General features: G+C 58.8%; 57 protein-coding genes and 1 pseudogene (1 of these 58 only partly in view). 43 read left to right on the top strand and 15 right to left on the bottom strand.

Annotation, left to right across the window (positions count from 1 at the left end):
• Positions 1-64: 64 nt before the first annotated feature.
• The 7 genes from prpB (at position 65) to QQL64_RS08160 (ending at position 6,796) form a co-directional block, all read left to right on the top strand.
• Complete coding sequence (gene prpB, locus QQL64_RS08190) at positions 65-949, top strand: methylisocitrate lyase (protein WP_284398060.1); 885 nt, start codon at positions 65-67, stop codon at positions 947-949.
• 69 nt (positions 950-1,018) lie between these two features.
• Complete coding sequence (prpC, locus tag QQL64_RS08185; protein WP_284398054.1) at positions 1,019-2,167, top strand: bifunctional 2-methylcitrate synthase/citrate synthase; 1,149 nt, start codon at positions 1,019-1,021, stop codon at positions 2,165-2,167.
• A 412-nt stretch (positions 2,168-2,579) separates the two neighbouring features.
• On the top strand, positions 2,580-3,587 hold the full coding sequence (locus QQL64_RS08180; protein ID WP_284398052.1) for a hypothetical protein: 1,008 nt from the start codon (positions 2,580-2,582) through the stop codon (positions 3,585-3,587).
• Between the two features lie 125 nt (positions 3,588-3,712).
• The gene (locus QQL64_RS08175; RefSeq protein ID WP_284398051.1) at positions 3,713-4,117 is read left to right on the top strand and encodes a hypothetical protein; all 405 of its coding nucleotides are present in this window, start codon (positions 3,713-3,715) and stop codon (positions 4,115-4,117) included.
• On the top strand, positions 4,114-4,806 hold the full coding sequence (locus QQL64_RS08170; protein WP_284398050.1) for a C39 family peptidase: 693 nt from the start codon (positions 4,114-4,116) through the stop codon (positions 4,804-4,806). The genes QQL64_RS08175 and QQL64_RS08170 overlap by 4 nt, the downstream gene beginning before the upstream one ends.
• Entirely contained in the window at positions 4,803-5,354 is a 552-nt protein-coding gene (locus QQL64_RS08165) for a hypothetical protein (RefSeq protein ID WP_284398049.1), read from the top strand. The genes QQL64_RS08170 and QQL64_RS08165 overlap by 4 nt, the downstream gene beginning before the upstream one ends.
• A 155-nt stretch (positions 5,355-5,509) precedes the next feature.
• Complete coding sequence (locus QQL64_RS08160; RefSeq protein ID WP_284398047.1) at positions 5,510-6,796, top strand: acetate kinase; 1,287 nt, start codon at positions 5,510-5,512, stop codon at positions 6,794-6,796.
• A 16-nt stretch (positions 6,797-6,812) separates the two neighbouring features.
• Here QQL64_RS08160 and QQL64_RS08155 read toward each other — a convergent pair whose 3' ends face one another.
• The gene (locus QQL64_RS08155) at positions 6,813-7,484 is read right to left on the bottom strand and encodes a TerC family protein (protein WP_284398045.1); all 672 of its coding nucleotides are present in this window, start codon (positions 7,482-7,484) and stop codon (positions 6,813-6,815) included.
• Positions 7,485-7,773: 289 nt separating this feature from the next.
• On the opposite strand from QQL64_RS08155, the gene QQL64_RS08150 reads away from it, so the two are divergent.
• The 3 genes from QQL64_RS08150 to QQL64_RS08140 all read left to right on the top strand — a co-directional run bounded on the left by QQL64_RS08150 (position 7,774) and on the right by QQL64_RS08140 (position 11,483).
• Positions 7,774-9,225 carry a bifunctional 2-methylcitrate dehydratase/aconitate hydratase gene (locus tag QQL64_RS08150; RefSeq protein ID WP_284398043.1) on the top strand — a complete coding sequence of 484 codons (1,452 nt, stop codon included), beginning with the start codon at positions 7,774-7,776 and terminating at the stop codon, positions 9,223-9,225.
• Positions 9,226-9,417: 192 nt separating this feature from the next.
• Positions 9,418-10,557, top strand: coding sequence for an OmpA family protein (locus QQL64_RS08145; protein ID WP_284398040.1), 1,140 nt, complete (start codon positions 9,418-9,420; stop codon positions 10,555-10,557).
• Positions 10,558-10,730: 173 nt separating this feature from the next.
• Complete coding sequence (locus QQL64_RS08140; RefSeq protein WP_284398038.1) at positions 10,731-11,483, top strand: pseudouridine synthase; 753 nt, start codon at positions 10,731-10,733, stop codon at positions 11,481-11,483.
• A 36-nt stretch (positions 11,484-11,519) separates the two neighbouring features.
• Here QQL64_RS08140 and kbl read toward each other — a convergent pair whose 3' ends face one another.
• From kbl to QQL64_RS08120, 4 genes are all read right to left on the bottom strand, one after another.
• Entirely contained in the window at positions 11,520-12,716 is a 1,197-nt protein-coding gene (gene kbl / locus QQL64_RS08135; protein ID WP_284398034.1) for a glycine C-acetyltransferase, read from the bottom strand.
• Between the two features lie 86 nt (positions 12,717-12,802).
• Complete coding sequence (locus QQL64_RS08130; RefSeq protein ID WP_284398032.1) at positions 12,803-16,459, bottom strand: DUF748 domain-containing protein; 3,657 nt, start codon at positions 16,457-16,459, stop codon at positions 12,803-12,805.
• Between the two features lie 171 nt (positions 16,460-16,630).
• Positions 16,631-17,665 carry an L-threonine 3-dehydrogenase gene (gene tdh / locus QQL64_RS08125; RefSeq protein WP_284398030.1) on the bottom strand — a complete coding sequence of 345 codons (1,035 nt, stop codon included), beginning with the start codon at positions 17,663-17,665 and terminating at the stop codon, positions 16,631-16,633.
• Positions 17,666-17,785: 120 nt separating this feature from the next.
• On the bottom strand, positions 17,786-18,490 hold the full coding sequence (locus QQL64_RS08120; RefSeq protein WP_284398027.1) for a hypothetical protein: 705 nt from the start codon (positions 18,488-18,490) through the stop codon (positions 17,786-17,788).
• 140 nt (positions 18,491-18,630) lie between these two features.
• On the opposite strand from QQL64_RS08120, the gene miaA reads away from it, so the two are divergent.
• The 14 genes from miaA (at position 18,631) to arsB (ending at position 30,530) form a co-directional block, all read left to right on the top strand.
• Positions 18,631-19,596: a tRNA (adenosine(37)-N6)-dimethylallyltransferase MiaA gene (miaA, locus tag QQL64_RS08115; protein ID WP_284399706.1), complete on the top strand. Its 966-nt coding sequence runs from the start codon at positions 18,631-18,633 to the stop codon at positions 19,594-19,596.
• 155 nt (positions 19,597-19,751) lie between these two features.
• Complete coding sequence (gene hfq / locus QQL64_RS08110; RefSeq protein ID WP_284398025.1) at positions 19,752-20,036, top strand: RNA chaperone Hfq; 285 nt, start codon at positions 19,752-19,754, stop codon at positions 20,034-20,036.
• A 6-nt stretch (positions 20,037-20,042) separates the two neighbouring features.
• Positions 20,043-21,353 (top strand): ribosome rescue GTPase HflX, encoded by a 1,311-nt coding sequence (hflX, locus tag QQL64_RS08105; RefSeq protein WP_284399704.1) that lies wholly within the window; start codon positions 20,043-20,045, stop codon positions 21,351-21,353.
• 325 nt (positions 21,354-21,678) lie between these two features.
• The gene (gene hflK / locus QQL64_RS08100) at positions 21,679-22,764 is read left to right on the top strand and encodes an FtsH protease activity modulator HflK (RefSeq protein WP_284398023.1); all 1,086 of its coding nucleotides are present in this window, start codon (positions 21,679-21,681) and stop codon (positions 22,762-22,764) included.
• Entirely contained in the window at positions 22,761-23,633 is an 873-nt protein-coding gene (gene hflC, locus QQL64_RS08095; RefSeq protein ID WP_284398021.1) for a protease modulator HflC, read from the top strand. The genes hflK and hflC overlap by 4 nt, the downstream gene beginning before the upstream one ends.
• A gap of 9 nt (positions 23,634-23,642) precedes the next feature.
• Complete coding sequence (locus QQL64_RS08090; protein WP_284398017.1) at positions 23,643-23,828, top strand: DUF2065 domain-containing protein; 186 nt, start codon at positions 23,643-23,645, stop codon at positions 23,826-23,828.
• Positions 23,829-23,910: 82 nt separating this feature from the next.
• Positions 23,911-25,203 (top strand): adenylosuccinate synthase, encoded by a 1,293-nt coding sequence (locus QQL64_RS08085; RefSeq protein ID WP_284398015.1) that lies wholly within the window; start codon positions 23,911-23,913, stop codon positions 25,201-25,203.
• Between the two features lie 194 nt (positions 25,204-25,397).
• Positions 25,398-25,958 (top strand): hypothetical protein, encoded by a 561-nt coding sequence (locus QQL64_RS08080; RefSeq protein ID WP_284398013.1) that lies wholly within the window; start codon positions 25,398-25,400, stop codon positions 25,956-25,958.
• A gap of 137 nt (positions 25,959-26,095) precedes the next feature.
• A complete protein-coding gene (locus tag QQL64_RS08075) occupies positions 26,096-27,076 on the top strand; it encodes a hypothetical protein (RefSeq protein ID WP_284398008.1) in 981 nt (326 codons plus the stop codon).
• Between the two features lie 2 nt (positions 27,077-27,078).
• Entirely contained in the window at positions 27,079-28,122 is a 1,044-nt protein-coding gene (locus QQL64_RS08070) for a sulfotransferase family protein (protein ID WP_284398005.1), read from the top strand.
• A 54-nt stretch (positions 28,123-28,176) separates the two neighbouring features.
• Positions 28,177-28,521, top strand: a complete 345-nt coding sequence (locus QQL64_RS08065) for an ArsR/SmtB family transcription factor (protein ID WP_284398002.1) — start codon at positions 28,177-28,179, stop codon at positions 28,519-28,521.
• On the top strand, positions 28,518-28,955 hold the full coding sequence (locus QQL64_RS08060; RefSeq protein WP_284398000.1) for an ArsI/CadI family heavy metal resistance metalloenzyme: 438 nt from the start codon (positions 28,518-28,520) through the stop codon (positions 28,953-28,955). Before QQL64_RS08065 ends, QQL64_RS08060 begins: the two co-directional genes overlap by 4 nt.
• An 8-nt stretch (positions 28,956-28,963) precedes the next feature.
• Positions 28,964-29,470: an arsenate reductase ArsC gene (locus QQL64_RS08055; RefSeq protein WP_284397998.1), complete on the top strand. Its 507-nt coding sequence runs from the start codon at positions 28,964-28,966 to the stop codon at positions 29,468-29,470.
• Positions 29,471-29,486: 16 nt separating this feature from the next.
• On the top strand, positions 29,487-30,530 hold the full coding sequence (gene arsB / locus QQL64_RS08050) for an ACR3 family arsenite efflux transporter (RefSeq protein WP_284399701.1): 1,044 nt from the start codon (positions 29,487-29,489) through the stop codon (positions 30,528-30,530).
• Between the two features lie 18 nt (positions 30,531-30,548).
• Here the strand turns inward: arsB and QQL64_RS08045 are convergent, their stop codons facing one another.
• From QQL64_RS08045 to QQL64_RS08030, 4 genes are all read right to left on the bottom strand, one after another.
• Positions 30,549-33,725: an efflux RND transporter permease subunit gene (locus tag QQL64_RS08045; RefSeq protein WP_284397995.1), complete on the bottom strand. Its 3,177-nt coding sequence runs from the start codon at positions 33,723-33,725 to the stop codon at positions 30,549-30,551.
• Positions 33,722-35,011: an efflux RND transporter periplasmic adaptor subunit gene (locus QQL64_RS08040; RefSeq protein WP_284397992.1), complete on the bottom strand. Its 1,290-nt coding sequence runs from the start codon at positions 35,009-35,011 to the stop codon at positions 33,722-33,724. The genes QQL64_RS08045 and QQL64_RS08040 overlap by 4 nt, the downstream gene beginning before the upstream one ends.
• The gene (locus tag QQL64_RS08035) at positions 35,008-36,282 is read right to left on the bottom strand and encodes a TolC family protein (protein ID WP_284397990.1); all 1,275 of its coding nucleotides are present in this window, start codon (positions 36,280-36,282) and stop codon (positions 35,008-35,010) included. Before QQL64_RS08035 ends, QQL64_RS08040 begins: the two co-directional genes overlap by 4 nt.
• A gap of 76 nt (positions 36,283-36,358) precedes the next feature.
• On the bottom strand, positions 36,359-36,778 hold the full coding sequence (locus tag QQL64_RS08030) for a hypothetical protein (RefSeq protein ID WP_284397987.1): 420 nt from the start codon (positions 36,776-36,778) through the stop codon (positions 36,359-36,361).
• Between the two features lie 300 nt (positions 36,779-37,078).
• Between QQL64_RS08030 and QQL64_RS08025 the strand changes: the two genes are divergently transcribed.
• Positions 37,079-38,596, top strand: a complete 1,518-nt coding sequence (locus QQL64_RS08025; RefSeq protein ID WP_284397985.1) for a GGDEF domain-containing protein — start codon at positions 37,079-37,081, stop codon at positions 38,594-38,596.
• Positions 38,597-38,606: 10 nt separating this feature from the next.
• Positions 38,607-39,371, top strand: a complete 765-nt coding sequence (locus QQL64_RS08020; protein WP_284397982.1) for an alpha/beta hydrolase — start codon at positions 38,607-38,609, stop codon at positions 39,369-39,371.
• A 733-nt stretch (positions 39,372-40,104) separates the two neighbouring features.
• Here QQL64_RS08020 and QQL64_RS08015 read toward each other — a convergent pair.
• Positions 40,105-40,389, bottom strand: coding sequence for a hypothetical protein (locus QQL64_RS08015; protein WP_284397980.1), 285 nt, complete (start codon positions 40,387-40,389; stop codon positions 40,105-40,107).
• Positions 40,390-40,582: 193 nt separating this feature from the next.
• Between QQL64_RS08015 and QQL64_RS18260 the strand changes: the two genes are divergently transcribed.
• The 5 genes from QQL64_RS18260 to QQL64_RS07995 all read left to right on the top strand — a co-directional run bounded on the left by QQL64_RS18260 (position 40,583) and on the right by QQL64_RS07995 (position 43,018).
• On the top strand, positions 40,583-40,822 hold the full coding sequence (locus QQL64_RS18260) for a DUF6980 family protein (RefSeq protein ID WP_404601005.1): 240 nt from the start codon (positions 40,583-40,585) through the stop codon (positions 40,820-40,822).
• 39 nt (positions 40,823-40,861) lie between these two features.
• The gene (locus QQL64_RS08010; RefSeq protein WP_284397979.1) at positions 40,862-41,293 is read left to right on the top strand and encodes a hypothetical protein; all 432 of its coding nucleotides are present in this window, start codon (positions 40,862-40,864) and stop codon (positions 41,291-41,293) included.
• 54 nt (positions 41,294-41,347) lie between these two features.
• Complete coding sequence (locus QQL64_RS08005) at positions 41,348-41,719, top strand: hypothetical protein (protein WP_284397976.1); 372 nt, start codon at positions 41,348-41,350, stop codon at positions 41,717-41,719.
• 333 nt (positions 41,720-42,052) lie between these two features.
• On the top strand, positions 42,053-42,313 hold the full coding sequence (locus QQL64_RS08000) for a hypothetical protein (protein ID WP_284397974.1): 261 nt from the start codon (positions 42,053-42,055) through the stop codon (positions 42,311-42,313).
• Between the two features lie 246 nt (positions 42,314-42,559).
• Positions 42,560-43,018: a hypothetical protein gene (locus tag QQL64_RS07995; protein WP_284397968.1), complete on the top strand. Its 459-nt coding sequence runs from the start codon at positions 42,560-42,562 to the stop codon at positions 43,016-43,018.
• Positions 43,019-43,039: 21 nt separating this feature from the next.
• Here the strand turns inward: QQL64_RS07995 and QQL64_RS07990 are convergent, their stop codons facing one another.
• On the bottom strand, positions 43,040-43,330 hold the full coding sequence (locus QQL64_RS07990) for a hypothetical protein (protein WP_284397967.1): 291 nt from the start codon (positions 43,328-43,330) through the stop codon (positions 43,040-43,042).
• Positions 43,331-44,354: 1,024 nt separating this feature from the next.
• Complete coding sequence (locus tag QQL64_RS07985; protein WP_284397964.1) at positions 44,355-44,666, bottom strand: hypothetical protein; 312 nt, start codon at positions 44,664-44,666, stop codon at positions 44,355-44,357.
• A 78-nt stretch (positions 44,667-44,744) separates the two neighbouring features.
• On the opposite strand from QQL64_RS07985, the pseudogene QQL64_RS18255 reads away from it, so the two are divergent.
• The 7 genes and pseudogenes from QQL64_RS18255 to QQL64_RS07955 form a co-directional block, all read left to right on the top strand.
• A pseudogene (locus QQL64_RS18255) lies at positions 44,745-44,807 on the top strand (zinc-ribbon domain-containing protein); the annotation flags it as partial.
• 132 nt (positions 44,808-44,939) lie between these two features.
• Positions 44,940-45,722, top strand: a complete 783-nt coding sequence (locus QQL64_RS07980) for a hypothetical protein (RefSeq protein ID WP_284397959.1) — start codon at positions 44,940-44,942, stop codon at positions 45,720-45,722.
• A 273-nt stretch (positions 45,723-45,995) separates the two neighbouring features.
• Positions 45,996-46,685 (top strand): hypothetical protein, encoded by a 690-nt coding sequence (locus tag QQL64_RS07975; protein ID WP_284397956.1) that lies wholly within the window; start codon positions 45,996-45,998, stop codon positions 46,683-46,685.
• A 77-nt stretch (positions 46,686-46,762) separates the two neighbouring features.
• Positions 46,763-47,134, top strand: coding sequence for a DoxX family protein (locus QQL64_RS07970; RefSeq protein ID WP_284397953.1), 372 nt, complete (start codon positions 46,763-46,765; stop codon positions 47,132-47,134).
• A 79-nt stretch (positions 47,135-47,213) separates the two neighbouring features.
• Entirely contained in the window at positions 47,214-47,741 is a 528-nt protein-coding gene (locus tag QQL64_RS07965; protein ID WP_284397949.1) for a hypothetical protein, read from the top strand.
• 340 nt (positions 47,742-48,081) lie between these two features.
• A complete protein-coding gene (locus QQL64_RS07960; protein ID WP_284397948.1) occupies positions 48,082-48,744 on the top strand; it encodes a hypothetical protein in 663 nt (220 codons plus the stop codon).
• A 152-nt stretch (positions 48,745-48,896) separates the two neighbouring features.
• Positions 48,897-49,451 carry a GNAT family N-acetyltransferase gene (locus tag QQL64_RS07955; RefSeq protein ID WP_284397945.1) on the top strand — a complete coding sequence of 185 codons (555 nt, stop codon included), beginning with the start codon at positions 48,897-48,899 and terminating at the stop codon, positions 49,449-49,451.
• Positions 49,452-49,586: 135 nt separating this feature from the next.
• On the opposite strand, the gene QQL64_RS07950 is transcribed toward QQL64_RS07955, so the two are convergent.
• Entirely contained in the window at positions 49,587-49,877 is a 291-nt protein-coding gene (locus QQL64_RS07950; RefSeq protein WP_284397942.1) for a YciI family protein, read from the bottom strand.
• Between the two features lie 110 nt (positions 49,878-49,987).
• Here QQL64_RS07950 and QQL64_RS07945 point away from each other — a divergent pair, with 110 nt between their 5' ends.
• The 5 genes from QQL64_RS07945 (at position 49,988) to QQL64_RS07925 (ending at position 54,199) form a co-directional block, all read left to right on the top strand.
• Entirely contained in the window at positions 49,988-50,953 is a 966-nt protein-coding gene (locus tag QQL64_RS07945; protein ID WP_284397938.1) for a GlxA family transcriptional regulator, read from the top strand.
• A gap of 261 nt (positions 50,954-51,214) precedes the next feature.
• Positions 51,215-52,312 (top strand): energy transducer TonB family protein, encoded by a 1,098-nt coding sequence (locus QQL64_RS07940; protein ID WP_284397936.1) that lies wholly within the window; start codon positions 51,215-51,217, stop codon positions 52,310-52,312.
• Between the two features lie 108 nt (positions 52,313-52,420).
• A complete protein-coding gene (locus tag QQL64_RS07935; RefSeq protein ID WP_284397933.1) occupies positions 52,421-52,810 on the top strand; it encodes a carboxypeptidase-like regulatory domain-containing protein in 390 nt (129 codons plus the stop codon).
• A gap of 201 nt (positions 52,811-53,011) precedes the next feature.
• Positions 53,012-53,593, top strand: coding sequence for a hypothetical protein (locus tag QQL64_RS07930; RefSeq protein ID WP_284397930.1), 582 nt, complete (start codon positions 53,012-53,014; stop codon positions 53,591-53,593).
• A 225-nt stretch (positions 53,594-53,818) separates the two neighbouring features.
• Entirely contained in the window at positions 53,819-54,199 is a 381-nt protein-coding gene (locus QQL64_RS07925) for a hypothetical protein (protein ID WP_284397928.1), read from the top strand.
• Between the two features lie 158 nt (positions 54,200-54,357).
• On the opposite strand, the gene QQL64_RS07920 is transcribed toward QQL64_RS07925, so the two are convergent.
• Together QQL64_RS07920 and QQL64_RS07915 are read right to left on the bottom strand one after the other, a co-directional pair.
• Entirely contained in the window at positions 54,358-55,203 is an 846-nt protein-coding gene (locus tag QQL64_RS07920; protein ID WP_284399699.1) for an MBL fold metallo-hydrolase, read from the bottom strand.
• A 114-nt stretch (positions 55,204-55,317) separates the two neighbouring features.
• A protein-coding gene (locus tag QQL64_RS07915; protein WP_284397926.1) for a glycoside hydrolase family 30 protein crosses the window boundary here: on the bottom strand, positions 55,318-56,734 show its 3' portion. The gene runs 140 nt beyond the window's last position; the window shows 1,417 of its 1,557 coding nt (coding positions 141-1,557); its start codon lies beyond the right edge, outside the window — the gene reads right to left on this strand; it ends in the stop codon at positions 55,318-55,320.

Genomic DNA, 56,734 nt, shown 5'->3' with positions numbered 1-56,734 from the left:
CGTTTTGTTCAACGACGCAGCGGTCCCGGCCATCCCTTACAATTCACGGTTTCGGAGAACCAAGATGACCCAACTCGACTCCGCCGGCAGCCGCTTCCGCGCCGCGCTCGCCGCCGAACAGCCACTTCAGGTCATGGGCGCGATTACCGCTTATGCGGGCCTGATGGCCAAGCGCGTGGGCTACAAGGCCCTTTATCTTTCCGGCGGTGGCGTCGCCGCCAATTCATTGGGCATACCCGATCTCGGTATCAGCACCATGGAAGATGTGCTCACCGATGCGCGCCGTATCGTCGATGCCACGCAAATGCCGCTATTGGTGGACATCGATACCGGTTGGGGCGGTGCATTCAACATCGCCCGCACCATCCGTTCCTTCGTCAACGTCGGCGTGGCCGCGGTGCATATAGAAGATCAGGTCGGTCAGAAACGTTGCGGCCATCGTCCCGGCAAGGAAGTGGTGCCGAAGGAAGAAATGGTCGACCGCGTCAAGTCGGCGGTGGACGCGCGTACCGATCCTAGTTTCGTGATCATGGCGCGCACCGACGCCGCCGCTACGGAAGGTATCGATGCGGCCATCGAGCGCGCATGCGCTTATGTCGAGGCCGGCGCCGACATGATCTTCCCGGAAGCGATGAAGACACTGGATGATTACCGCCGCTTCAAGCAGGCCGTGAAAGTGCCGATCCTGGCCAATCTCACCGAATTCGGTACGACCCCGTTCTTCACCACCGACGAACTGCGCAGCGCAAACGTCGATATCGCGCTCTATTGTTGCGGCGCCTATCGCGCGATGAACAAAGCTGCGCTCAACTTCTACGAGACGGTGCGTCGCGAAGGCACGCAGAAGAACACCATCCAAACCATGCAGACGCGCGAAGAGCTGTACGACTTCCTTGGCTACCACGCCTATGAAGACAAGCTCGACGCGTTGTTTGCAAACACAAAATAAACGTATCCCCCTACGGTAGCGCTGCTTAGCGCAACCGCAGTTCAAGTACCGCACCAGGAGCATGATCCGATGAGCGAGCAAACCACCGCCCCCAAGCCGAAGAAATCCGTTGCCCTGTCCGGCGTGGCTGCGGGCAACACCGCGCTGTGCACGGTCGGTCGTAGCGGCAACGACCTGCATTACCGCGGCTACGACATTCACGATCTGGCGGCCAAGGGCTGCTTCGAGGAAGTGGCTTATCTGCTGGTACACGGCGTGTTGCCGAACTGGGCGGAACTGAACGCCTATCGCGCCAAGCTCAAGCGGTTGCGCGGCCTGCCCACACCCGTGAAGAACGCACTGGAATTGCTGCCTGCCGCCACGCATCCGATGGACGTGATGCGCACGGGCTGCTCGGTGCTGGGCACGGTGTTGCCGGAGAAGGAAGACCACAACGTCACCGGCGCGCGCGACATCGCCGACCGCTTGATGGCCAGCTTTGGTTCGATGCTGTTGTACTGGTACCACTTCAGCCACAACGGCAAGCGCATCGAAACTCAGACCGATGATGAATCGATCGCCGCACACTTCTTGCATCTGCTGCACGGCAAGAAGCCGAGCGAGTTGTGCGCGCATTCGCTGGACCGCTCGCTAGTGCTGTATGCGGAGCATGAGTTCAACGCCTCGACGTTCACTGCCCGTGTGATCGCCGGCACCGGCTCGGACATGTACTCGGCGATTACCGGTGCGATCGGTGCGCTGCGCGGTCCCAAGCATGGCGGTGCGAACGAAGTGGCGATGGAGATTATCGCCCGTTACCGCAATGCGGCCGAAGCGGAAGCCGACATTCGCGCCCGGGTGGAGCGTAAGGAAATCATCATCGGCTTCGGCCACCCGGTCTACACCGTGTCCGATCCGCGCAACGAGATCATCAAGGAAATCTCTCGCAAGCTATGCACGGACGGCGGCAATCCAACCTTGTTCGAAGTTTCCGAACGTATCGAAAAGTTAATGTGGGAGCTGAAGAAGATGTTCCCGAACCTGGACTGGTACTCAGCCAGCGCCTACCACATGATGGGTGTGCCAACGGCGATGTTCACACCGCTGTTCGTGATAGCGCGTACATCGGGCTGGTGCGCTCACGTGATCGAGCAGCGCGAGGATGGCAAGATCATCCGCCCGAGCGCCAACTACACCGGGCCGGAAGATCGCACCTACGTACCGATCGAAAAACGCTGATCGTGCAACGCAGACCAGCTCGAACGAAGGGGGCCTTGCGCTCCCTTTTTTCACTCTTTTCTCACGAAATGATTGCGTTTGACCGTGCCAGGTGTGGATAGAGGGTGTTACGTATTCGATACACCCCGCGGATCGAAACGAATGTAAGTGCACAAGCCGCTATTGCCCTAGCGTGCAACGATCCGTCAATGCATCGCGCCTACTTCCTAGTCGTGAACGATGTAGCACGGATGTATCAGTTCCGATTGAAGCGTTAACAACGCGCGATCGCATCGCGTTTGCAATCGACTGATTTCACGCGCTTTCTCGACGCCGCGCGAGATGCCTTCGCGTGGCATGCGAATTGCCCTGTTTAGGAGCTGCACAAGCAAAAACAGGGGGGTCACCGCATCCATTCCCGGGAGGAATCAACATGCGCAAGACTCTTATTTTCACGGCGATAACGCTTGGCTTGGGACTTGCTCTCCCGGCTATGGCCGACAACAACTCGGATCAGAACAACCACAACAAGGGCACCATCACGAGCTCGAATACCAATTCAAGCACGCACACCAAGACAGTTACGATTACACCCACCACTACCATTACTCCTAGTGGTAATGACCGTAACAACAGCGGTGATGTCAACAGTGATGGTATGGGCACCTCCGCGGCGAATAACGGTGCCACTTCTACCTCGACGGTGAACGACGCGTTCAACACCAGCACGGCAGTCGCCAACACCGACCTTAACGGCACGGTTTCCAATCTCTCGGTATCGGGCATTGGTAACAACGCAAACAACAGCGGTAGTGCTGACGGCGGAAAAGGCGGCAAGGGCGGAGCCGGCTTCGGAGGCATTGCGGTAGGCGGTCACGGCGGAAACGATGGTGGCGGCGGAAATGCTTTCTCCCACAGCGGAAAGGCGGGCGGATCCGGTTCCAGCAGCGGTGACAGCGGAGCAGGTAGCCTCGCAGCCGGCGCGGGCAACGCCGATAGCAGCGGTGGTAACAACGCCGAGAATGGTGGTTCGCACGGTAAAGGCTCGGGCAACGCCGGAAGCGGTGGTTCGGGCAGTGGCGGAGCCGGCGGCACCAGCACGGGTGGTTCCAACACGGCCGGAGCGGCGACGTCCACCAGCGGCAGCAGCAGCGCGATGGGCGGCAGCAGTGGTTCCTCTAGCGCGACTGGCGGTGCGGGCGGAACGGGTGGCGCGGGCGGTTCGGCTACTGGCGGAGCCGGTAGCGGCGCGTCTGGCGGTGCTGGCGGTAATGCAGGAAGCAACACAGCCGATGCCGGTACCTTCGACATGTCCAACTCCATGACCAGCGCCGCGGCAGCGGCGGCTGGCATCACGACCATTGCTCAGAACAGCGGCGCAGCCGCATTGATCCAGCAAGGCGTGACTGTCCAGGCCAATCTGAACGTGGGTGGCCATTGATTGACGACTGATCAGCACAGTGGAGCGCGCATCGCTCCATTGTTGCTGTGCGGGCCGGCCGACTGCTGAGGCAGCCGGCCGGCACACGGTCGTAGTCGATGCGCCAACGCGGTCGGAGTAGTGCCATGTTTCTTTCAAGACCTGCTCTTTTAAGTTCCGTCGTAACCGTGGCGCTGGGATTGCCTGGATGGGCACTCGCTGCAAGTCCACCTGGAAGCATCACTGATACCCAGCACGGAAGCGATCAAGCGGCAGCCGCTCATGCGCAGCCGGTTTACGTCGATGGCTTCGGCCAGGCGGTGAGCGTGGGCACGCTGGGCCATTACAGCGGCGGCACGCTCGTGCAGAACAACCAAACGATCACCGGCACGGTCACGGGCGACAGTGCCTCGCAAGTCACAACGGGAAGCAACTCGATCAGTGGAGATTCCTTCTCAGGCGCGTCGGGTTTGCCGTCAGTGATTCAGAACACCGGTAACAACGTACTGATTCAGAATGGCGTCATTGTCAACGTGCAGATGAAGCCATGAAGCGATCGCTGCCTACGCTCATTTTCGTCGCGCTGGCAGCCACTTTGCCGATAGGCGCTCGGGCAGCGACGATGTCGCTCAACGACAATGCTGGGCAAACTTACACGTTGCATATCACCACACTCAAAGAAGCCAAGTTTCGCAACACAATCCGACAAAAATACGATTTCAGCTGCGGCTCGGCGGCCGTGGCGACCTTGTTGACGTTTCAGTACGACTATCCAGTCAACGAACAGGTTGTGTTCGAACAGATGTACGCGCATGGCAACCGCGCGAAGATCAACAAAGAAGGTTTCTCGCTGCTGGACATCAAGTTATATCTGGAGAGCATCGGCTTCGATGCCGACGGTTTCCATGCCTCGCTCGATCAGCTGCAGAAGGCCGACTTGCCGGCGATCGTGCTGATCGAGGATCGCGGCTATCACCATTTCGTGGTGATCAAAGGGATTCGCTACGGACGCGTACTGGTCGGCGACCCTGCTAGAGGCACGCGCGCCATTCCGTTGGATCGCTTCGATGAGTTGTGGAAGAACGGATTGGTGTTCGTCATCCACAACCGGCGCGAGTTCGCGCGCTTCAACACGGACAGCGATTGGCACTCCGCACCGATAGCTCCGCTGGGCACGGGTATCGACCGGCGTGGGCTGGATACGATCACCATGTCCAAATACGGGCCGGGGGACATATGAGGCGATCGCTGCCCTATGTTCGCGTCTATTCGCGCGTGGCATTGCTCCTGGGCTTGCTTGCGTGCGCCGTTGTGTCCCACGCGCAGTCGGCATCGACAACGGATCAGGCCTCACCACCACGTCGGATCGCTGGCCTAGGTTTTCCTGTTCCTCTCGAACGACTTGCCACGATACGCGGTGGGTTCGATCTGGGTAATGGCCTGGAGGTGTCGTTCGGCATCGAGCGGGCGGTGTACATCGATGGCAATCTGGTGACCTACGCCAACGTCAGCGTGCCCGATGTCGCACACATCACCTCGCAGCAGGCGGTGGCGCTGGCTTCCGCGCTCAGCACGGTCAACGTGGTGCAGAACGGCCCCGGCAACACCTTTGATCCATCGTCGCTCAGCCAGACCAGTGTGGCGACGGTGATCCAGAACACGTTGAACAATCAGACCATCCGCAACATCACCACCTTAAATGTCTCGGTCAACACGCTCAATGTGTTCCGCGACGGAGGTCTGCAGCAAGCGTTGCAGGCCGTGCAAGCGCAAGCGCTGGGACATTGATATGTGCACATGACGATATCGATTGACGGGGAATCGAGATGAACAAGATGGACCGGAACGCCAAACGGGAACGCCAGTGCAAACCATGGGCGTGTGCAGCCGGCTGTGCCGGCTTCATGATGTTTTGTGGTGTGGTTGTCGCGCAGGATGTGCCGATGCCATCCACGTCCGGAACCAATGACGCATCGTCCCCGGCCATTCGTCAGCGCCTGCAAGAGCAGGACGCGCGCATCGAGGCGATGCGCGGTCAGATCGATGCCTTGCAGCATCAGCTTGCACAGCAGGAATCTGACTACAAGGCATTGCGTCACGCGGTAGGCATGGACGTGCTGGATCGTCAACGCGGCGGCAACATTTCCGCAGCCGGCGGTAACGCCACTGCGTTGCCGATGCCGTCGCCCGATGCGTCCGCCGATGCGCAGGACGCACAGCAGACGTCAGTGACGCCGACTGCACCTGTCGGGCAGGCGCCCGCCCAGAATGCACGCCCACCCGAAGTGGCGCCGATCTTTCAACAGCCGGGTGTGTTGACGCCAAAAGGCAAGATCGTGATCGAGCCGGCGTATCAGTTCGGCTATTCCACGGCGAGTCGTGTTGCGCTGGTCGGGTACACCATCATTCCCGCCATCCTGATCGGCTTGATCGATGTGCGGCAGGTTCGCGACACGACACAGACAGCCGTGCTCACCGGGCGCTACGGCATCACCAATCGCTTGGAGTTGGAAGTGCGTGTGCCTTACGTGGATACCCACGACGACACCGTGAGCCGTGCCGTGCTTACGGGTTCGGCCGAAGATAACGTATTCAGTTCTAGCGGCAGGGGGTTGGGCGATATCGAGGCAACGGCGCGCTACCAGATCAACGACGGCGGCGCGGATAAGGCCTATTACATCGGCTGGTTCCGCTTCAAGTCGCGCACGGGTACCGACCCGTTCGAAGTCATTACCGACTGTGTGACGCGCTGTGTACAAAACCTCACTGGCACAGGATTGCCGATACGACAACCGACCGGCACGGGCTTCTATACGCTACAACCTGGTGTGACTTGGTTGTTCCCATCTGATCCTGTCGTGTTCTTCGGTAACTTGAGTTACCTCTACAACGTCGAACGCCACAACGTCTACGATCACATCTTGCTGGGTGGCACACAGTTCCTGGGTAATGTGAAGATGGGCAATGAAGCGGACATCAGCATTGGCATGGGCATGGCGCTCAACGACAAGGCCTCTCTCAGTATTGGTTACGATCAGACCTTTGTCGGTACGACTTATGTCGGTGGTCAGAAGCTGCCTAGCTCGACCAAGGTGTGGCTGGGTTCGTTGCTGATTGGCGGGTCATACCGTTTCAACGAGAAGCGCACATTGAATTTCACGCTGGGTGTCGGAGTGACGCGCGATACGCCCGATGCCACCGTCACCGTACGTATGCCGATGACCTATTGATCTCGTCGCAAACACCTCAGGTAGTCCGCGCGCGGTGATTGAGCAGCCAGCGTCCGCCGCAGATGCCGATTATCAAGGCCACTTCCAGCACGTGTTTCATCCACCCATGCGCGGTGAACCAGTCGAGCCAGAGTTTTTCATGACTGATCATGCGGCCGGCAGTCCAGGCGATGGCTGCCGCGCCTGCGTAAACGATGATCGGAAAACGTTCGATCAGCTTCAGAATCAGCGTCGAGCCCCATACCACCAGCGGAATGCTGATCAGCAGACCGATCACCACCAGGCCGGTATGGCCTTTCGCAGCACCGGCAATCGCCAGCACGTTATCCAAGCCCATCAAGGCATCGGCGACGATGATCGTGCGCAGTGCGGTCCAGAAGTTTGCGGCGGGAGCGACGGTGAGATTGTCATCGTGCTCCGGTTTCAGAAGCTTCCATGCGATCGGCAGCAGCAACACGCCGCCGATCACCATCAACCCTGGCAGTTCGAGCAGATAGACCACCAACACGGTGAGCACGATACGCACAGCGACTGCGCCGAACGTGCCCCAGAACACGGCCTGCTTCTGCAACGTGCGCGGCAGACTGCGGGCCGCAAGGGCGATCACGATCGCGTTGTCGCCGGCCAGGACCAGGTCCAGCAGCACGATGGTCAGCAGATCCGAAAGGAGGTGGGTGGGGAAGGCCATCTGGATTCCTTGGCGCGCTGGACTCAAGCGGTGACGACGGACGCACGCGTTCCGCCATCACCGCAAAAGTCTCGTTCGCAGCACAGCCACCGCGGTGCCCGGAGCGACGCCTCGCTCGTGATGACGACCACCGCGCGGATACGACGTTGCCGTACCCGGAACTACTCCCCTTTGGGATGATTTCGTGAGGATTTTCGATAGGACCGGGGTGGGCGGTCAAGTCAGCAAACGGTGCTTAGAACGATAGAGGCCGGATACAATGGGCGTTTCCCTACACCGAGACCCTGCCATGAGCGCGCATGACATCCGTTCCGCCAAGCGTCCTGACCCCGATCAGCCGCTGGTCGACATTGCCAACTACGTTGCCGACTACCGGATCAATTCGACCGAGGCCTACGACACCGCGCGCTACATGCTGCTCGATTCGCTGGGTACGGCGATGCTGGCGATGAAGTTTCCGGAGTGCGTGAAGCATCTGGGACCGATGGTCCCGGGCGCGACGCTGCCGGGTGGCGCACGCGTGCCGGGTACCAGCCATGAGCTGGATCCGGTGCAGGCCGCCTTCGCGATCGGTACGCAGATCCGTTGGCTGGATTTCAACGACACCTGGCTGGCCGCCGAGTGGGGCCATCCGTCGGACAACCTTGGCGCGATCCTAGCCGTGGCCGATTACCTCAGCCGCAAAGCAGAGCGCGAAGGCGGCAAGGCACTGACGGTGCGCGACGTGCTCAGCTATGCCATCAAGGCCCATGAGATCCAGGGCTGCTATGCGCTACTCAATAGCTTCAACCGCGTCGGCCAGGACCACGTGATCCTCGTGCGCCTGGCTTCCACTGCCGTCGCCACCGCGATGCTGGGCGGCAACAAGGAGCAGATCACCACCGCTGTTTCTCACAGCTGGATTGACAACGGCGCACTGCGCACCTATCGCCATGCCCCCAACACCGGGCCGCGCAAGAGCTGGGCTGCGGGCGACGCTTGCCGCCGCGCCGTCACTCACGCGATCAACGCCGTTTACCGCGGTGTCGTCGGTTATCCCTCTGCGTTGTCAGCCAAGACTTGGGGTTATTACGACGTTGCCTTCAAGGGCAAAACGTTCGAGTTTGAGCGTCCGTTCGGCAGCTACGTGATGGAAAACGTGCTGTTCAAGATCAGCTTCCCGGCCGAGTTCCATGCACAGACCGCGGTGGAGTGCGCCATGAAGCTGCACGGCCAGGTCGCCGGCAAGATCGACCAGATCGAGAAGGTAGTGATCGAGACCCAGGAAGCAGGCTGCCGCATCATCGACAAGACCGGTCCGCTGGCCAATTACGCCGATCGCGACCACTGCATCCAGTACATGGTGGCGGTGCCCCTGATCTTCGGCCGCCTTACCGCCGACGACTACAACGACGACGTGGCCGCCGATCCGCGCATCGATGCGCTGCGCGACAAGATGACGGTTACCGAGAACCCGCAGTTCACCAAAGACTACTTCGACCCCGAAAAGCGTTATATCGGCAATTCGGTGCAGGTGTTCTTCAAGGACGGCAGCAGTACCGAAAAGGTGTCCATCGACTACCCGATCGGCCACCGCAAGCGTCGTGCCGAGGGCATCCCCGTATTGCTCAAGAAATTCGAGGCCGCCATGCGTGGGCACTTGCCGTCCCACCGCGTGAAGGCGATTCTGGAAGCGACGGCTGAACCGGCTAGGCTGGATGCCATGCCAATTCAGGCGTTTTTGGGTCTCTTCACGCTGTAAAGACAGTGTGAGAAGAGAATGAAGGGAAAATTAGCGGCGATTTTGCAAATTATTTAAATTTTGTTAAAATCCGTAATGCCGGTTACTAGGACATCGCAGGAAATTCGTTATCCATTTCGCAATGGATAACGAAAAGCGATTTTCATTCTTGGCGGGATGAATGCCCTAATCATTAAGAAGAGGAGAGACCTGATGAAACGTAAGGGCCTGTATTTTCTAATCGCTCTTGCCCTGGGCGGCGTAGGTGCCGTTCACGCGCAGGACAATACGGCCGCTGCTGCCAGCAGCGACACCGCAAGCACCTCCACGCTGCCGAATGGCTTCGACGACCGCTGGTACATCGCCCCGACCTTGGGCGGTTACTACAACGACACCGACCGTAACACTCGCAGCCGCCAGATTTTCTACGGTCTGTCCGTGGGTAAGTTCATCAGCCCGAACGTGTCGGTGGAACTGTTCGTCGACCGCACCAAGCGCAAGGCGGACACCGCGGTGTTCGGTCAGGGCAACATCTGGTCGAACAACAACTACGGCGTGTCGGCGCGTTACTTCTTCGGTGACTGGAACTCCTGGCGTCCGTACCTGATGGGCGGCGTGATGGGCAGCTACCACCACAACCCGCTGAACAACGACTGGGCTCCGGCAGCACAGGGCGGCGTGGGTATCTCCAAGGCGATCACCGACAGCGTGGACTTCCGTACGGAAGTGGCCTACCGCTACGACTGGGACGACAAGACCCAGCCGCAGAAGAACGGTTACGGCGACTGGTACCTGGGCTTCGCCCTGGTGGCCCGTCTGGGCGCACCGCCGGCCGCTCCGGCGCCGGCCGCACCGCCGCCGCCGGCTGCACCGGACTGCTCCAAGCAGTTCCGCAACGGCGTGAACCTGTGCGACAACAAGTGCCCGGATCTGCCGGAAGGCACGATCGTGGGTCCGGATGGCTGCCCGCAGAAGGTCGTGATCGACCTGCGCGGCGTGAACTTCAAGTTCGACCGTCCGAAGAAGGGCGAGACCAACATCGAACCGGCGCTGGCTGTGCCGAGCTCCGACTCGCTGGCGATCCTGGACCAGGCAGTGGACACGCTCAAGCGCTATCCGCAGGTGAAGGTGATGGTGGCAGGCTACACCGACAGCGTCGGCAAGTCGGCCTACAACCAGGGTCTGTCGGAACGTCGCGCGAAGATCGTGTACGACTATCTGACCGCGCACGGTGTCGATGCGAGCCGTCTGGAAGGCCCGATCGGTCACGGCGAGAACGACCCGGTCGACAGCAACAAGACGGATGCTGGGCGCGCCCGCAACCGTCGTACGGAACTGCAGGTCCAGCAGTAATCGGACTGCAAGGTGTTACGGAAAAGCCCGGCTTATGCCGGGCTTTTCTTTTCCTCGCTCCTCCACGCGGAGAGGGCACATGGATGTGACCGGCTCTGGGGAGCGAGGAAAGCGAGCACATCCATGTGCTCTCTCTGCGTGACGCCGACAAACTCGGGTAGGCTTGCAGCCCCATGTCTCCTTCACGCCAAACCACCAACCGTTCAAACGCAGCACGCTATGGCTTAGCTCGCGTGCTCAGCAAGCTGGGTGTGTGTTCGCGCAGCCAGGCGGAGAAAGCTGTGCGTGAGGGCAGGGTAAGCGTGGATGGACGCGTGGTGCTGGATCCGGAAGGCCCGACCGACCCCGAGCGTCAGCGCATCTGCCTCGATGGTGAGGCCGTCGTAGCAGCCAAGCGTGTCTACGTAGCGCTCAACAAGCCGCGCGGTGTTGTCGTGAGTGCCGCCGATGAACGCGGACGCGACACCGTCTACGAATTGCTTGCGGCATCCGGCCTACCGTGGCTGGGGCCGGTTGGCCGGCTCGACAAGGCAAGCGAAGGTTTGCTGCTGCTGAGTAACGATAGTGTGTGGGCTGCACATCTCACCGATCCGCGCTATCACGTGGACAAGACCTATCATGTGCAGATCGACACCATTCCCGCTCAAACCGTACTGGATCAAATGATCCTCGGCGTGACCGACAATGGAGAGCGGCTGGCCGCAAAGCGGATATCGCTGCTTCGCGTCGGCGAGAAAAACGCCTGGCTGGAAGTCGTGCTCGATGAAGGACGCAACCGGCACATCCGGCGTTTGCTGGAGACGCAAGGCATCGGCGTGCTGCGTCTCATACGCGTGGCTATCGGCGATCTAGCCCTAGGTGATCTGGCCAAAGGGCAATGGCGCCACCTGAGCGCGGAAGAAGCGGCTGGCCTGCACAACAAGTAACGAAGCAAGGCCCCTTGTGAAAGGGGCCTCGTGCACTTAGCCGATGATGCCTAGCGAACGTGCAACCTTAGTGAAAGCAGTGATAGCGCGATCCAGATGCTCGCGTGTATGTGCAGCACTCATCTGCGTGCGAATACGCGCTTGCCCCTGAGCTACCACTGGGTAAAAGAACCCCGTCACGTAGATACCTTCATCGAGAAGGGCGGCGGCCATCGCCTGCGCCTTCTTGGCGTCGTACACCATCACCGGCACGATCGGATGCACGCCTGGCTTGATGTCGAATCCCACCTTGGTCATCTGCTCACGGAAATACCGCGTGTTCTCCTGTACTCGCTCACGCAGTTCGCCGGCCGAACCCAGCATGTCGAACACCTTGATCGCCGCGGCGACGACGTGCGGCGGCAGCGAGTTGGAGAACAGGTACGGACGCGAGCGCTGCCGCAGCATCTCGATCACTTCCGCGCGGCCGGTAGTGAAGCCGCCCAGCGCGCCGCCCAGCGCTTTGCCAAGCGTGCCGGTGAAGATATCGATCTTGTCCATCACGCCGTGCACTTCCGCGGAACCGCGTCCATGCGGACCGAGGAAGCCGGTGCAGTGGCATTCGTCGATATGCACCAGTGCGTTGTACTTGGCGGCCAGCGCAGTGATCTTGTCCAGCGGCGCAATAAAACCGTCCATCGAAAACGCGCCGTCGCTGGTGATCAGCTTGGTGCGCACGCCGGCGGCATCGGCGGCCTTCAATTGGGCTTCCAGATCGGCCATGTCGCAGTTGGCGTAGCGAAAGCGCTTGGCTTTGCACAGACGGATGCCGTCGATGATGGAGGCGTGATTCAGCGCATCGGAAATGATCGCGTCCTCTTCACCCAGCAACGGCTCGTACAGACCGCCGTTGGCGTCGAAGCAGGCGGCGTACAAGATGGTGTCTTCCGTGCCGAAGAATTCGGCGATCTTCTTCTCCAGCTGCTTGTGCAGATCTTGCGTGCCGCAGATGAAACGCACGGAGGCCATGCCGAAGCCGTGCGTATCCAGTGCATCTTTGGCAGCCTGGATAACTTCCGGGTGATCGGCCAGGCCGAGGTAATTGTTCGCGCAGAAGTTCAACACCTTGCGTCCGCCTTCCAGCTCGATCTCGGCGGATTGGGGCGAGGTGATGATGCGCTCGGCCTTGAACAGGCCTTGTTCGCGGATGGATTCGAGTTCTTGGGCGTAACGCGCCTGGCCGGAGTAGCTCATGGGGACATGCCGGAGTGGGAAAGTGCTAATTGTCGGTCTTTCGGACGCCGGGGGGAACCTTTGCGGGGCGCGGGCGCCCCACGTCCTCAATGCAAGCCGAAATCGTCTCGCGTCGTCTTGCCCTTATCGTCGATGCCATTAGCATCCAGCTTGGGCGCCAGCACAAACACGCGGCTATCGTCGATCTTGCCGTGCATATATTCACGCACTGCGTCGGCACGGCGTTCGGCGAGATGGCGCAGGGCGTCCTGATCCACGGTTACGTTCGCTTCCATCAGCTTGATCATCGTTTCCGGCGGCTGAGACTTGGTCAAGCCGACGAGATCGCGCGGCTTCTTGAACTTGTCGTGCTTGTACGCCTTGGTCAGGTATTTGTTGTAATCGTCAGTACCCGGTTTTACCGGCGCAGCCTTCGCCGCTTCGGTACCGATATCGTCCGCCTGCTCTTTCTGCACCATGTCATCGACCAGCACCTTACGCAGGCCTTCTTCGTCCAAGGAGGGGTCCACACGGCCGGTGATATCCAGTTTCAGATCGGTTTTCTTGTTGAGGACGGCTACGATTTGCGTCAGGCGTGCATCGGCTTGTGCGTCGAGCACATTCGAGCCGGGTGAAAATTCCACATAGCCCAGATCCTGCTGCCCGCCACCCATCGCTGAGCCCAGCAGCCGGAACGGTGACGTGATGGCACGCTTGATGAGATTGACGAACGCCTGCCAGATCACGCCACCAATGCTGAAGTGCGGATCGTTGAGCGAACCGGATACCGGCACGTGGATATCGATATTGCCGTCCGAGTCCTTCAGCAGGGCCACTGCCAGCTTGACGGGCAGGTGACTGACGCCGGGTCCCTCCACGCGATCGCCGAAGGTCAGCTGGGTGAGCACGATGTGGTTGTCAGCATTCAACTTGCCCTGATCGAGCTGGTAATGCACATCCATCGTCAAGCGACCCTTGATGATCGGATAGCCCGCGTATTTGCCGGAGTAGGGCGACAAATGCGTGAGCTCCACATCGTTGGCCTTGGCCTTGATGTCCAGGGCAGCGACCGGTGTCAGCGGATTGATCGTGCCATCGATATTCACGGGCGAGTTGTTGTCCAGCTGACCTTGCAGCGTGACGTCTGCCGGGGCACCGCCGCCGGCGGTACCGAACGCGCCGATCTTGCCGGCGAGCTGGGTGATGTTGGCGGTGTAGTTCGGTTTGATGAAGTTGTCGGTGTAATTGAGATTGCCGTTGGCGAGCGTGATCTGACCGATATGGATCTCCGCAGGTGGCGCCGCCGCGGTGCTGGCTGTCGCGAGCGCCGCGCCCGTGGAAGCGCTGGCGGCCGGTGCCGGTATGGGCGCCGGGGCAGCAGGCGGTGGCGTACTTGCGGGCGGTGCGGGTCCATTCTGCGCACGCGTCACGGACACCGGTGCCACGGCCGGATTGGACACCACGTCCTGCAGATTGATGCGGCCATTGGCGTTGATGATCACGCGCGCATAGAAATCGTTGAGCGAGAGGCCGCCGATGTCGACGTGCGGCGCACCTTCGCCCATCTGCACCTTCATGCCGGTCGCCGCCAGCGCATTCCAGCGCAGGAAGTCGTCGTTCGTGACCTTGTCCAGCACGTGCACGCGGCCCAGCACGACGCGACCCTGATAGCTGATCAACGGTGCCGGCTTGCGGTCGCGGTAACGCGCACGCCCGCTCATGCTCAGCAGGGCGCTATCGACACGCACGTTCAGCGGCACCTTCACCAGGGATTCGAACGGTGCCACATCCAGGCGCGTCGCCATGATGCGCAGATCCGCATCGACCGGCTGCGGTTTCACCGTGCCATCGACATGGAACTTGCCCTGGCCGATGCCACCGCTGAGATCCAGCTTCAACGGCTTATGCATATCGTCGGAAAGATTGTCGATACCGAACTTGTCGGCCTTGACCGCGATATGCCCGTCTTTGCCGGGGATACTCGGATCGGTCAAGGCGAACGTACTGCTATCGACACCAAGATGCGCGATGCTCCAGTGCCACGCTGGCGACGCCGCCTGTTTACCTGTTGGGTGCGGCGAGGACTTCATCAGATCGGTGAGATCGATGTTCCCGTTTTTCAAACGCCGGGCATCGATCTTCAAGCCTTGCAGTGTCACGTTGCCGAGTTGCGCCACGCTGCTGCCAAGGTCGAGATGGTTGATCTCGGTCGTCAACGACTGCCACGCCACCGGTTTGCGACCGTGCTGATCCAGCGCGAAGTTGTTTACGGAGAGCTTGCTGGCATCCATCGTCAGCGCCAGCGTTTTGCTCCAATCCGCCTGAATGTGCGCATCGCCGTCGAGCGTGCCGCTGGCGATTTGCGCGTTGAGCATCGGCGGCGCCATCGGGACCAGCGGTTGCAGGCCGACACCAGTCATCGTCACTTCGCCGTTGTAACGATCGGCGCTCATCAACAAGCTGCCGGTGGCATGTAGATTGCCGCCAGCGAGGCCGGAACTCAGATCCATCGTGCCCGGTTGTGTGGAAACCGTGGAGAGTCCGTGGATCGTTCCATGCAGATTGTCCAGCAATATCCGCGCAGGTTGGGGGCCGCTGAGATCGGCGTAGTCGAGCGCACTGTTCTGCAAGCTCAGCGTGGCGATTTGCGCATCGGTCGGCGGCGTGCCCGGTTTCGGCGGTGGGCTGTTTTTGCCGAGCAGAGCGTCGAAATTAGTGCGGCCGCCAGTCAGCTTGGTGTAATGCAACTTCGCCTGATCGAGCTGGATCGCGCTGAAGTGATAGCGCGATATCAGCGGCTCGACGTCATTCAACGTCATGCTGCCATGACCCAGCTCCAGCATCGGCGCGTTGTCGTGCGTGGTCATCACGAAGTTGTCGGCCTGCAGCTGACCGTCCAGACGCAATTGCTGCGAAGGTTTGGTTTCTATGAAATGCAGATCCAGCTTGCCCGACAACAACCCGCTTGGAATGGCCGCCGGCAGAGGCTCCGGTACGTAACCGAGATAGCGCGCCAAATCCAGGTGATCCATCGCAAAGCTGATCACCGATTCATGGCTGTCCGCAAAGGGTTTGGTCTGGCCCTGGATGTGTATGGGACTGCCATCCACCTGCATAGCCAGCAGCGGCTGCACGAAGATGTCCGTGTCATGCGGCAAATTGGCGAGGAAGGGAATGCCAAGCTCGATCTGGTTCACGCGATGCGTCGCGTTCAGAACCTTGTCGTCGAACGTGATATCGCCGTCGTGCACGCTGATGTTGGACACGGCAAAGCGCGTCGGCGGCGCATTCGGTTCCGTCGGCTTGGAAGCAAAGCGCTGGATGATATCGGTGAAGTTGAACGCTTGCGGACCGGTACGCGTGATATGGATCTGCGGGTGTTGAACGGAAAGCTCATCCAATACCGGTGCCATGCGAAACACCGCCCCCCACGACGCATTCACCACCAGGTTGTCCACGTCGATGAAGGGCGACGTGCCATCGCGCTCGCCGATATGCAGCTTATCCACCGCCACGTGTAGCGTGTAGGGATCGACATGAATCGCACCGATCGTGACCGGTCGATCGAGCTGCGAGCTCAGCTGCTTCTGCAATTGGTTCTTGATCATCGACGGCGCAATAAAGAAGCCGAACAGACCAAACAGAACCAGCAGGATGACAATAACCAGCGCCGTGATGCGCAAGCCGCGAGAGCGGTACAAGCCCTTTGCGCGTTCGCGCCCGGCCTCTATCAATGCTTGGGGTGATGAGTTCCGGTTTGCCATTGCCGTGATGCTCCCGTGACATCGCGGACCGACCGTGCCGGCAGTCGCCGAGCACTTCCGTAAGCCAGAAAACTCATGTCGGCACGCCTGTAAGGGGAGTGTAGCGTGCGGCGTAAGAGATTGCGTAGCGCCCTGCCGGCATTTTGCCAACAGGGCGACATGCGATTCAGTTCAGTGCCAGGAACAGACCACCTTGCCGCACACACCGGCATCCATCAGGTCGAAACCCTTCTGGAAATCGTCGATGTGAATTTGATGTGTCAGCACTTTCTGCAGCGGGAAGCCGGTGAGCACCATCTGCGTCATCTTGTACCAGGTCTCGTACATGCGACGGCCGTAAATACCCTGCAAGGTAAGACCCTTGAAGATCACCTTGTCCCAGTCGATGCCTGCACCCTTGGGCAGAATGCCCAGCAACGCGATCTTGCCGCCGTGGTACATGCAATCGAGCATGTCGTTGAAGGCGCGCGGGTTGCCGCTCATTTCCAGGCCCACGTCGAAGCCTTCCATGTGCAGATCCTTCATCACATCTTTCAGCGACTGATTCGCCACGTTCACCACACGCGTGGCGCCCATGTCGGCCGCCAGCTTCAGGCGGTAATCGTTGATGTCGGTGACCACCACATTGCGTGCGCCTACATGTTTGGCGATGCCCGCAGCGATGATGCCGATCGGGCCGGCGCCGGTAATCAGCACGTCTTCGCCCACCAGGTCGAATTCCAGCGCGCAATGTGCGGCGTTGCCGTAAGGGTCGAAGAACGCAGCCAACTCGGACGGAATCTGATCCGGAATCGGCCACAGGTTGGAGGCCGGCATCGTCATGTATTCGGCAAACGCGCCGTTGCGATTCACGCCGATGCCGATGGTGTTCGGGCACAGATGCTGACGACCGGCGCGGCAGTTGCGGCAATGGCCGCATACGATATGGCCTTCCGCGGAAACGCGGTCGCCGATCTTGTAACCGGTCACGCCCGGTCCGATGTCCACGATACGGCCGACGAATTCATGACCGATCGTCAGGCCCGGCTTGATCGTGCGCTGGGACCACTCGTCCCACTTGTAGATATGCAGATCGGTGCCGCAGATCGCGGTCTTCTCTAGCTTGATCAGCACCTCGTTGGCGCCGACTTCCGGCACCGGCACCTCTTCCATCCAGATACCTTTCTCGGCGTGGCGCTTGACCAGGGCTTTCATCGTTTGCGGCATGGGGGGAATCCAGAACGGGCGAGGGGAGGGAAGACAAGTCGCCAATTATAGATCGTGAAGCATGGAGCATGCCTTGATGCGGTGCGGCATCGGCGATCTCCCGGCCCGGGCCTACCTGGCCTACATATCCAGCCGGTCGTAGCTGCGCGTAAACACGATCGGCTCTTTCAGCTCCGCCGTCGTCCATGTCTCGGTCACGGTCAAATGATGCCCATCGGCCGAGCGCACCCACGCTTGCTCCAGCCGCGTGCCGTTACCGAAATCCATCGACACGTGCATCCCGTCCTGCGTCAGCTGGGTCTGCACCCGTGCGGTACTGTTGAGCGATTGGCGCGCGATGTTATCGAACTGGGTGTCGAGCCGGTCGTTGTTGTTGAAATCCACGCGCATGCCTTGGCGGCTCTGCTGCACATTCAGCAATGCGTCGTCGGCAAACAGGGGGGGTGTCGGGTCCTTGGGCGTTGCATTGCTGCTGCTTCTCGATGAGTCCTGATAATCGTGATTGCCATGCTGGCCGCCACCCATCCCATGACCACCGCCTCCCATGCCGTGACCGCCGCGACCGCCGAAACCGTTCGACGATGAAGCGGGCGTTGCACTGGAACCAGCATTCGCAGGCTGTGAGGAGGGCGCCTGCTCGCGCCTGCGTTCCGCATGCAGTCGCTGGGTGATCACGGCGGCGCTATCGCTGGCGCGATCATTGAGTTGCCAGATGCCGCTGAAATCCGGTCCCGGCGATGTTGTCTGTGCCGCGGCGTAGCCGGCGAAGAACGATCCCGCTGCAAGCAACAGGCACAATGGACGAAAAGATTTCGATCGCGGCATGGGTCGACTTCACGCTGGCGGGGACGGAGGGTTGCACGCCTGTTTGCCGGGCGCTTCAACTCTCAACGCGTCAACCGTTCCGCAGTGCACACGCCTGCCATCATCCATCGCCCATCCGGCCGGCCATCTACAATGCATCGATGCCCGCCGATCGCCGCCCCCTAGCCATTTTTCTGATGGGCCCGACCGCGTCGGGCAAGACCGCGCTTGCTTGCGCGCTCAGCGAACGCTTTCCTGTCGGCCTGATCAGCGTCGATTCCGCACTGGTCTATCGCGGCATGGATATCGGTACTGCCAAGCCGGATGCGGCCACCCTGGCTCGCTATCCCCACGCTTTGATCGATATTCGCGATCCGGCCGAACCGTATTCCGCGGCCGATTTCAGCGCGGACGCGCAAGCCGCCATGCACCGCATCCACGAAGCGGGGCAGATTCCGCTACTCGTCGGTGGCACGGGGTTGTATTTCCGAGCCTTGCAACGCGGGCTATCGAGCCTGCCGGAAGCCGATACCGAGATACGCGCCCAACTGGCCAACGAAGCCGCCAGCGTCGGCTGGGATGGCATGCACCGCCGGCTCGCCGAACTCGATCCTCCCGCGGCCGAGCGCATCAAACCCGCCGACGCCCAGCGCATCCAGCGCGCGCTGGAAGTGATCGCTCTCACCGGGCAACCGCTCAGCGCTCAGCAGCAGGGCGGCCGCGGGCAGCCGTTCCCCTGGCGCGTACTCAAGTTGGCCCTGCTGCCCGAACATCGCGCGCCACTCCACGCCCGAATTGCCCAGCGATTCGACGAGATGCTGCGCCACGGACTGCTCGACGAAGTGCGCGCCTTGCGCCAACGAGGCGATCTGCGCCCCGATCTGCCGGCCATCCGTGCCGTGGGCTACCGCCAGGCCTGGGAACACCTCGATGGCCTCTACGACCAAGCTGGGTTGCGCGACAAAGGCATTTTCGCCACCCGCCAGCTCGCCAAGCGCCAGATCACCTGGCTGCGCAGCGAACTGGACGCCCGCAGCCTCGACCCCGAGCGCCCAGGCCTTACCGAGCGGGCCACTGACGCCGTGCGACTGTTCCTCGGCGGCCAGGAAACGGAGATCTCCTCGTGAAGCTTGTGACGCAGTTTTGTTATCTCTTTGTCATAACTTACAAAAGTCTTTCACCCACGATTTAAAAGCGGTTAACATTCAAGGGAACTCGGGCCGGGGCGCCGTTTGGCACCATTTTTTTTCGGCCCATCCGCTGGACGAGGGGGAGAACAAAAATGTCAAAAGGGCAGTCCTTGCAAGATCCATTTCTGAACGCATTGCGCCGCGAGCGCGTACCGGTCGCCATCTACCTGGTCAACGGCATCAAACTACAGGGCACGATCGAGTCGTTCGATCAGTTCGTGGTATTGCTGCGCAACCAGGTGAGCCAGATGGTTTATAAACACGCCATCTCCACTGTTGTGCCCAGCCGCAACGTGCGCGTCGGCAACGGCCACGACGGTCACGAAGGCCACGAAAGCCACCTTGAGGCGCACGTGTCGGCCGATAGCGAAGGTTGATCCACTCTGTTCGATAGGCAAAAGAAAGGCGAACGTGCCGTACTGGTTCTCCCGCATTCGCGCGGCGAGGGCGATGCGGCAGAGCGGGCAGAGGAATTTGTCGAGCTAGTGAAATCGGCCGGCGCCGAAGTGCTGGCCGCTATTCCTGCGCGCGTGGAAGCCCCCAATCCCCGCTACTACATCGGCACCGGCAAGGCCGAAGAAGTGGCCGAAGCCGTGCGCGCCCTCGAAGCAGACCTGGTGTTGGTCGACCACCTGCTGACCCCGGTGCAGGAACGCAACCTCGAAAAGCTGCTCAGCGTGCGCGTGGTCGATCGCGCCGGATTGATCCTGGACATCTTCGCCCAGCGCGCCCGCTCCCACGAAGGCAAGATGGAAGTGGAGCTGGCCCAGCTCAAACATCTCGCGACGCGCCTGGTCCGCGGCTGGACCCACTTGGACACCCAGCGCGGCGGCGCCATCGGCAACCGCGGTCCGGGCGAGACCCAGCTCGAAACCGACCGACGCCTGCTTGCCGAGCGCGTGAAAATGCTCAGCAAACGGCTGGAAAAAGTACAGACTCAGCGCGGCCAGCAACGCCGCGCACGCCTGCGCAACACCGTGCCACGCGTAGCCTTGGTGGGCTACACCAACGCCGGCAAATCCACCCTGTTCAATGCACTCACGCAGGGCAGGGTGTATGCCGCCGACCAGCTCTTCGCCACGCTCGATCCCACCGTGCGCAAGCTCGACGACCTCAGCTGCGGCCCTGCCGTACTGGCCGACACCGTCGGCTTCATCCGCGAGCTGCCGCACGATCTCGTGGCCGCCTTCCGCGGCACGCTCGCCGAAGCGCGCGACGCCGACCTGCTGCTGCACGTCAGCGACGCCGCCGACGAAGAGCGGGAACGCCTGCATCAAGTAGTCGATCAGGTGCTGGAAGAAATCGGCGCAGGTGACGTGCCCCAGCTGCACGTGATGAACAAGATCGACCTCTCCGGCGCCGCCCCGCGCATCGTGCGCGATAGCGAAGGACTGCCACAGCAAGTGTGGCTATCCGCTGCCACGGGCGAAGGACTGGACCTGTTGCGCGAAGCACTCGGCGAATTGCTGGGCGGCGAGCGCGTGCAATCCGAATTGCTGTTGCCGCTGTCCGCGGGTCGCCTGCATGCGCGGCTTCGTGCTGCCGGCGCCATCGCCGAAGAAGCGGTGGACGAATACGGCTGGCGCCTGCGCATCGATGCGCCGCGAAGCGTGCTGGCGCCGTTGACTGGTGGCCACGGCGCCGATATCGAACTGTTGCGCGGCCTGCTGGGCAGCCCAGACGCAGCCGCCTGAGCACTGTCGCTTTTCTTCCTCTCCCCTCCGGGGAGAGGACCGAGGTGAGGGGCTGTTCTTGCGATAACCCAACATCGGAGCACGCTTCGCGCGACTGCTCGCGCAAGATTTTCCCCTCACCCAACCCTCTCCCCTCGGAGGAGAGGGCCTTCCGTCCTCGTGTTATTAGGCCCGCCTCGCAAACGTCTCTGTTAGAATGCGACCGTTTGTGCACCACCCATTCCGGGTGCTTGCACGCCTCAACATCCGTCACCATGTCCCATCCAGCACAGAGCGTTTTCCGGCCGTTATTGCCGGCCTCCCAGCGGCCCCAAGGAGACTGACCATGGCCTGGAACGAACCCGGTAACGGGCAACGCGATCCATGGAACAAGAACAAGCGTAGTTCCGGCGGCAAATCGGGCATTGAGACCGTACTCAAGGACCTGTTCAAGCGCATCGGCAAGCTGGGCGGCCCCGGCGGCATCCTCACCATCGTCGTGGCGATCGTGCTGGCCTGGCTGTTGCTCACCAGCTATGCCGTGATCGGTGCCGGCCAGGTTGGTGTGGTGCAGCGCTTCGGCGCCTATGCACGCACCATCGGCCCCGGCTTCCACGTCAAGCTTCCGCTGCCCATGGAGACCGTGCAGCCGGTCGCCACCTCGCGCGTGCGTGCCATGTCCGACCAGATCCGCACGTTAACGCGCGATCAGGACATCGTCGCCGTCGACTTCAACGTGCAGTACCAAGTCACCGACCCGCAGAAATACCTGTTCAACACACGCGACCCGGACGGCACCCTCAACGAAGCCGCGCAAGCTGCCGTGCGTACGGTGATCGGTGCGCAGCCGATGGACAACGTCCTCACCGGCCAGGCGGACGGCAGCGGCCCCGCGCCAGCGTTGAGCGCGTTGCAACAGCAAGTGCGCACCCAGTTGCAGCACACGCTGGACAGATACGACTGCGGCCTGCAAGTGACCGACATCAGCTTCCAGGCCATCACGCCGCCGCAGGAAGCAAAAGACGCCTTCGACGACGTCAACGCCGCACGCCAGGATCGTCAGGGCCTGATCGACCAGGCGCATGCCGGCACCAATCAGGAAATTCCGGTGGCGAACGGCGACGCCAAGCGCATGATCGCCGAAGCCGATGCCTACAAAGCCGAGCGTATCGCGCGCGCGCAGGGCGACGTCGGCCGTTTCGATCTGATTCTCAAGGAATACAAGGCAGCGCCCGATGTCACTCGCCGTCGCCTATGGCTGGAAACGATGGAGCAGATCCTGCGCGCCAGCAACAAAGTGATCGACGGCTCCGACGGCCGCAGCGTCATCAACATCACCAATACCGAAGCACCCGCCACCAACCTGCCGGGTGTCGGCGCCGTGGCGCCGCCCGTCAACGATGACGCCGCCGACAAGGGGAAGCAGCCATGAAAACCACCGCTGCGATCATCATCGTCCTGCTCATCCTGCTCGGCGCCAACAGCTTCTACACAGTGGATAACGGTCAATCCGCGCTAGTGCTGCAGTTTGGCAAAATTCTGCGCACCGACAAACAGCCCGGCCTGCACGCCAAGGTGCCGTTGTTGCAACAGGTGCTGACCCTCGACGATCGCATCCTGTCTTTCGACGGCCAGCCACAGCGTTACGCCACCGCCGACAAGCAAAGCATCAACGTCAACTTCTACGTGAAGTGGCGCATCGCCAACGCCGCCGACTACTACCGCGCCACCAGCGGCGACGAACTGCAGGCCGGCCAGCGGCTCAGCCCCATCGTCAGCACCGCATTGCGCAGCGCGGTGGATGCACACACCCTGCAGCAGCTGATCGCCGATGGCCAGAGCGATCTCGCCGCCAGCACCTTGCAGCAGGCCAACGCACAGACCCAGACGCTAGGCATCTCGGTCGTCGATGTCAGCATCACCGGCATCGAATTCCCCGACGACATCAAGGCCGCCGTCTACAAACGCATGCAGACCGAACGTCAGCAGCAAGCCGCCGCCATTCGCGCCGACGGCAAGCAGCAGGCCGAGGGGATCAAGGCCGACGCCGATAGTCAGGCGCAGATCATCCGCGCCAACGCCGAAAGCAACGCCGAAAAAGTGAAAGGCGAGGGCGATGCGCAGGCCGCGCAAATCTACGCGCAAGCCGCCGCCGAGGATCCGGATTTCTTCGCCTTCTACCGCAGCCTGGAGGCCTACAAGCAAGCCTTCGGCGACGGCAGGGCCACGATCATCCTCAAGCCCGATTCCGAATTCCTGCGCTACTTCGGCAACCCGGCGCCCGCGCCGGCGCGGCGCTGAGTTCACGCCATGTCGCACGATTTCTACGCCGCGCTATGCCTTGTGCTGGTCATCGAAGGCCTGGTGCTGTTCGCCTCCCCGCACGGTTGGCAGGCGATGATGCGCGAGGCATTGAAGCTGCAACCGAGTACCTTGCGCCTGTTCGGCGCCGTGGCCATTGGCGCGGGGTTGATCACCCTGCATTGGGTGCACTGAATACCTTCACCGCGCGGTAACCCTCGCGCGCGATAGTTTTCCCGTTCCGCCGATCGGAACGTCTTTTAGAGCGAGAAACATCATGGGCAAGTCAGTCGTAATTCTTGGCGCACAGTGGGGCGACGAAGGCAAAGGCAAAATCGTCGACCTGTTGACCGAACGCGTAGGCGCCGTCGCGCGCTTCCAGGGCGGTCACAACGCCGGCCATACCCTTGTCATTAAGGGCAAGAAGACCGTGCTGCATTTGATTCCCTCAGGCATTCTGCGCGACGACGCGCTGTGCCTGATCGGCAACGGTGTGGTGCTCTCGCCCGCCGCGCTCAAGCAAGAAATCGAAGAACTCGAAGCGCAAGGCGTCAGCGTGCGTCCGCGCCTCAAGATCAGCCCCGCAACGCCGCTGATCATGCCTTACCACATCGCCGTGGATAAGGCGCGCGAAATCGCCGCCGGCGGCAAAGCCATCGGCACTACCGGCCGCGGCATCGGCCCCGCGTATGAAGACAAAGTCGCACGCCGTAGCGTGCGCGTGGCGGATCTCATGTATCCGCACGAACTGCCCGCGCTGATCAAAGCCGCTGTCGATTACCACAACTTCATCCTCACCCAGTGGCTGAAAGCCGAGCCGGTCGACTACCAGCAGGTGCTGGACGACGCACTCGCCTACGGCGAATTCATCCGCCCGATGGTCGACGACGTCGCCACCATCCTGTACGACGTGCGCCAGGAAGGCGGCAACATTCTGTACGAAGGTGCGCAAGGCGCACTGCTCGACATCGACCACGGCACTTATCCGTACGTCACCTCCAGCAACACCACCGTCGGCGGCGCACTTGCCGGCACCGGCGTGGGCGCAGGCGACATCGACTACGTGCTCGGCATCTGCAAAGCCTACGCAACGCGCGTCGGCGGCGGTCCGTTCCCCACCGAACTCAACGACGAAATGGGTGAACGCCTGCGCAAAGTCGGCAACGAATTCGGTGCCAGCACCGGTCGTCCGCGTCGCTGCGGCTGGATCGACCTCGTCGCGCTCAAGCGCGCCGTACAGATCAACGGCATCAACGGTCTCGCCATCACCAAGCTCGATGTGCTCGACGGTCTGCCCAGCATCAAGGTTTGCATCGCCTACGAATACCGCGGCAAACGCCGCGAGCTCGCACCGCTCGACGCCGACGGCTGGGCCGAGTGCAAGCCCGTCTATCTCGAATTCCCGGGTTGGGAAGAATCCACCTGCGGCATCCGCGACTGGAACAAGCTGCCGCCGGCAGCTCGTGCTTACCTGCGCGCGGTGGAAGAGCTTTCCGGCTGCCACCTGGCCATCGTGGCGACCGGTGCGGATCGTGACGACACGATTGTGTTGGATGATCCGTTTGCGTAAGCACAAACCGTTTGCGAAGATCAGAGAAAGGCCCCCTTTTGAGGGGGCTTTTTTTTGCCGGTCGGCAGATTGGGGCGCTTCATAGAAATGAAATCGAAGCCCATTTGCTGTTTTCCTCTTGTGAGAAAGCAGCGCACCCGCTTTGCCGTTTCGGTTTCAGGCAGGGATTGGTCTTAGCAAAACAGGGGATGGAAATGACACCGAAACATTTTGTTGCTGTTTGCCTCAGGTTGTTCGCACTTTGGCTGATATTTAGCGGGATTCAATTCTTTTTCATTGCCACAGCGCTTAAGTACTTTAATGCGCAACTGAGCAATGGTCCGATGTGGATCTTCGTGGCGGTGTGGGCAGTCTTTTTGGTGGTCGCGTTCTTGCTGTGGATCTTGAGCGCACCGTTGGCCACTGGACTGTTGGCAGGAGTACCGAAGCCACAGACGCCGTCTCTCTCATTGGGTGACGTCATCGTCGCTGGCTGCGTATTGATGGGCTTGTGGTGGCTAAAAGAGGCGCTCGGTCTCCTCGTTGGCCTTTGGCTAAAAACGGTGGCCTTATCCGACCTGGGTGACCAATCGGTGTTCGTGTCACTAGGATCGACCGGCAAGATAAGCACGGGCATCTACCTTGCGGAGATTGCGGTTGGCCTATTTTTCGTCACCCGTCCGTTCAGTATCGCCAAATGGGTGATGCGTAGCGCGCCGACTTCTCGCGTAGAGTCAACTGAGAAGCAATCGGATGGCCTTGAAGAGCACGATTGAGCGGGTTAGTTGGTGTGCGTCGTTTCTGTTGCTTATGAGCTTGTCGACTGCGGCGCGCGGCTAAAGAGAGGTAGGTTGAGTTCTGAATACTCAATCGGATTTCACTCTTTTCATTTCTAGATTCCGTGAAATGAGGAGTGGGAAAGTGCAAAGGGGATCGCATGTTTCAGGGGATAAAGCGTTTGTGGTCGGGATCCGATCCTGTCGAGTTTGAAAGCGCATTCGGGATGGCCGAATCCGTCGAACGCCTCAGGGCTGCTACGCGACGCTGGGGTGTTTTTTCGGTTTCGCAGGAAGCGGCTTCCGGTACGGTGAAGGAATCGCGTGTATCGCTACAGCGAGTCATCCCCATGGTCGGTAACTCGTTCAAGCCTTTTTATGTGGGCCACTTCGAGCAGCGTGGTCACAAAGTCGTTCTCACCGGGCGCTTCACGTTGAACTGGTTTGTGAAGCTGTTTATGGGCTTTTGGTTTGGTTTTTGCACCCTGTTTGTGGCCACTGGCCTCATAGCTGCCATCCATTCACCGAAATCAGCGCCCGTGTCTTTGGCTGGAATCGGCATGCTTCTAGCGGGAGCCGCAATGGTGCGTTTGGGCGGCTGGCTCTCGCGCAACGACCAGGCGTGGTTGTCGAACGTTATTCGCATTGCATTGAATGTGCCGGTCGCAGGGCCGCAAATCGGTGCGTTCGCGGACGTGCACGGCACGCCTCAGTCGAACAAAACACCCAGAGTCATACTTATCGTGACCGCGGTGCTCGCCTTGTCCGGCGTGATGGGATGCATCTCTGCATTCACCGGTATTCAGAGCTACCAGTCGAATATGGCGCATAGCGTTATCAGGCACTACGCCGATATGCGATTGCGCTACGTTGCAGCGATCTATGGTGTTTCGATGTTGGCCCTGGCCTATGGCGTCTACCGACGGCGACTGCTGGCATGGCGATTTGGTTTTGTCGCTCTTGTCGGCGGTTTCATCATGCAGACCATTGCTTTGCTTATGGGTCCAGACCTCGGTAATGCACGCATTCCAGCCATTTTTTTCTGCGCCATCTCAGCCGTAATCATGGCTGTGTGGGGACGCTGGTGGTATGCGCAACGTGTCCATTTTCATGAGTAAAAATGGCTAATTCGCAAACCCCTCTCTTCATCGTCAGCACGGGCCGTTCCGGCTCGACGATGCTCTCTGAGCTGCTCTCGCTGCATCCGGACGTTCTGAGTCTCTCCGAGCTGTTCAACGCGCTTCACCCGCTTAGCTTTCGGAAGGATCCCGTCGACGGTCCGAACCTCTGGTCCGTGTTGAGCGAGCCGCGACCTCGCCATACAGCTTGGCTTCGCCTGATGGAACGCGGCCTCGCTATCGATGAGTTTCGCTATCCGCTGGCTTCCGCTCTGCGCTTCCGCGAGACGGGTATTCCGCCGCTGTTGGCGATGACGCTTCCGCTACTCACCGAAGACCCCGACGGGCTCCACGAGGAGCTTGGCGTCTTCGTGCAGTCGTTGCCGGAAGATCGAATCCACACGCAGTACCTGCGGGTGTTCCAGTGGTTGTGTACGCGCCTCGGCCGGCGGTTCTGGTGCGAGCGCTCGGGCGCCTCGCTTGGCCTCGTCCATCCCTTGTCGCACTTCTTTCCGACGGCCAAGTTCATCCACGTCTTTCGCGACGGTCGGGAGTTCGCGGTCTCGGCGAGCCGGTTTCCTTTGATGCGGATGGGCATGATCGACACCATCTTCAAACAGAGATTTGGTTCCGCTCCGTATCTCACGCCGACGTATCAGGCACCCGAAGATTTGCCGCCAGCGTGGCGTGGGCTCGTACCTGAGAGTTTCGACGTCGACGTGTTCCAGCGCTTCGAGCTCCCGATCGAACCGATCGGCATGGCCTGGTCGGAGATGATCGCCGTGGGCTTGAAGCTATTGGAGAAGGTGCCCGCCGAGCGGGTGCTCCACGTGCGGTACGAGTCGATGCTCGATGCACCCCAAGCCGAGCTCCAGCGCATCGTCCGCTTCATGGACCCAAGCTTGGACGATCCTTCGTGGCTCGCGTTGGCCGCTGGTCGCGTGCGGAAGAACCCGCCGAAGTGGGTGAGCTTGCCCACCGACGAGCGGGCACGCCTCGAGTCGGCGTGCGCGCCCGGTATGGAGCTGCTTCGCCGTCTCTCCTGAATCATCCACGCCAAGCACTTGACATCGATTCCATATTTCCATAATTATCGAAATATGGAATCGATCATTGCCCTGGCGTGCCTCGACGCCCTCGCACAAGAGCACCGCCTCAACCTTTTCCGTCTGCTGGTTCAAGCGGGCGATGCCGGCTTGTCCGTGGGGGAGTTGGGCCAGGCGACCGGTCTCCCCGGTGCCACGCTGACCAACCACCTGCACATTCTTCGTCGCGCAGGGCTGGTGAGCGACGAGCGCCGTGGCCGTGTCATCCAGTGCACGGCGAACTACACACAGATGAACGAGCTTCTTGGCTACCTCACCGAAAACTGCTGTGCCGGGTTGTCGTCCTCGGCCGACTGTCAGCCTGCAGCGGTTTGCAAACCCCGTCGGAGAACATCATGAAACGCTTTCATGTGCACGTGAATGTCGACGAGATCGACAGCAGTATTCGCTTTTATTCCATGCTGTTTGGCGCCGCACCCACCGTCGTCAAATCGGATTACGCCAAGTGGATGCTGGACGACCCGCGCGTGAATTTCGCGATCTCCCAAAGTGGCCGCCTATTGGGCGTGGATCATTTAGGGCTGCAGGCAGAGGATGAGGGTGAACTGTCCGTGATCGGAGAGCGCTTGCAGGCAGCCGATGCTGTCGCCCTGGCTGAGAAGTCCACCACCTGTTGCTACGCACGCTCGGATAAGTTCTGGGCCGAAGATCCACAGGGTGTGCGCTGGGAAAGCTTCTACACGCATGGTGAGGCCACCACCTACACCAATGCGCCCGAACAAAGTGATGCAGCGCCTTGCTGCGGCCCGAAAGCCGCTGGCAGCTGTTGCTGAGGATGACTATGCGTACACAGCCCTACAACGTGCTCTTCCTATGCACAGGCAACTCGGCTCGCAGCGTGATGGCAGAAAGCCTGCTCAACGTCTTGGGCAAGGGTCATTTCAAAGCCTTCAGCGCCGGCAGTTTTCCCAGCGGAAGAATCCAGCCCATGGCCGAAGAGCTGGCCCGCAGCATCGGCTACCAAGAGCCATTGCGCAGCAAAAGCTGGGATGAATTCGCACAACCCGATTCGCCTTCGATCGATATGGTCATCACGGTCTGCGACAACGCCGCTGGCGAAGTGTGTCCCATCTGGCCGGGCCAGCCTGTCACCGCGCATTGGGGTGTGCCCGATCCGGTTACCGTCGAAGGCTCCGATGAAGAACGTCGCAAGGCATTCCGTTCGGCGTGGATGATGCTCAAGCATCGCGTCGACCTCCTGCTCGCGTTGCCGCTGGACAAGCTCGACCGCGTAGCGACCCAGCAGGAACTGCGTGCCATCGGTCAAACAGGTGCGCATCGTGAGTGATCAACGTGACGCCGCCATGGGCACCTTCGCTCGCTATCTAAGTCTGTGGGTGGCGTTATGCATCGTGGCAGGCATTTCGCTCGGGCATGCACTGCCTTCGGTCTTCACCATCCTGGCTGGCCTGGAAGTGCAGCACATCAACCTGCCAGTGGCCGTGCTGGTGTGGTTGATGATCGTCCCGATGCTATTGAAAGTGGACTTCAGTCAACTTGCCGGCGTGCGCCAACAAGCGCGAGGCATGGGTGTAACGCTGCTTGTCAATTGGGCGATCAAACCGTTCTCGATGGCGTTACTCGGTTGGCTGTTCGTCCGGCATGTGTTTGCAGCATGGCTACCCGCCGGACAGCACGATGCTTACATCGCCGGCTTGATTCTGCTCGCGGCGGCGCCGTGCACCGCCATGGTGTTCGTATGGTCGCGGCTGTGCGGCGGCGAGCCTAACTTCACACTCGTGCAGGTGGCGTTGAACGACACCATCATGGTCGTCGCGTTCGCGCCGATTGTCGGGCTGCTATTAGGCGTCGCCTCTATTCACGTCCCGTGGGGCACGCTGCTGCTTTCCGTCGTGTTGTACATCGTCGTGCCGGTGCTGCTGGCTCAGTGGTGGCGTTGGCACCTGCTTCGAAACGCAGGACAGCAAGCCCTCGATGCCACGATCAAGCGCATCGATCCGTGGTCTACCGCAGCACTGCTGGCAACACTGGTCCTGCTGTTTGGCTTTCAAGGCGAGGCCATCATTGCGCAGCCGATGGTCATCGCACTCCTCGCCATACCCATCGTGTTGCAGGTTTACTTCAACGCGGGCATAGCCTACGGCCTAAGTCGTTGGCTGGGTGTACCGCACTGCGTTGCTGGCCCCGCCGCATTGATCGGGGCCAGCAATTTCTTTGAACTCGCTGTCGCGGCCGCCATTAGCTTGTTCGGGCTTCGCTCCGGAGCAGCATTGGCGACTGTCGTGGGTGTGCTCGTGGAGGTTCCCGTCATGCTTTCGGTGGTGCACATCGTTCGACGCACCGAACCGTGGTTTCTGCAACCTAAAGCTGTTGAAGCCAAGCCGTAACGGTAATCGAGCAGCGCATTACCCCTCTTGCCGATAGGAGTGGAGCAAGGCGTTCGCTCGATGCGTCTTCCTGATCCGATGCAGCGCGAGAAGACGGAACGCCGCCGGCAGCACCACCATGGATAGCAAGGGTGCCGTGAGCATGCCGCCGATCATCGGTGCAGCGATACGTTGCATGACTTCCGAGCCGGCACCGTTGCCGAGCAGGATCGGAAACAAACCCGCCAGAATCACCGCCACCGTCATCGCCTTGGGTCGTACGCGTTGCACCGCACCCTCGCGAATCGCTGCGTCCAGCTCGGCGAGTCCGGCCTGAGGGTTGTGCTCAAGCTGGCGATCCCAGGCGTGACGCAGATACAACAACATCACCACGCCGAACTCCGCAGCGACACCGCTGAGCGCGATGAAACCGATCATCGTTGCGACGGAAACGGCATGACCGAGCCACCAGATTAGCCACAGGCCACCGACCAGCGCGAGCGGCACACTCGCCATGATCATGGCCGCTTCGCTAGGGCGGCGGAACACGACGTAGATCAGCGCAAAGATGATCACCAGGGCCGCAGGCACCACAAGCTTCAAGCGTTCCATCGCGCTCGCCAGATACTCGAACTGACCCGACCAGGCCACGGTGACGCCAGGGGGTAGCGGTACCTGTTGAGCCACAAACTGCTGCAGCCGATTCACCACCGTGCCCAAATCGCTACCGTTGGTGTCGACGTAGACGTAGGTAGCGAGCTGACCGTTTTCGCTTTTCAGCATCGTTGGCCCAGCGGCCACGTTGATGTCGGCTATCTGGCTCAGCGCAAGTTGCGCACCGTTGGCGGCCACGATCGGCAGTTGCCGGATAGCTTCGACGGAATCGCGTTCAAGGCGTGGATAGCGCACCACGATCGGATAGCGCTCGCGTCCTTCCACCGTCTGACCGATCGGATCACCACCGACCACGGCCGCAATCAGTTGCTGCACCTGCTCCTGAGTGAGTCCATAGCGTGCCGCGTCATCGCGGCGTATATGCACGTCGACGTAGCGGCCGCTCACAGGGCGCTCGGCGATCGCCGAACTCACACCGGGCACGGTCTTCGCCACTGTTTCGATGCGATCGGCGACCATTTGCAGCGTCGACAGATCCGTGCCGAGCACTTTGATCCCGATCGGACTCTTGATGCCGGTGGACAGCATGTCGATGCGGTTGCGGATCGGCGGCACGAACAGATTGGTCAAACCCGGAACGTGCACCGCCTTGTCCAGCTCCTGCTCGATCTTCGCCATGGTCATGCCAGGGCGCCATTGATCCTTGGGCTTGAACGTGATGGTGGTTTCGAACATCTCCAACGGAGCGGGATCGGTGGCGGTCTCGGCGCGTCCCGCTTTGCCGAAAACATGATCGACCTCCGGCACCGTCTTGATCATGCGATCGGTCAGTTGCAGCAACTGCGATGCCTTGTCGGCCGACAATCCAGGAAGTGCCGTAGGCATGTAGAGCAGGGTGCCTTCGTCCATCGGCGGCATGAACTCGCTACCCAGTTGGCTCAACGGAATGACTGCGCTCAGCAACAACACGCCGGCCAGCACCAGCGTTGCTTTCGGGTAACGCAACACCGCGTCGAGAACAGGCCGATACAACGCCATCAGCCCACGATTGAGCGGATTGTTGTGCTCGGAGCGGATACGACCACGCACCAGGTATCCCATCAACACCGGCACCAGCGTGACCGCGAGAGCTGCAGCAGCGGCCATTGCGTAGGTCTTGGTGAAGGCGAGCGGCTTGAACAGTTTGCCTTCCTGTCCCTGCAGCGCGAACACCGGCACGAACGAGAGCGCGATGATCAGAAGACTGACGAAAAGCGCAGGCCCAACCTCGGCTGCCGACTCTGCCACCAGTGCCCAGCGCGTAGCGCCTTGCGGCTCTTGTCCCTCGTGTGTGTCGCGCCAATGTTCCAGATGCTTGTGTGCATTCTCGATCATCACGATCGCGGCATCGACCATCGCGCCGATGGCGATCGCAATGCCACCGAGCGACATCAAATTCGCGGAGACGCCTTGCACGTTCATCACAATGAAGGCGGCTAGCACGCCGAGCGGCAAAGTGATCACTGCGACTAGTGCGGAACGTAGATGGCCTAGGAACAGCACGCAGACCAATGCAACCACGATGAATTCTTCAATGAGCTTGCCCCAAACGTTCTCGACAGCTGCATCGATCAATTGCGAGCGGTCGTAGGTCGGCACGATCTCCACGCCGGGTGGCAAGCTGCGTCGAAGCTCGGCCAGTTTGGCCTTCACGGCGGCAATAGCCGCCCTGGCGTTCTTGCCTGAGCGCAGCACAATCACGCCGCCGGCCACTTCACCTTGACCATCCAGTTCGGCGATACCGCGACGAAAGGTCGGTCCACGCCGCACCGTCGCCACGTCACGCAGCAACACCGGCACACCGGAGGCATTGGCCGTAATGGATACATTCTCGAAGTCCGCGCGACTCGTCAGATAACCTTCGCTGCGCACCATCAGTTCGGCTTCACCTTGTTCGATCACCGAGCCGCCGTTGGCACCGTTCGCGGCACGCACCGCCTCGACCAGTTGCGAGACGGTAATGCCACGTGCGGCCAACGCTTGCGGATTGGGCACGATTTGCCAGGCGCGCTCCATGCCACCGACGCTCGCGACTTCGGCCACGTCCGGCACCGTTTTGAGCTGGTAGCGCAAGAACCAATCCTGGATCGCCCGCAGTTGACCGAGATCGTGTTGACCGGTGCGATCGATCAAGGCGTATTCGTAGATCCAACCGAGTCCCGTCGCATCGGGGCCCAGCGCAGGATTCACACCCGCAGGAAGGCTGCTGCGCACCTGGCTGAGGTATTCCAACACCCGCGAGCGTGCCCAATACAGATCCGTGCTGTCATCGAACAGCACATAGACATACGAATCACCGAAGAACGAATAGCCACGCACGACTTTGGCGCCGGGTACCGAAAGCATGGTGGTCGCCAGCGGATAAGTGACCTGATCCTCCACGACCTGAGGCGATTGACCAGGCCAGTTCGTGCGAATGATCACCTGCGTATCGGACAGGTCGGGCAAGGCATCGATGGGCGTGTGCATCGTGGCGTACACCCCGATCACCGCCACTATCACCGCAGCCAACAGAACGAAGAGTCGATGCGCGATGGCCGCGCGAATCAACGCGGCGATCATGGTTGATCTCCCATGTGCATATCGGACATGGGCGCACTCGCTGCAGGCGCTGGTTGAACGGTGTTTCCATTCAACCGGTCCAGGGCTCCCGACAGACTGGCCTCCGAATCGATGAGGAATTGACCGGAGATCACGACCTTCTCGTTACCTTCGAGTCCGGCGAGAATTTCCGTATAGCCGCCGGAAGCACGCCCGGTGCGCACGGCCATCGCCCGGAAGTGGCCATTTCCTTCGGACACGATGACGCGCGCCTGAGAACCCGTCGTGATCAGTGCGTCGTCCGGTATCACCGGCACGGCTTCACCGCTCGCCGGGGCGAGTTGTACGGTCGCGAACATGCCCGGACTCAACGCAGCATCGGGATTGGCCAACACGATGCGAGCGCGCTGCGTACGCGTCATGGCATCGATATCCGGCAGCAGCGTTTCCACCGTGCCGTGGAAGACACGACCCGGCAGCGCATCGGCGGTCACGCTGACCGGTGTACCGCTTCGCACGGTGCCGGCGACTGCCTGCGGAAGTGCTGCTTCGATCCACACGGTAGATAGACCGTTGATGGTCATCAGCGTCTGGCCTGCGCTGACCCGCTGCCCCTCTCGTACATCCAGTGTCGTGACCACACCTGCCTGCGGCGCATGCAGGACGATCCCGCCATCCACACCGCGATGCGCCGTCCGAATATCCGCATCGCTGAGTCCCAATACGCCAAGACGTTGCCGTGCCGCGGCACGAAGCGCTTGGGCATCGGACGATTGCGCTTGTTGAAGTGCGCCGTACTCGGCCAGTGCACTGTTCCATTGTGGCGCCAGCAAGGCGGCCAAGGGTTCGCCTGCCGTGATCGTGGTATAGGGCGCGCGGACGAATAGCGTGGTCACCACACCATCGGCGCGTGCACTCACGGTCGTCGCCTGTCGCAGATCCCAAGTGATCGTACCTGGCACCTGGATCGCTGATGCCAACACACGGCGTTCAACGGTCACTGTACGTATGCCGAGATTTTGCACGGTCGCCGGATCGATCCGGATGATGTTCGGATCGGCGCCTTCGTCGGCGTACTTGGGCACCATCTGCATGCCCATTGGCGAAAGGCCGGGACGATCGAAGTGCTCCTGCGGCACCATCGTGTCGTACCAATACAGAATTTTCTTGCCATGGCCATCGGGCGAGGTGCTTGCCATGTTGGCCGGCATGGATGAGGGCGACGTATGACGGCCACTCAGAAAGCCGATCACGAGCAACAGAGTTGCCATCACGATGGCGGCGAAAACAATCAGCGCACGCTTCATGGCATGGCCTCCGACGTAGGTAACAGATAGGCCAGCGATGCCCACAACCGTGCGCGTGCCGTGAGTGCATCGACGTAGGTTTGGCGCAGTTCGATTTCGTCGCGACGGGCGTCGAGCCAGGGTTGCAAGGCGTCGCCACCGCGGTAGGCAGCGAGTGCCGTTTTCGTGCGGTCACGATCGAGCGGAAGCATCGTGTCCTGATATCGCTGGATCTGGCGCACCCAGCCCTGCCAACTCGCGACAGTGCGCGCTACGACGGCGCGTTGTTCGCGACGCGCATCTTCACGGTTGTCTTGAGCCGCCTCCCATTGCTCTTCTTTCGCACTGATGGCTCGATCCTGCCGATTGCGTGTGAACAGTGGCAACGACACACCAAATTCCACCATCACCATGTCCGAGAGCGGACCTGCGCGCTGGCCGTAAAGAAAACTCACGCTCCAGTCGGGGTGTTTGGTCGCACGCGCCCGATCCAGCGCGGCTTGCGCGACTTGTTCGCGGGCCTCCCACATTTGCATCGGGGCTTGCTGGTCGACGGCTTGCTCCAGATGCTCGGGCGTGACCGGCAACTTTCCAAAGTCGGGGGCGTCGCCAAGATTCGTAGCGGTGTGTCCCAGCCATCGCTGCAAACCCGCTTGAGCCACGGCAATATCCGCATCGGCGGCTTCCAGGCGATTGTCGAGTGCCGCCGTCTCGGCGCGAACCGCCAGTGCATCGGTCGCGCTGCCGCTACCGCCTTTCAATCGTGCCTGCGCAATTTGCACTGCCAACGCATTTTCAGCGTGCAGTTCGGAGAGCAGTGCGCGCTTTTGCTGTGCCGCCCACAGGTCGATCCAGGCATCGGCGATACGTTCCTGGATCGATTGGATCGTGTCGGCACCTTCAGCATCGGCCGCTTTGATCTCGGCATCCGCCGCTTCGCGATCGGCAGAACGTGCCGCGCGGGAAGGGAGCGCCTGCGTGACGCCTACGACACGCATCGTCATAGGGTCAGATCGAACGCTGAAAGCACCTGGCGCGGTGATGGGAAAATTCTGGACGCCGAAATTCAATGTCGGGTCAGGCAAACGACCGGCGCGAACCGCTTCCTCATGCATCGAGGCAACGTGCGCGTGATGTGCCATCAGCAAGGGCGCTTGCGCCATGCCTTGCTGGATAGCGGCCTGAAGGGTTAACGGTGGATCAGCCGCATACGCGGCGGCAGCCATCGTCCCACTCAGGACGACAGCACAACCCAACGCGATCGCGCGTCGGGCGAAACGATAAAACCACATGACGGATTACTCCCAGGATCTAACGGATATCGCGCCCAGACGGGCACGACGACGCTTCAACACGAAGCGCGACTCGCTAAATCAACAGGGAGCAGAACAGGAGGCTGGCCGGTGGCGGCGGCGCTCGGAGACGATCACGTTGCCGCTGCTGGGCTGTCATCGGCGACGTCAGCGCCACAGCAGCCGGCAGTTCAGGCGGTAGAGCCACCAAAACACTGGGTGGCACGGACAGCGGATGAACGGCGGTCGGTGCGGAGGCGTCGGAGGCACAGTGCTTGGCGCACACCATCCGATCGGCGGCCGTATGCTTCATCTGCGGGCAGGTAGCCGCCATCGACGCATCGGCGGCGGACGTGCTCATGCCCATCGTCGCCTCCATCATTTCCGATGGCATCGCGCAGGCGTAGCTCGCCAGGGCAGATTGCATCCCGAGCATGAACAACACCCCCGCGAGCAGCAGCCAGCGTGTCAGGCGCGCACGACGGATATCGCGCAAACGCCAACGTTTTGGGGCCAGTCTCGGGATGCGAAGGTGGGTCATCGAGCCGGAATGGTACTACGCCCCGGAGCATGGCGAGACCCCCTTAATTGTTAAGGCCCGTAACTTGCTTGGTGTAGTAACAGCCTTGCCAGCGCTACGGCGGGAAGCAAGGCCGGCATGAGCGCGGCCGTCATATGTCCCCGCGATCATGCGTCAAGGGTGTTAACGAGGACATGGGTACGTCCCGCGAATGTGACGCAAATGGTCTATAGATGCCGCGCCGCCTTCGATGTCCTGTCTTAAGGGAGAGGCTTTTTGCGCGTCGGTTTGCTACTCGTATTACTGCTGCTAGCCCATCTTGTTCTGGCGAACTGGAGTGGCCACGCGGAAGATGCGTGGCCACAATTGATGCTGTTGGCCGTGCAGGGCACGGCGCTGTGGGCGGTTTTCACGCGCTACAGGCGCAGCCCGCCGCTGATCCGGTTGCCTTGGCTGCTGCTGGCGTCGGCCATCCTGATGCAAGTGCTGTGGGGAAGTACCAACCTCCTTACGACCCTGATGGGTGACAAGGGCGGTTACCTGTCCGCACTCGCCACGGTTTTCTCCAGCTTGTATGTGCTCCCCTGCGTCTTCATGGTGTCGCGCTCGTTCGCGCGCGATGAACCGCGCGTCGTGGCGAGGCTCGACCTGGCCATGTCGTGCGTGGTGGCGATCTTGCTGTATGAATTCTTCACACAGATGTTGAGCGGACCGCTAGCCAAGGACCCCACCAGTATCTACGTGGTGCTCTATCAAGCGGACGCCATCGATTTTTCGCTGGCACTCATGGCCATCCTGCGCCTGCTGGGTGCGCGCAGCTTTCGTTGGCGTTTCTTTTACTACGCAGCCAGCAGCTACTTGCTGGTCAATGCAATCGTCGCGACCATCTACAACCGCGTAGAGCTGCATGGCCTGCCATGGTGGGCCGGCTCGCTAGTGGATATCCCCCACGCATTGCTGGCGCTGGTGGCGATACGGCAACCGCCACGCTGGTTGCGTGCCTTCCATCCATCGCTGGCGGTGTCGCAAACCATCGCATCGTTTGCGCCGATCATTCTGTCGATGATGGTCGTCATGCTGGGCTTCAGCATCACACGGATCAGCTTTTCTATCGGCCTGCTGACAGGTTGCGTATCCGTGTTGTTTTACGGCTTGCGCGTCGCATTTATCCAAAGCCGCCATATGGACATGAAGCGCGCCGGTGACCTGAGCGCCTTGCGCCTGGAGCAGCAAGTGGGGCGCGACCCGCTGACGGGCATTGCCAATCGCGTAACACTCGATACGCGCCTGCGTGAGGCATTGCAGGAAGGGCGGCGCACCGGTCACCACTGCTCGCTGTTGATGATCGATATCGATTTCTTCAAGCAATACAACGATAGCCTAGGCCACATCGCCGGAGATGCTTGCTTGATCAAAGTAGCTTCTGCGCTAAGCAGCCAGCTGCGCGCATGCGATCTAGTGGTGCGCTACGGCGGCGAGGAATTTGTTGTCGTGCTGATGGATGCGTCGGCGGAGACTGCAGTTGAAGCGGCAAGGCGAATGGTTGGTGTCATCGAACGTCTGCAGATCCCACATCCCTGCAGCCCCTACGAGCGCATCACGGTGAGTATCGGTATTGCCACGCAGACGTCCGACACGCCTATGGATCCGGTGGTGCTGCTCGAAGAATCCGATCGGGCGCTTTACATGGCGAAGAACAACGGACGGGATCGCGTGGAAGTAGCCGAAGGATCGGCACAGGATTTATCTTCTGGATGGAACGGGTTTGATATGCGCGATAACACCATCAGATGATGAGGACGGTATGGAAGCATTTGGTAAGAAGTTGCTCGAAGTGATTCTTGCCGTCCTCGTTTTGGCAGCGATTTTCCTCGGGACGCTGCGCTTAGCCGAAAATCGTTTGATTTACCCCGCACCGCCTCCATCAGCCCCGTGGGGTGAACTAGTCGTGCATCGACCCGATGTCACGCTTCACGGATGGATTGTTCATCCTGAGGCGGACGATGCATGGGTTGTCTTCGGGGGTAATGCTTTGGCGTTGAACCCGGTAGGCGATCAGTGGCGTGACTGCACGGCGCGCGCGATTTATCTGATGCCATACCGAGGCTATGAAGGGCAGGCCGGGTCCCCGAGCGAAAAAACTCTCGTCGAGGACGGTGTTGCGCTCGTCCGGCAAGTGGAGAAAACGCATCGTCATGTCGGCATCATTGGTATCAGCCTTGGTACTGGCGTTGCTACTCAAGTCGCGGTGCAAGCGCGCCCCGATAAGCTACTTCTGGTAACGCCCTATGATCGTTTGGATCTTGTTGCACAAGATCATTTCCCCTACCTGCCGGTGCGATGGTTAATGAAGGACACCTACGACAGCGGCGCTGCCGCCACACAACTAAGCAACCTCCCGGTGGCGATTCTGCAGGCAGATCAGGATGAGATTATTTCGTCAGAGCGGACGCGTGCGTTGGTTGCCGCCTTTCCAAACAAGGCGCCCATATGGCTGCACGTGCCAACGTCCCATAATGGGGTGTGGGAGAGGCCCGAGCTATGTAGTTTTGTGCGGCAAGGTGCTTAAAACGCTATGAAGTGGATCTTCAAGCCTTTGGCCTGCCCGTTGTTGATTGTGGTTCTGGTGACATGGTGCAGAAGTAACAATGATCGGAGCAACTGGGTTGGATTGAATTTCGAAATGGCAACTTGACCCCGTTTTTCGAAGCGGACGTTTAGGTAGTGTCGCTGGAGAAAGGCATCCGATCTGCACTAACTACACCCGAAGCATCTTTCGATCCTATTGTTGAGGAGTGCGGCAGCATGGATCTGCAATCAATTAACGCCCGACCTCCGATGAGTCGCAGGGCGCGTATCGGTGGCGTTGTTTTTGCGATTTTTCTTTTGGCCAGCATTTGTTTCGTGGCACTTAGGTCATCTGCATCGGGGCCATTTGATGAACTATCAGGCACAGTCCAATCAACGGGTGTCATTTCAACTGGGGTGTCGGCATCAGGGTTACGTGGAAATGCCGTGGTCGCTTTGGTAAAGCTGAAAAACGGTGACTTTATTCAAGTACGAGTTGAATCAGGCGTGCCGCTGAGGTCGGGGACACCTATAAGCGTGCGTAGATACCATACGGGTGCATATGAACTATCAAGGCCGCTTTAACGGGCGAACATGCTAACTAGGGGGCAAAGAAAGCCTTGATCTGCTACAGAAGTAGGGCCGTGAAAACTAACTGCGGGCTTCTTACACGTCGTAGTGTAAATTCGCCAAGCGTTTGAAATGTCCACTTCCGACCCAAAGCTGACATACCACTAGTTGGCTGTGTTCCTAGATTTCATCTCATATTTGATCCTTGGCTCTGGAACCACTGTGTCATCCGTTGGCGCAATTTCAACAACGTCGGACGATGAAAGAGGGTGTTGCACCCAGTCGTAGAAATAGCGCTTTCCGTCTTCCAGGCAAACCGCGCTCGCAAATAGCTCGGCTCCTTCATCATCATTCAGGCGGACCCACTGCACTGCGAGGTGCATGTTCAGGACATTTGGGTGGCCGAAGACACCAAAATCGGCCCCGTTGATTCGTACCTTGAAATACATGGTCGGCTTCCTTGGCGATTAGTAGCCGCATAGTATCAATCACGTTTGCTACTGACTGGGGAGCGAAGATGCAGATTCGCCTGTTCATTGGCAGAATTGGAATATCCGCTTTCGACCCAAAGCGGACGCTTTGGAAAAGGCTGTAAGACCGTGAACTGACGATCTGTGGGAATGACCCTGGAAGACGGACTCAATGACAAAGCATTGTTGTGATGAGATGACTCGGCACGTCGAAATGACATGCCCGGACCACCCAGATCCGCAGGACTGTCCAGATCGAGTGCTGAAATATACCAACGCGGTTAACGGATATGGCCTGGTCATTCATGACGGTGGGTCATCGTCCTATTCCATCCGTTACTGCCCTTTCTGCGGCACAAAACTGCCGGCAAGCCGACGCGTACCCTATGCTGCGGGGACTGTGGCGACCTGAGCACGCCTGCTTTCAAATCCAGGCAACGGGGAAAGTCGTATGCCAAATCAGTCAGATCGAATCAAGTTCTCAATTAAAAAGAATGCCGCCGAAGTTGTTCGTCTCCATAAACGCATCCATGAAACGTTTGCTTTGAGAGACGTAAGTCAAGAAAAGCGGGAAGAATGGCAGAAAGCCTGCGAGGAATTTCATAGTAAATACGATGAGCTAGCCTTTCCTGGAGGATGTAGAGGCGTTATCGATCGCTTACTTGAGGGTGACTCAGACACTATGGAAGCGGTGATCTGCTTCCTTGAGATCAGGCCGTATTTCTTTCGGTCTGGGTACATGTTTGATGCGCTTCTCCGAAAGGCGAAGCGTGCGCCGTTAAGCGCTAAACAAAAGTCCCGACTTCAAATCGTTGCGGACAATGTGCGTACTTGGAAGGCATCCAAGCGTGCGGCTCGTGACTTAGCGCGCGGCAATCAGTGATAGAAACAAAAGCGTCCGCTTTCGACCCAAAGGGGTTTACTAAAAGGACACGCAATGAATCCAAAGACAATCGTGATTTGGCTTATGGCGCTAATTACATTTTTGGGTGGCGCTACGGCGCAGTATTTTTACCAAAGACATGCTCACCCTCCTGGCCTTATTGCCGCGGTTTTGGTAGCGATTTCAGCGTTTCTTATGTTTCTCTGGTACCGACTCGATACCGAACAGCGATCATATCGACGCACCTACCTTCTAAACGTTGGAGTCGTTGGATTTTCCTTGATCGCACTTCCGTACTACTTTTTTCGTTCTCGCGGAGTCAAAGGTGGTTTCGTGGCTTCGTCGCTGTTTTTCCTAGCTATCCTTGGTTCATTCTTTGTCTCAATGGCTGGTCGATACCTTGTTTATTTTGTGGTGCGAACTTGACGCGTTGCCATGGTGTGCGCGTTCAGCATCGTTAGACTTAGTCAGCTGTGTCTGCTTCCGACTCGAAGCGGACATGCCCCGCGAAGTCAAAGAGAGAGTTGGATCGAATGGAGTTGAAGGCAGAAGTCTGGGAGCGCGTTATGGGGTTCGCATTACTCCTCGCGAACGACGACCAGACCGAAAATATTGGGCGCACTACAACGCGCTTAAGGACTGCTGCGAAACACAGAGCCTCGGCGGCCACGACATCACTTCCTGTGGGAGAGTCTTGGGGACTTCACGACGGACGATAGCGCGGCAATGCCACTGTATCTACCGCATTTGGACCTACTAATGAACAAAAAATCGTATCGTCGCTTTCTTATTTATCAGGGCGCTATAGGCATTGTATTGGTGCTTCTTGGATTGTGGTTTCCGATATTCATCTATGAAAAGTATGGGTTTACATCTCAAAATATTTATGACACGCAAGGCCATGTTAAAGGACAAGGTATCTATTTTTACTACGGTTTAGGAATGGGCGGATTCGCGGTTGCTTTAGGTATCTGCATTCTTCTTGTGATTCGCCACTACTGGAAAAGACATAGTAAATAGTGTTGTCTTGCATCCTAACTGACCAGCGAAGCCGCTCAGTAATGACCGGAACGCCTGCGGATAGCATCATCGCGCCCATTTAGAGAGGCGGGCCGCGATCCGTTCTGATAAAGGCATCCAAGTTTTGATGTTGTTTAGGCAGCCGGAACAGGGCAACACAGTTCCGCCTCAAAGTGGATGGGGAGACTGATAGCCTGGGTAGCAGCAATCACCTTAAGCAAGGTCTGTTTCCGACCCAAAGCAGACATGCCACGCGAAGTCAAAGAGAAGGTGAGTCGAATGGAGCTGAAGACGGAAGTTTGGGAGCGCGTTATGGAGTTCGCGTCACTCCTCGCGAACGAAGATCAAACCGAAAAATACTGGGCACACTACAACGCGCTTAAGGATTACTGCGAAACACAGAGCCTCGGCGGCCACGACCATCCCTTCCTGTGGGAGAGTCTTGGGGACTTCACGACAGACGATAACGCGGCAATACCTCTGTATCTACGAGCTTTAGGCGCAGCGAGCGCTGACGATGCGCGCGAATATCGTGTCTCGATACGATTCGCATTGGCCGAGTGTTATAGACGGAAGGGGCAGGAAGATCTGGCTCGTGAATACGCGATTGCGGCAGACGATGAGGCTCGGGATCTCAACGATTTGGAATTACGGCGTGAGATAAGCAAGTTTCTACTTTCGCAAAAAAGTCAGAGTCATTTTTAGAACATGACTCTGACCGGTACTTCAGTGGCCAGTGACCCAGCCGTCCCCGATCTGCTCGAAGCGCACATGGGCCGCTTCGGTAGAGCCTGCACTCATTTCCATCAGCGTTTCGACACCTTTTAGCGCCAGCGTTAGCGAGCGCGCGTCGACGCAGGGGGAGAGCTGTAGTGCATTTCGCATGAGATGGACGATGCCATGAGCGCTTTCCAACAGCATGTAGGAATCACTCAGCAGGTCGAGCGGGCTGCCGACGGGGGCAGGGTAGTAGCTGGTGTTGAGGGTGAGCCAAGCTCCTGGGGCTTTCTCTTTCATCGAACGCTCCTTTGCGCGACGGGATGGCCGCCACCCCGCACGAGCGCGGGCGGCGGACGTGCCGAGGTGAGAATCCGAGAATAGAGCACTCGGTCAGGCCGAAGCCTTCCCGACACGTCCGCCATAGGGCGAACGTGGGACGCAAAAGGCTTGGCGCCTCATGCGCTCTATTAGTCGGGTTCTCACACCCGGTCGCCGAATTGGCGGCGACCCTTGCAAACTACGGCCGCGCAACGATTGAGTCAATATCTCGTTGTGAGTGGCAGGCCGTGTTTGTTCTGCGGGGCCTTAGCGTCGCCGATGGCCTGGCGGATCCGTCGCCTTGGTGGGCGCGGAGATCTAGTGTTTATGTAATGCGCGAGTCACTGCGGATTCCGGCCGTGTGGAACACTAATTCCGGTCACCCCAAACCGGCCGCCGGTGCTAACCAACAGTGGGGAAGGTGCAACGTTGCTGTCCGGCGTGATTGGCGGCAAGCTGAAAGCATCTGCTTTGGACCCAACGCGCACATCCCGATATAGAGTGTTGGCTTGTACCGTTAGTGTGTCTCTTGGGTAGCCTAGGCATTTTCAAAACGGGGGAAATCTATGCAGTGTTACATTCACGGTGACGCAGCCGCCATTGGTGTTTGCAAGTGCTGTGCAAGAGGTGTTTGTCACACCTGTTCTATTCCGGTGACCAATGGACTGGCTTGCTCTGAGGCATGCAAACCTACTGCAGAGGCGCTATCTCGGCTGCAGCTAACGTCATTGCGGAACGCGTCCATCTTCCGAGCACAGCGAAGTACTCAGGGAATCACCGTAGCCGGTCTCGTTGCCTTTGGTGCATCGGTTCTGTATTCCGACAAACAGTCAATGATTGGATGGGTCATGCTTGCGATGGGCGCACTCATCGGTATATCGCTCCTCATCTCTTCACGCCGCCAAAAATAATTCGTTGATGCCTGCTTTCGACCCAAAGCGGGCCAAATAAAAATTCCTCCGGAAATGACCCAGTGAATCTCTCGCCACAAGACAAAGAGCTTCTACACAGGATCGACGAAGTTCTTCACTACGTATGGGATCCAGTTGGAGTCGCCCACGTTCCTCAGGCGAGGGATGAGTACGAAAGCTATGTCCCGCAGGTATTCCAGCGACTTAAAGGCACCACCGATGGGAAGGATGTGGCCGAATACCTTCATTGGCTGAGCACCGAGCAGATCGGCGTGGGGGCGAATCACGAGCACGACATGAAAGTGGTTGAGCTGCTTATCGGGTGGAGAGATCAGCTTATCCGGTAACTTTTTGGTGTCCGCTTCCGACCCAAAGCGGACATCGTAATCGCCACGAATTTCCATCTTCGTAGATAGGTGGGAGTGCGAGCAACCATTTCCCGGTGTAATCTGGGTACACGGGAAGGGAACTCAGGGGGCGGTATGAAGTGCGAATCATGCGGATCGCCGGTCGACGCCGGCGCTAGGTTTTGCCCAAAGTGCGGCAGTCAGGTCGCACCTTCATTCTCAATGACTCTCCCCGAGAGAGTTGAGAAAAGTGTTTCGTCCCCCGTTGAATACGCATCGCGAACGGCATACAGGAGCGCACCAAAGCATTCCTCCGCCGGCACCCTGTGGGTGTGGGGTATTGCGATTGTGCTGGGGGGATTAGGTGTCTACTGGTTGCAACATCATGGATTCGGTCCACCGGCACCGGCATCGGCTGAGTTGAAGGCGGCAGTCCGAAATCTCGACGATGCGGCCAAGAACGCGCCGGGAACTGCGACGGGTTCGGGTTCTAGTGTCGACACACAGCCAGTCGCTAATGAGACCGAGGACCAAGCCACTGCTCGTATCTTCAATGCTATGGCTGCGAACATCAGCGCGTACCAGGCGCATGTGCAAGAGTTGCAGAAGGAAACGCGCGAATTGCCCGTTACAACGATCCTTACCCCCACCTCGCTGACCAGCAGCGAGGGTATTCAAAATGGGCGTAACGTTGTGGCGCAATACGGACAGCTACTCGACCAACTAGAGCAGTCGTATACCGACTACATCAGCAATTCCGACAAGATCATTGCAACGGCACCCGAGCATTTGCAGGCAAACATTATGTCGGGGTATACGTCATCGATAGCCAGAAGCAAGGAAGTGGTCGGTAATTATCTGACCATCGAACGGCAGATCATGGTGACGATCACCAGCATTCTGGATCTCGCCCAGGCAAACCTAGGTCAATCGCGTGCGTCGAATGGTCAGATATATCTTCCCAACGACGCTCTTGCTACCTATCAGCAGCTACTGAGGCAGCTACAAAGCCAGGCCCAGGATGAAGGTAGAGCTGTCGTCGCGATGAGAGAAATGCATCAGGAAGGGCAACAGAAGTTCGACAAGATGCGCTCCATGACGGATGCTCAATAGCACCCAGCACGAGATAGTTGAGCGTAAAGCGAACGGGAAGCTCTCGTGGCATCGTTTCTGCGCGGTTCGCCATGCCGCTTACAGACGTGACTACCGGCCATGCCGGATGAAAACCGAATGCAGCGTTCTTGTTAGTTCCGAAAGACGGAGTCGGATTCACTTGCAACTGGCTGGCGCGACGAGAATGTTTGCTTTCGACCCAAGCCGGACATGCTCGCTGTAGATTTGCGGCTGTCGGCAATAGGGCAGGACGTTTAATTCAGGGGAACGCATATGAAGTGGAAGGTCGGGCTATTCCTGTTGATGGCCCTTTACTCTTGCCAAATTAGCGCGCGGGATACCATCGCGCTGAATGTTGGAGGTGGCGATACCATTGTGGTGCCGGTCATCGCGGATCTTCTTCCGCTGGGTAACAACGCCGCCGCTTATCGTCAATATCTCGAGTATGAAGAAATACCAGGACGTCGTCTGCTTGAGACTTTCATGTCGAAGGGTGACCTTGATGCTGCAGCTGCGGGCATTAAAAGATTCCGGGGGAGGACGCTTACAGTGGACATGCTGGTGACACCATCGGGCACGAGCGTCGCAACATTGCAGCAGTTTCAGGCAGCAATGGCAGGCTTCAAAGCAATAAATCAGGACATGCTCAATGCCCAATTCGACGCTCAAAAAGTGCAGTTGGCGTCAAAGCTCAAGCAGTCTAAGGCGAGCGCTTACGCACCAAAGTTCCTGGGCTTAATTGTTAGTCAGCCACGTGCCGTTGCCATAGCGGAACAGATGACCATTGATGATGGCACTTCGGCACACTATGTTGCCATAGCCCAGGGCTTCATTTTTGTTCGTGAACGCATCATCGCGTTTACGATCTATAAGGAAATTCAGGATCAGAGCGACACTGAATGGGTAAAACGAACGGGCACCGATTGGGCGGCGCAAGTACTAAAGCTTAACCCTGATCATTAAGCAGCTTGGGATAGAAGTAATGATGTCCGCTTCCGATCCAAAGCGGACATACCTTGACACTCAAGAGGGGGCACGCGATGAACATGTTGTTGTGGGTTCTGCAGGTCCTCGGCGCGCTCTTATATGGATCGTCGGGTGTCATGAAGGTTTTTATGTTCGACAAGGTAAGCCACGACGTCCCTTCCTTTGGCGCGTTACCCAAAAGAGCCTGGATACTGCTTGGCATCCTGGAGCTCGTGTGCGTAATCGGGCTCATCGTTCCCGACGTGTTCCATTGGCACCTATCACTTACGATCTTGTCAGCCACGGTGTTGGCAGTCGAAAGCCTCGTATTCATCGGAGTACATATCAAGTATCGCGAGGTCGCGCCAACGATACTGAGCGGCGTGCTGGGTCTGGTCATGGCATTCATTGCTTATGGCCGGATGGTTGTAGAGCCCGTCCTCTAATCGCCGTCACGTTGTAAAGGCCCGCTTCCGACCCAAAACGGATATGCGGACAATTAGGCAATGTGAGTAGGGGGAAGCGATGTTTGGACCATTCAAGAAGAAAGAGCCTCCGCAAGAGCCACCCAAGCGGATGCCGCCCGTCCCCTCCTGGCGGCCGACTATTAAACAGCCTTTAGATGAGATCGCTGAACGAATATTGGTGTATACGAATCAACAGCGCGATCTGGCGATATTTGAAAATGGCACATGCGTGCTTCTCCCAGACGGCCTCTCTGACATTCAAGCAGAGGCGCACGCCAAAGAGGTTCTCCATAAAATTTTCCACTTTCATCCGGACATGAACCCATTGGCTATGAAGGATGGGAACGTGCTTGTCCGATACAACCATCCGGCTGTGAATCTCGTGATAGACCGAATCGCTGTCGAGCATCGGGAGACCATCGACAAGCATCATCTGGAGGCATTAGCTACTAGCGAAGTGCTTATGACGCCCCTTGGCTCAAACAAATTTGACGAATTCGGAAAGAAAGCGCTGTTCGGGCGATGCTTTATGTTCATGGATGCGCAAGCACTCAATGTTGTTCGAGTTGTGCGAAGAGATTCTTAGAGTGCAATAGGGCTTATCGAAATGTCCACTTTCGCCCTATCCGATCCTGGAACTTTATAGTCCGTGGCACAGCCAGTTAGCATTAGCAGAACTGGCAGCAACAGTCTGACCCCAATGAGTCCGTTGTAACTTTGCATTTGCTTCCTCTGTTTTGGAGTGATGGTGTCATCACTTTGACAATTTATCCATTGAGTTTTGGGGTCTTATGCCGATTCCATCCATCGAAGAGATCAACCGTGACTGCGAGTTCACGGCGAGACTTATGGAACTAGACGCTTTTGAAGCTCTATGGATAGTACGAAAGCGCGACTGCATGTTTGACTAAAAAGGAGAAAAACGCATGAAGCGCAAAGCCATATTGTTTCTCCTTGTTAGCGCAATCAATTTCTCGACCGCTTTCGCCCTCCAGCAGCCTTCCGACACTGTGCCAGCCGTAACCGTAAGTGACAACGCTGCGCAATTTCGATGGCGACAACTGGATTGGAGCATTCCAAACTATTTCTTTTATTGGTTTCGTGAATACACCACTGGGGATAAGGAAGTTCTACTTCACATTGGGTACCAGGCATCGAACGGCACATTCGTCAATGCAAGCCACGAAAAGTACGACATTCTCTTGAATGTCCACATCCGACCGGTTGATAACGAAGATCCGAGAAATGCGCTGGCTCTCATACATCGAATAGGACTTCCGTTCGACCAAGTACCCGAATTTACCTCAGCGAAATTTCCTGGCATGACCTACCTCGGCTCATCGAGTTCTTTTCACTATTTTAAGTTGGCCAATGAGGATGCTTATGTTGAGTGCCATTTGCTGACAGCCGATCGCCTGTCACCTCCTAAAGTGAGCCATGACGTACTTAGCAAGGAGTTTGTATGCGGTACAGCGTTTGGATTGCCTGCAGGCTTATACGCCTGGATTGATGCCCCTGGCGTGCATATTGACGACGTGGCAAAAGCGTTTTTGATGGTACGCGCCGAGGTCGTCTCCTTCATTCGCTGAAAGGTGTCTTGGCGTCTTACAGCATTAGGTGAGAGGTAGACGGCGGGTCGGCCAAGCTCGAAGTGTCCGTTTTCGACCCAAAGCGGACTAACCGTCGAGATATGCTTAAGATCCCGGCAGACACTGTGCTTTAAAACGTTCCGAAGTTAGGTATGAACATGTTTGAACCCGTCATTGTCGACACCAAGCGCCTACGCTTGCGCCCTCTTCGAACGGAGGATGTGTCTATTTTTTTTGACATGTGGTCCGATCCTGAGGCGGTGCGCTACTTTTCGTTTCCGCCCATGCAGGATATCGAGCAAGCTCATGCTCGCATTGCCGAGAAGCTGCAGTCTTCGAGCGACGGCAATAGCGTTATTTGCGTCGTTGAATCGAGAGATACAGGCGAGGTACTTGGCGATTGCGCCCTGTTCAATGGAGTTCCGCATTCCAAGCGTGCCGACATCGGGTACTGCCTGGGGCGCAAACACTGGGGAAAGGGTTACATGGCTGAGGCGGCTGACGCTCTCATCGAGCATGGATTCAAGCGAGCAGGATTGCGTCGAATCGAGGCAGACATCGATCCGCGCAACCTGCCGTCGATCCAGCTGATCGAGCGCCTGGGGTTCAAGCGCGAAGGGTATTTGCGCGAGCGATGGATGATTGGCGGAGAGGTCGCGGATACCGTTCTGTACGGCCTCATCCACAGTGATCGTTATCAATCCTGATTCAGACTGCACGAATCGCGCCGAGAGCTTTAATAGGGCTTCGAGTTGACGAACGTGCTCGTCGCTGTGGTGGACGACAGCGCTCATGACGCCGCCAATGAAGACAGGCATTCATTGACGGCGCTTCTACTGCGCTTACTTACCCTGGATCAGCAGGCCCAGCGGGATGAGGGGGCTGACTGGCAGCAGCTCGTAAGTCATCAAGTTGGCGGCCACCAGCGGCAGCGTCGCCAACGTTGCCTTGGCTTGTTCGACTGACTCGGCATTCATGAGAAAGATAGGTCCGGCGTTCTCACGGAACCAGAACTGCTCGATGTGGCCCTCGAGATAATGTTTGAGCGTGGCGGGAACTTCGCTCGGCAGGTACTGCTTGCGTTGTTCAGGCGTGAGGGGGGATGTCACGGAAGCGATGGCCATGATTTTCATTGATAGTTTCCTCGTTTGATGTGCATTGCAATGTGCAACGAGGTGCAATCTAGTCGCTGGGCCGGTAAAGCGGTATCGTCGTAAATGACAACTTTAGGGTCATTTGCGACATGCGCATTTCTATACTCGCCCTGGATGGCCTGTTCGATACGGGCCTTACGGTCACCTTAGACGCCTTCGGGATCGCCAACAATTTTGCGGCTCGGCAAACAGGTGGCGCAGCTCCTTTCGAGGTGTCCATCGTAGGTGTGCGTAAAAGTGTTCGGTCCGGCCATGGACTGCCCATACCTGTCCGCGCCATAACACCGGATTTAAAGCCGGACTGGGTCATCGTTCCAGCGCTCAATACAAGTACGCCGGAACGATTGGTGCCCGCGCTTGCGCGACGAGACGTGATCCAGGCCAAAGCCCAACTGATTTCATGGCATGCCGAAGGTGCTCACATCGCCGCTTCGTGCATCGGGTCGTTTCTTCTGGCGGAAACTGGACTTCTCGATCAACAGGAAGCAACGACAACGTGGTGGCTCGCTCCTCTATTTCGACAACGCTACCCGAATGTTTCGCTCGACGAGTCCCGCATGCTCGTGCCGTCAGGCAGGATGGTTACGGCAGGTGCAGCGATGGGGCATCTCGATCTCGCGCTCTGGTTGATACGTAAGGCCAGTCCTGAGCTTGCAACCATGGTTTCGCGCTACTTGCTGGCCGACATTCGCTCCTCGCAAGCGCCTTACATCATCCCGAATCATCTGGCGCAGGCAGATCCTCTCATTCTGCGTTTCGAACGATGGGCGCGGAAGCATCTCAAGCAAGGGTTTTCGTTGCAGGAAGCCGCCAATGCTATGACGACAAGTGCACGTACATTGCAGCGCCGCTGCCAAGCCGTACTAGGCAAATCGCCGCTTGATTATTTTCAGGACCTACGTGTCGAACGTGCGCGATCTCTGGTCCAGAGCAGCAGCCTCGACCTCGAAGCCATCGCAGCCGAGGTGGGTTATGCCGACGGAGCAACGTTGCGGACACTCCTGCGCCAACGTTTAGGACGTGGCGTGCGGGAACTTCGTGCCGACCTGCGCTGAAGGCGCGCAAATCCGTGTACAAACTATGGAGTTCCGTCCACACGGGGACAGAACTCCATAGTCCATACGTTTTAGTGCCCATAGTTTGTGCATTTGGAAAGCCATCGACACAGAGCCTACCGAGACAGCGGGCAGGGGTGCCGGATTGGAATCAGCCTCCCTGGTTGCAGATGTGATGCGGAAGAATGCATCATCTGCGAAGGGGCAAGTCCGCCAGGGCTGCTTTCGGTATCAAGGAATATGCCGATACGGGGGGCTTAAATGTTTATTTCTGCATTGCGCGCGTGGGGCGTGCCATTTTGTGGCGTGCTCCTTTTGGCTGGTTGTGCTGCACAAATACGAAATCCGATGTTGGGCGACAAACCATGGCCCAAGGACGAGCAAGGTAAATATGCCGAAGGAGCGACAACGGTCCTTGTTTCACTCAACTACCATGGCGTCGCCACGGACGCTTGCGTCGAACAGAGCAGCGGCAATGCTGACCTTGACCAGGAAGCCATCCGCCGTGCCGGGCATTACGTTTACTCGCCGAATCGGATAGAGGGATGGCCCATCTCGTCCTCTGTGCGTTATCCCGTCGAGTTTTCGTTGACACCAAAGCCAGTGAGTACGGCTAAGCCAACGTTTAGCAATAAGCCACCTGGATGCACATTGAAGCCTTTACCCGGTGTGCCGGATGACGAGGTGGCGGCCCAGCAGGTGCGTGTGTTTGTCATTGCTCCCGATACTGACGGCCATCTACCGAGCGGTAATGAAACACCTGCGTGGCCACGTGATAGCCAAGGAGATCTGGCGCAGGAAGATCAGCGTGGTGCGGTGCTGATCGATACGGATGGAAAGGTCCTCGAAGCGGCAGTGATACGCGCAGGCGAATTTGCCGCTTTCGATATCGCTGCATTTCGCAAGTTGCACTCGCTGAGCTTTTCGGCGGGCGAGCCGACGCATTGGGAGTTCGTGGATATCCATTTCCGCGCGCCCGGTGGCGGCGCGATCAGTACAAAGCCAGGCATGGGGGCTTGGAAACCTGCGCCACCTATGCCCCCGGGAGGCATACGTATTGCTCGAGTACCAGGGAAGACTTTAGTTAGCGGGGCACCTTGGCCGCGCAATAGTGATGGATATTACCTGCAAGCCACCGTACTGGTTCATGCCTTCGTCAATACGGACGGCAAAGTAGCACGTGCTGTCATGCTGCGAAGCTCGGGACTGGCGGTTTTCGATAAAGACGCCGTGCTGGCGGTGAATGCGAAGCTGCAGGCGGCAAGCGACCAGGCGCATTGGCAGGATATACGGGTCGAGTTCTGGCCCTCGCCCTATCCGTTATCGCCCGAAGCATTGACGCCTGCGGTGAGATATTAGTGGTTGCTTTTGAAAGTCCGGTGGTATTGAAGGAATGCGAACGTCTCGGGCCATTTGGTGTATGACGCACATGGTGTTTGGCTCATCAATCGTGAAACAGGAGTTTCCATGCACAAGATCGAACGTTTCAGAACCAGCAATCTGCGGTGGTCGTTTTGCCTGTGCAACGCAGCTGCCGTTATTGCCGTGGGTATCATCAGTTCAGTGTCTCCGGCGGTGGTGTCCGCACAGGGGACAACCGCTACCATTTTCGGGCAAGCCCCTTTCGGGGAAGTCGTGACGGTGAGCAGTGCGACCGGTTTACATCGGCACCAAACCGTGAATAAAACGGGCAAATATAAGATCGGCCCGCTACCTCAAGGTGATTACACCGTGACGCTGGAAAGCGGCGGGCAGGCTGTCAAAACGCAATCGGGTATTACGCTGCTCGTAGGACAAAACGCGAAAATCGATTTCGCTTGCCCGAACGACCATTGTGCTGCGCCCGAGAATCAATAAATTTGCGCCTGTCGCAAGTGTTGATGTCAAGCTCGTCGTCGTCGCAGTGCTACTCGCCTGCGACGACGACTGGTAACGGCAGTGTCCGCTTTCGATCCATAGCGGACGTCTCGATCGAAGCAGTGACTTCGATCGATAGAAGTATTTAGTGCAACGCTATGCGGGGGCATAGCGTAGGGGTTTCAATCAAGGGGGAAAGCGATGACTGTTCAAAGGGTACTGCTGGTCTTGCTGTTTGTTGCCGCGCTGGCGGGCTGCGCAAGTGATCCGCAGATGAAAGACACAGCCTTATTAGCGCCCGGGCAGGGCGTCATGGTTGCTCGCTTGGCGATTCCGTACCTTGCACAAAGCGGGCATCTCAAGACGACCATTTCAGTGGCCAGCCTCAATGACGGTTCCGACGCAGGCACTCCCATTGAATTGCATACGGCTGAGACTTTTCTCGTAGTCCCGCTTCCTGCAGGTACATACCGGTGGAAGGACTTTCACATAGGGTCCTATAACGATCCATTGGGGGGCGGGCCCATGCATTTCGATATCGTCGCGGGGAAAATCAATTATGTGGGCGATATAACCGTGGTAATGGCGATGGATCCTAGCTACCAGCCTGGACCGGTCTCTCAGGTGGGAAAGCCAAGGTATAACGTTAATTTCCGTATTTACGACTATCGCCGGGTCTTTTTGCCGAAGATTGCGGCGGCCTACCCTCAATTGTGGGGCAGCTATCCAGTGGTTGTGAGTCTGACTACACCTCCGGATTTCAGGCTCTATCGCAACCAATAAAAAGACGTTCGTTTATTCCATCGGTGGTGAATGTCTGCTTCCGACCCGAAGCAGGCCTCAGGCAGCATCAATCGATGGCTGCCTTCGCGCCGGATTGTTAGCCGCAAATAAATAGGCCGGGTAAAGTTTCAAGAGTTCAGTGGTTTAGGGGACCGCGTTCAGCAACTGCGCGCAGATGTACAACGGGACGTCCACGTCCGTCTATTAGGTAGTTAGGCGATCCAAATGAAGAATCTCATCATTACGCTATTACTCCTCTTGGCCAGTTGCCCCGCCTGGGCAGATTCGTCAACGGTTGTGGAGCTACCTAGCCAATATAGCGCTGCACAAGTGAAATCACTCCTACTCTCAATTGATCTTCCCCAGCTTGCTCGGGAAGCCGACAAGTCCGTTCCTGGAATGCTCAAAGACAAGGTCGGGTTCTACTTCGTGCCGCTCGCTTTTCACAGTTTTTTTGGCCCGCCGGATCACATGGCTATCAGAGTGGATGTACGTGCGCCGCCAGGCTGGGGAAAGGAATCGGAATTGAAGGCCTTTCTCGCAAACTACCTAGTGAAGAGATTTCCCGGTTCCAAGAACACAGCAACCATTCTCATTCCATCGTAGGCGTCGTAAGAAATAATCATAGTTGTCGGGCACAGGTGCGGCCAAAGGTGAGCAGCGAGCTATAAGGCTGTGCCTAAGCAGCCCCTAACACGGCCTCGATTGGATCGGGTGTGCATCCAAAGCCGTCTGAAGCAGGCACGTCTCTGAGTTCGCCGTCCTTACACCGCAAATCTAAACGCCGCGCCGTCGCGAACGACGTGGCCGGCGGTGGGGGCAGGGTAGTGGGTGCCGATGACGAGGATGGTTTGGTCGGCCCATTCGGCGAAGAGGCGAGAGCGGGTGAGCTCAGCGGCCTTCGGGTCGTTGTCGCCGAACATCCAGTCGGGGTGCGCCATCTGGCAGGGATGGTGGGTCATGTCGCCGGTGATTACTGCGCGCTCACCGTCGGATTCGATCATCACGCTGACGTGGCCCGGCGTGTGGCCGATGGAAGGTGTAAGCCGGATCTCCGGCGAGATCAGATGGTCCAGCTCCACCAGCTGGACGAGGCCGGCGTCGAAGATCGGCTTGACGCTATCGCCGAGCATCGTCTGCTGCTCTTCGTCATCATAGGTGCACCAGAAGTCGTACTCGTGCCGACCAAGGAGGTAGCGCGCCTTCGGGAAGGTCGGCACCCACTTGCCGTTCTCGAGCATCGTGTTCCAGCCGACGTGGTCGACGTGCAGGTGCGTGCATACCACGGTGTCGACTCCGTCGCGCGACCAGCCCGCCTCGCCAAGATGCTGCAGGAACGGCGTCGCCAACGGCTGGCCGCCGGTGATCTCGCGCGGCCGGTCGTTCCCGATACAGGTGTCGACGACCAGCTTCAGCCCCGGCGCCTCGACCAGCAGCGCGTGGATGCTGAGCTTCAGGATGCTGTCGTCCTCGCTGACGAAGTGCGGATAGAGCCACGGCGACTTGCGCAGCTCTGCGGATGTGGCCTGCGGTACGCACTTGGCCGGCACCGGCAAGTCCATCTCAACGATGCGGGTGATCTTCACCCGGCCTACTTGCCAGCTCAGCATGGCGCTCACGCCTCTTCGCTCAAGGTTCGACTCGACCGGAGTTTAGGCGCCTGCGGCTCAGGTTTCCATCCGAGGCGTCGCCGTCGCTGAGCTAACTGCGCAGGAGCCTGCACCTCATCGTCTCAACCATGAGAGAACGCGTCGCACCCATGCGCCTGCTTGGCCCGGGTTCCATACGAAGGTTGCCACGCTTTGCGGCGGCATCGTGTATTCGAAACGGGTCTGGCCTTCCGCCACCGAGACGCGGCGCGCATCCGCATTGCTGTTCACCATCACTAGAACGATCGATCCGTCGGAAGCACTCTGGAATGCCACATTGTCGATGCCTTTGTCGGTAGCGGTGGATTCCACCCGGACGTCGCCGGGCAAGACGAATCTACTGAAGTGCGCTAGTGCGTAGTATTCGTCATTGCGAGTCACTGCTCCCGTGTGCGAGTCGATCGTGATCACACCCTTGCAAGCGTCGCACCCGCCGAAATGCGGACCGTGTTTCTCATCGAGCACCAGGTTCCAGTACACGACGCCGCGAGCCCACTGCCTGATTCCGGCGATCAGCAGGTCGCGTGAAAACCAGAGCAGCTCGCCGTTTACGCTCGACGCCCAATCGCCCCCGGAACACTCGGTGATGTAGGCATCCTTTTGGGGATACGCACGATGTACACGGCCCTGCGCATAAGGGCTGCCTTCGTAGCAATGCCAGGCAACGCCATCGACATAGCGCGCAACATCGGGGCCGGCCAGCACACTCAATGGCTGCTCGGGCTGGCTCCAGTTGTGGTCCCATTCCAGGATGCCTGTTTTTGGTTTGCGGCTTGCCAGCTTCGGGCCGAGATATTGCGCGATGATGCGCGCCCGCGTGGCCGCAGGCATTTCCATGCCCGGGTAGGTGATCGGTATGAAGCCGGGCTCGTTTTGCAAGGTCAACGCGAAGATGGGAATGCCATAGCCGCGATAAATGTCGAGATACTTGACGAGATAGTCCGCGTACGTAGTTTCGTACTGCGCCAGCAACTCTCCGCCAATTAGGTTTGTGCTGGTCTTCATCCACGCCGGCGCGCTCCATGGCGACGCGATGATGCGCAGCCCCGGATCGATGGAAAGAACCTCGCGCACTGTCGGTATCACGTCCTGCAAATTGGACGTGACGTTGAAATGCAGCAGTTGCGGGTCGACCTGGCCGAAGGGAATGTCATCCAGGGTATACGGCTTCAACGAGAAATCCGAGGCGCCGATGGTCAGGCGCATCATGTTCAAGTTGAGGTTGGGCGATGGGCCATACAGTTCGTGCAACAAGGCACCGCGCTGCAGCGCATTTAGTTTGTTCTGGAGCAGCCACGCGGACGAGTCCGTCATCGCCGCCCCGAAACCGACCATGGTTTGGTATTTCTTGCGAACATCGATGACCACATCGGTGGGCAACGAGCCGCGCGCGCTCATCTCAATGTCGGGCTGCCTTATCAGCTTCAGCCGGCGATCCGCCGTGCTCAGCCACAGCTCGACGATAGGCACGATCGGCCGCGCCGAAGGGTTA

The sequence above is a fragment of the Dyella lipolytica genome (assembly GCF_030160075.1).
Classification (GTDB): Bacteria; Pseudomonadota; Gammaproteobacteria; order Xanthomonadales; family Rhodanobacteraceae; genus Dyella_B; species Dyella_B lipolytica.
This window is presented reverse-complemented; position numbering and strand designations above follow the sequence as displayed.

Excerpts from the sequence above, each read along its gene's own strand:
- prpB (WP_284398060.1), top strand. The coding sequence starts at position 65 with ATGACCCAACTCGACTCCGCCGGCAGCCGCTTCCGCGCCGCGCTCGCC.
- prpC (WP_284398054.1), top strand. The coding sequence starts at position 1,019 with ATGAGCGAGCAAACCACCGCCCCCAAGCCGAAGAAATCCGTTGCCCTG.
- QQL64_RS08180 (WP_284398052.1), top strand. The coding sequence starts at position 2,580 with ATGCGCAAGACTCTTATTTTCACGGCGATAACGCTTGGCTTGGGACTT.
- QQL64_RS08175 (WP_284398051.1), top strand. The coding sequence starts at position 3,713 with ATGTTTCTTTCAAGACCTGCTCTTTTAAGTTCCGTCGTAACCGTGGCG.
- QQL64_RS08170 (WP_284398050.1), top strand. The coding sequence starts at position 4,114 with ATGAAGCGATCGCTGCCTACGCTCATTTTCGTCGCGCTGGCAGCCACT.
- QQL64_RS08165 (WP_284398049.1), top strand. The coding sequence starts at position 4,803 with ATGAGGCGATCGCTGCCCTATGTTCGCGTCTATTCGCGCGTGGCATTG.
- QQL64_RS08160 (WP_284398047.1), top strand. The coding sequence starts at position 5,510 with ATGCCATCCACGTCCGGAACCAATGACGCATCGTCCCCGGCCATTCGT.
- QQL64_RS08155 (WP_284398045.1), bottom strand. The coding sequence starts at position 7,484 with ATGGCCTTCCCCACCCACCTCCTTTCGGATCTGCTGACCATCGTGCTG.
- QQL64_RS08150 (WP_284398043.1), top strand. The coding sequence starts at position 7,774 with ATGAGCGCGCATGACATCCGTTCCGCCAAGCGTCCTGACCCCGATCAG.
- QQL64_RS08145 (WP_284398040.1), top strand. The coding sequence starts at position 9,418 with ATGAAACGTAAGGGCCTGTATTTTCTAATCGCTCTTGCCCTGGGCGGC.
- QQL64_RS08140 (WP_284398038.1), top strand. The coding sequence starts at position 10,731 with ATGTCTCCTTCACGCCAAACCACCAACCGTTCAAACGCAGCACGCTAT.
- kbl (WP_284398034.1), bottom strand. The coding sequence starts at position 12,716 with ATGAGCTACTCCGGCCAGGCGCGTTACGCCCAAGAACTCGAATCCATC.
- QQL64_RS08130 (WP_284398032.1), bottom strand. The coding sequence starts at position 16,459 with ATGGCAAACCGGAACTCATCACCCCAAGCATTGATAGAGGCCGGGCGC.
- tdh (WP_284398030.1), bottom strand. The coding sequence starts at position 17,665 with ATGCCGCAAACGATGAAAGCCCTGGTCAAGCGCCACGCCGAGAAAGGT.
- QQL64_RS08120 (WP_284398027.1), bottom strand. The coding sequence starts at position 18,490 with ATGCCGCGATCGAAATCTTTTCGTCCATTGTGCCTGTTGCTTGCAGCG.
- miaA (WP_284399706.1), top strand. The coding sequence starts at position 18,631 with ATGCCCGCCGATCGCCGCCCCCTAGCCATTTTTCTGATGGGCCCGACC.
- hfq (WP_284398025.1), top strand. The coding sequence starts at position 19,752 with ATGTCAAAAGGGCAGTCCTTGCAAGATCCATTTCTGAACGCATTGCGC.
- hflK (WP_284398023.1), top strand. The coding sequence starts at position 21,679 with ATGGCCTGGAACGAACCCGGTAACGGGCAACGCGATCCATGGAACAAG.
- hflC (WP_284398021.1), top strand. The coding sequence starts at position 22,761 with ATGAAAACCACCGCTGCGATCATCATCGTCCTGCTCATCCTGCTCGGC.
- QQL64_RS08090 (WP_284398017.1), top strand. The coding sequence starts at position 23,643 with ATGTCGCACGATTTCTACGCCGCGCTATGCCTTGTGCTGGTCATCGAA.
- QQL64_RS08085 (WP_284398015.1), top strand. The coding sequence starts at position 23,911 with ATGGGCAAGTCAGTCGTAATTCTTGGCGCACAGTGGGGCGACGAAGGC.
- QQL64_RS08080 (WP_284398013.1), top strand. The coding sequence starts at position 25,398 with ATGACACCGAAACATTTTGTTGCTGTTTGCCTCAGGTTGTTCGCACTT.
- QQL64_RS08070 (WP_284398005.1), top strand. The coding sequence starts at position 27,079 with ATGGCTAATTCGCAAACCCCTCTCTTCATCGTCAGCACGGGCCGTTCC.
- QQL64_RS08065 (WP_284398002.1), top strand. The coding sequence starts at position 28,177 with ATGGAATCGATCATTGCCCTGGCGTGCCTCGACGCCCTCGCACAAGAG.
- QQL64_RS08060 (WP_284398000.1), top strand. The coding sequence starts at position 28,518 with ATGAAACGCTTTCATGTGCACGTGAATGTCGACGAGATCGACAGCAGT.
- QQL64_RS08055 (WP_284397998.1), top strand. The coding sequence starts at position 28,964 with ATGCGTACACAGCCCTACAACGTGCTCTTCCTATGCACAGGCAACTCG.
- arsB (WP_284399701.1), top strand. The coding sequence starts at position 29,487 with ATGGGCACCTTCGCTCGCTATCTAAGTCTGTGGGTGGCGTTATGCATC.
- QQL64_RS08045 (WP_284397995.1), bottom strand. The coding sequence starts at position 33,725 with ATGATCGCCGCGTTGATTCGCGCGGCCATCGCGCATCGACTCTTCGTT.
- QQL64_RS08040 (WP_284397992.1), bottom strand. The coding sequence starts at position 35,011 with ATGAAGCGTGCGCTGATTGTTTTCGCCGCCATCGTGATGGCAACTCTG.
- QQL64_RS08035 (WP_284397990.1), bottom strand. The coding sequence starts at position 36,282 with ATGTGGTTTTATCGTTTCGCCCGACGCGCGATCGCGTTGGGTTGTGCT.
- QQL64_RS08020 (WP_284397982.1), top strand. The coding sequence starts at position 38,607 with ATGGAAGCATTTGGTAAGAAGTTGCTCGAAGTGATTCTTGCCGTCCTC.
- QQL64_RS08015 (WP_284397980.1), bottom strand. The coding sequence starts at position 40,389 with ATGTATTTCAAGGTACGAATCAACGGGGCCGATTTTGGTGTCTTCGGC.
- QQL64_RS18260 (WP_404601005.1), top strand. The coding sequence starts at position 40,583 with ATGACAAAGCATTGTTGTGATGAGATGACTCGGCACGTCGAAATGACA.
- QQL64_RS08010 (WP_284397979.1), top strand. The coding sequence starts at position 40,862 with ATGCCAAATCAGTCAGATCGAATCAAGTTCTCAATTAAAAAGAATGCC.
- QQL64_RS08005 (WP_284397976.1), top strand. The coding sequence starts at position 41,348 with ATGAATCCAAAGACAATCGTGATTTGGCTTATGGCGCTAATTACATTT.
- QQL64_RS08000 (WP_284397974.1), top strand. The coding sequence starts at position 42,053 with ATGAACAAAAAATCGTATCGTCGCTTTCTTATTTATCAGGGCGCTATA.
- QQL64_RS07995 (WP_284397968.1), top strand. The coding sequence starts at position 42,560 with ATGCCACGCGAAGTCAAAGAGAAGGTGAGTCGAATGGAGCTGAAGACG.
- QQL64_RS07990 (WP_284397967.1), bottom strand. The coding sequence starts at position 43,330 with ATGAAAGAGAAAGCCCCAGGAGCTTGGCTCACCCTCAACACCAGCTAC.
- QQL64_RS07985 (WP_284397964.1), bottom strand. The coding sequence starts at position 44,666 with ATGGAAATTCGTGGCGATTACGATGTCCGCTTTGGGTCGGAAGCGGAC.
- QQL64_RS07975 (WP_284397956.1), top strand. The coding sequence starts at position 45,996 with ATGAAGTGGAAGGTCGGGCTATTCCTGTTGATGGCCCTTTACTCTTGC.
- QQL64_RS07970 (WP_284397953.1), top strand. The coding sequence starts at position 46,763 with ATGAACATGTTGTTGTGGGTTCTGCAGGTCCTCGGCGCGCTCTTATAT.
- QQL64_RS07965 (WP_284397949.1), top strand. The coding sequence starts at position 47,214 with ATGTTTGGACCATTCAAGAAGAAAGAGCCTCCGCAAGAGCCACCCAAG.
- QQL64_RS07960 (WP_284397948.1), top strand. The coding sequence starts at position 48,082 with ATGAAGCGCAAAGCCATATTGTTTCTCCTTGTTAGCGCAATCAATTTC.
- QQL64_RS07955 (WP_284397945.1), top strand. The coding sequence starts at position 48,897 with ATGAACATGTTTGAACCCGTCATTGTCGACACCAAGCGCCTACGCTTG.
- QQL64_RS07950 (WP_284397942.1), bottom strand. The coding sequence starts at position 49,877 with ATGAAAATCATGGCCATCGCTTCCGTGACATCCCCCCTCACGCCTGAA.
- QQL64_RS07945 (WP_284397938.1), top strand. The coding sequence starts at position 49,988 with ATGCGCATTTCTATACTCGCCCTGGATGGCCTGTTCGATACGGGCCTT.
- QQL64_RS07940 (WP_284397936.1), top strand. The coding sequence starts at position 51,215 with ATGTTTATTTCTGCATTGCGCGCGTGGGGCGTGCCATTTTGTGGCGTG.
- QQL64_RS07935 (WP_284397933.1), top strand. The coding sequence starts at position 52,421 with ATGCACAAGATCGAACGTTTCAGAACCAGCAATCTGCGGTGGTCGTTT.
- QQL64_RS07930 (WP_284397930.1), top strand. The coding sequence starts at position 53,012 with ATGACTGTTCAAAGGGTACTGCTGGTCTTGCTGTTTGTTGCCGCGCTG.
- QQL64_RS07925 (WP_284397928.1), top strand. The coding sequence starts at position 53,819 with ATGAAGAATCTCATCATTACGCTATTACTCCTCTTGGCCAGTTGCCCC.
- QQL64_RS07920 (WP_284399699.1), bottom strand. The coding sequence starts at position 55,203 with ATGCTGAGCTGGCAAGTAGGCCGGGTGAAGATCACCCGCATCGTTGAG.